The organism is Pseudomonas sp. S3_A03 (assembly GCF_054668275.1).
Genome location: NZ_CP162753.1, coordinates 230687 through 288357, shown reverse-complemented (window position 1 = coordinate 288357; position 57671 = coordinate 230687). Strand labels below are relative to the sequence as shown.

Here is a 57671-nt window from a genome sequence, read left to right as displayed (position 1 = left end):
TACAACAGATCAACAATCAGGTTGATCGACAGATAGGTCGTGGCCAGCACCAGGGTGGCCCCCATCACGGCGGGGAAATCATTCTGGGCAATCGAAAACACCACGAAGCCACCCAGGCCGGGCCAATCGAAAACGAACTCGACAACGACTGCGCCTCCAAGCAGGTAACCGAAGGTCAGGCCCACCACGGTCAGGAGCGGAATCATTGTCGCCTTCAGTGCATAGGCGTAATGGATACGCCACTTGGGCACGCCGTAAGAAACGGCCGTACGGATGTACTCCTCGGAGAGCACCTCCACCATCATGTTGCGGGTGATCCGGGTGACAGTGGCCAAGGTCACGGTGACCAGGGTAAGCACGGGCAGCGTCAGGTGTTTGATGGCGCTCCACAGCGCTGTGAAATTACCGGCCAGCAGCGTGTCGATCAGGTAAAAACCGGTCACACGCTCAAAGGGGCTATCGAGCAGAATGGAAGCATCGATACGGCCTTGCAGGGGCAACCAGTTGAGCTTGCCGTAGAACAGCAACTGCAAACCCATGGCCAGGATGAAAACGGGAAATGCCGTCCCGGCGATGGACCCAGCCCGCGCCACATTATCGATCGCTGAGTTCTGTCGCGCCGCTGAAATGACACCGATAGGAACCCCGAGCACCACCACCCAGAACATCGCCAGGAATGTCAGTTCGAACGTCGCGCCAACCCGCCTGACCACCTCCTCTACCACAGGCCGCCCGGTGCGCAGACTGGTGCCAAAATCACCTTGCAGCAGGGCGCCGATGTAATTGAAATACTGAATCGGCAGAGGTTTATCCAACCCCAGTTTTTCCCGCGCGACGGCAATCTGCTCCGCCGTGGGGTGGTTACCCAACATCATCTCTACCGGGGATCCGGGAAGCGCTCGGCTCAAAACGAAGGTGATGGTCAACACGCCCAGAAGAATGAAGAACATCACTATCAATCGCTGGGCTATATACTTCGCCATTTATACTACCTTTTGTGGCTAATAAACTTGGCCGTGACTTCTTACGCCCAGCATAAAGCCCTCAAAGCGAATTAACTCTTGAGGAATGACCAGGCGAATCAACCGACTATCGGATTACAGGGCAACTCAGGCCTACACCTACAACTTCATCACAAACAACTCAGCATTCAGCGATTCAAGTTGTAGTAGAGAATTGCCTCATAAGCGGGATTCAGGCTCTTTTCCATGCCCTTGATGTCTTTGCGGGAGACACGTATCTGCTGCACATCGGCGTACCAGATCGCAGGAGCGTCCTTGACCAGCAGTTGCTGGGCCTGCTGGTATTTTTCCGTGGACTGGGCCCGATCACTGCCTTCCAGCGCCAGCGCCTCTTCAATCAACTGATCAAAATTTGGGTTGCTGTAGTGAGACAGATTGAACAGCGTAGTTCTCTCTGTATGAAACTCACTGAAAAGCCAATCGCTGGGCGTCGGATACGTTGGCCACCAAGCCATGGATTGCAGGTTGGGAGCGGTGTCCAACTTCTTCGCCTTATCCCAGATCACCCCCCACTCACCGGGGCGTAACTCCACTTCTACGCCAACCTGAGACGCCGTCGCCTGGAACAGCTCAGCGGCGTTTGCATAGATGCCACTGATGTACTGCATCGAGACCTTCCAGTCCTGCTTGGGTACGCCAGAGGCCTCCAATAATTGGCGGGCTTTATCCAGATTGTAGGAAGCCATAGGCACGCTGGCATGCCCCCAGATACTGGTGGGTAAAGGCCCCTTGGACACACTACCGTAGCCGTGCAAAATATCGTTGGTGACACCTTCATAGTCCCAGAGATATTGCAGCGCCTGACGAAATGCCAAGTTATCCGTAGGGTACTTCTGGGTATTGATCAAGAACTGGAAGTTCTTCCACGAAGGCGCGGTGCTCACCTTGATGGCGGGGTTCTCTCCCAACACCTTGAGCTGATCAAGAGGGATATCCCAGGCGACACCGGCCTCGCCATTTTTGATCATCTGGGTACGTGTAGAGGCTTCCGATACGACTTTTACGATGACCCGATCGAATTGCCCTTCTTTCCAGCCTCCCCAGTAGCCATCGAAACGTTCGAGTACCACTTGCTGGCCTTGTTCAACCTGGCCAAGCTTATAGGGGCCGGTGCCGATAGCGTTGGGAGCCATCATCCAGTCATGCCCCTTATCCACCGCCGCCGGGGCAATGATATAAGCAGCGTATTGACCTGCCGCGATCAGATTGGCCGGAGTGGGATTCTGGAACTTGAGCACTACCGTGTCGTCAGCGAGGACCTCGATGGAATCCAGCGCTTTCCATACATACGCAGCGCCTTGTTTTAGCGCTTTGACGTAGTCGATGGATTTTTTGACCGCTGCGGCATTGAACGCCGAACCGTCATGAAACTTAACGCCGTGCCGCAGCTTGAAGGTCCAGGTCTTGCCGTTGTCGCTGCTTTCCCAGGACGTGGCGAGCCCAGGGGAAAACTCCTCGGCACTGCCCGGAGCGTTATAGACCAGAAGCGTCTCGTAGATATTGCCCAGCACCCGCACCTCTTCCGAAAACGCCGAGGCTGGATCCCAATCCTTGAAAGAGGCTCGATCAGCGACAACCAAGGTATTGTTTGCCGCACACACCAAGCCACTGGTCAACGGCGCGGTAATGGAAAGCGCCATCAACCCTGCCATCAAGGTTCTTTTGAAGTTCATCGATGTTCCTCTTATTTTTATGATGGGCGCAGCGGGTCACTTGCACGAGCAGGCGTTAATCCAGCTGGAATGAACGACGTGTTTGGCCGTTCGTGAAACTGCCTGTTAAGCGGTGTGACCCATTATTCATCTGCCTCACGGCCAGCTCAATTTCGCGAGCGCTAAAAAAATAACGCCTGATGACGCTTGAAAGCGTCACCTAGCGTCTATTTTTAAAGCTGAGTCAGAACAACGGCGGAACGAGGTTGAACTCACCCTCGGATGGGCGAATCAGCAGCCGCGCCCTCACCTCGCTGGGGATTTCAGGGGAATCAATCGGGAAGCAGCTGCAACTGGAGAGTGCGTTACGCAGATCAATCGACTCGCCCAGATGTTCAAACACAATCTGAGCACCAAAAGGACGGCGAAAATTGTCGCCCGATACGCCGAGCACCAAGCCATTGAGAAAGCGGAAACGACTGCGATAGGAGGGGTAAAGCGCCGACCAGATATAGCCTCGAGACGATAGGTACTCACGCTCGACGATGTAAATCAGATCGGATGAAGCAAAGCAGAACCCCCGATATTTATTGATGCCAAAACTCTTCAGTTGGTCATCACCTAACCTCATTCGTTCGTAGGTTTTGCTGAGGATCTTGTTGCCGGAACGGGACAAGCGGGTAATCGACTTAATGACTTCGCCAGACCCGGAGGGCGACATCAAATAGACAAAGTAGTAACCCTGATACTTCGACAGCGCCTGTGCGGAGCTTGGAAAAAAATCGGCCGGTACCGCGCTGTCCGGCTCGCGCGCCGCGCGCTGCCTGCTGAGCAAAGCCCGGAAGGACTCATGTTCGGAGAAGATCTCGTCCTCATCTACCCCAAAAAAGGCGCATATCTTACGAAGGGTGAAGAGCGAGGGAGCCGCCTGCGCGCCCAAGTATTTGTTGAACTGCTGGCGGTTGATATCGAGGGAGCGGCACACCATCGCCACCGACTTATAGTACCCGCAGAGAAGGCGCAGGTTTTGACTGAAATCCTGCATCGACCGGGGTGAATTGGAACTCACCATTAAAATATTCCTAACGCCACCATTGACAACACACTGGACTGATCGTCGCTTGGATCAGGGCCTCAGAGCTTGGCCTTGCCAACCCGTGATTCGTCCGAGCATCAGCCCGACCATAGCGCCTGGCCGGAGGAGTATCCAACAAATACACGCCACGGTGTTTGTTTGATCACGTTGAGAATGCTCCAACTGACAACAAAGCAGTAAACCGTCGTCAGTAACACGCCTTTGCTTTGCGTCACGCCCCCTGGTCTGCATCGTCCCGCCTTTGACCATGTTTTTGCGCGATACCTACCAGCACGAATACCGATTGGTTTGCGGGATATCCACGGCCTTATATTTGGGTGTTGAAAAACAATCAGATGAATAACGACGCACTAAAGTGCATTTAAGTCAAAGATCCGTTAACCCTGCCAATAGCGAGAACGCCTCATGATCAAAATCCTAGCCGCTGTACGCAGAAAACCAGGAATGACGCATGCCGAGTTTATAAACTATGTAGAGCACACCCACGGAGAAATCGCTAAAGCCAAACCGTTAGGCGTCAAACGGTACGTGCAGAACCATGTCATCGACGCGGCTTTCGGGGTTGACGCCGACAGTGCCTACGCACAGTCCTTCCACAAAGACTCCATTACGGAGCTGTTTTTTGAAGACGTGCCAGGCTTGATTCGCACCTTCAGCGATCCCTATACCCAGCAAACCGTGGGCCCTGATGCAAAGAACTTCGCTGACCTTTCCGAGCAGCTCGCTCAATTGATGGATGAAGCGGAGACGGCTAGCACCGCTACAGCGCCTCTCCCATGGAAAGTGATGATCCTGCTGAAGAAAAATCCATCCATGGCGCTCGATCGTTTTTTCGACGCTTGGGACGCAGCTCACGAGAGCATTACCCGCGAACAGCCCGACTTCCAGAACGCCCTACGCCGGTATGTTCGCTCCCGGTATCTGCCCGAGGGTGACAAGGTGACGGCCTATTTCGGGCCAAACATCGCCGTATACGAAGGCGCCTCTAGCCTGTGGTTTGAAAATGAAGCGGATTTTTCGACCTTTCGGCAGTATCAGCGAGCGCTGTTTCAAAAACTTGCCGAGGACGGCGTGGCGCTGACGTCGGCGTCTTTTTTCGCTTACGTCAAAGAGGTCGTTATTTTCGATCACTGCTCCTAACGACCAGAAGCGCGACCCTTCTCATCCAGCAGGGTCGCAATCAATCAGATAGGCTCAGCCAGCGTCGCAGTGGACTCACGCATGATCTGCGCATGCTCTTCCTTGTCCCCGCCACTTTTCTCTATCTCGCACAGACGCGCGGAGTTCTCGACCACGAGTTGGCAACGCTCCCAGCGCCGCGTTTCGAACCGGCTCAGGGCCGTCTGTAGATTGCTATTGCCGAGCAACTCTTCGGCAAGCACGATGGCGCTCTCAATACCGATGCCAGCCCCGGAAGCCAGGTGCGGTGTGGTGGCATGCACCGTGTCTCCGATCAGCACGATTCGGCCCTTGTGCCAGGGCAACGGCACCAACAGATTGGACAGCGGACGATAGTCGATATTGGCGCCCGCCTCGTACAGTTGCGGCACCAGCGTTTGCAGGATCGGGGCTGGAAACTCACTCAGCAGGCGCGCCATTTCACCCGGCCAACTGGCCGGGTCGATCCACTCGGAAAACTCGCGGTTTTCCATGAGGAACATGTACATGTGCGTTTCGGAGATTGGATTGACGCCAACCTTGGTGCGACCCAGCCAATGAGTGGGGCGCACGATTTCCGGCGGACGCTTCAGCACCGCGCGCCAGACGCTCTGATGAATGGGTTTTGGCGAGGGTGCTTCCGGGAAAAACTCCTTTCGCGTGCGCGAATGCACGCCGTCAGCGGCGACGACCAGGTCATAGCGTTCAGTGGTCCCGTCAGTGAAAGACACATCAATGCCATCGTCATGCTCGATGACGCTGTCGTAGGTGATGCCCAGGCGCACACGGGTCCCCACTTCCCGGGTCCTGTCGGCAAATATTCGAGCCAGCACCGGGCGCAGGATGCCGCCACCACAGGGAATCGGTTTATCGCTGACCGGCGGTCGAAGCGCCAATTGCACGATCAGGTCGCCCGCCGGTGAAAATACATCGAAATTGGTCGACAGGTACCCTTCCCCGGCGACCCTTTCCAGAATCCCAACCGTATCAAGCGCTCGCAGCGTGGGCCCACTGAGCGTAATCCCCGCCCCCAAAGGACACCACAATGGATCGATTTCGACGAGGTCCACTTCGACGCCCTGGCGGGCGAGCTGGATAGCCGCGGTCATACCGGAGAACCCTCCCCCAATCACCAGGACCTTGTTGACTGCTGCAATCATCACGCTCTCCTAATTATTCTTATTCACTCGGGCAGACATTGCATGGCGCACCGACGAGCGCTGCGGCGTCATCGCGTCAATGCCGCAGCAACATGGAATGCCGACGAAAAATGCCGGATCAGCCACGAGACTATCGAATCGGCTATCAGCGCTGAAATCGCTTTGCACAATCCGAGGTATCGCTGGCGGCGATGGGTCTCGCAGGTAAGCCGGGGGCATTGCTCGGAGTGCCTGTCTTTGCGGCAGAACAAATACAAAAGCCGATGAACGACGGCTCACACGAACCGCCGTCCACCGGCCTTTAACGACGGTTGTTTACACGCTTTCCAAGCCATCCCAGCAGAGGTATTTAACCTCTAGGAACTCGTCTATTCCCAGGTGAGATCCCTCTCGCCCAAGACCGCTCTGCTTCACGCCACCGAAAGGTGCGACCTCATTTGAAATCAAGCCACAGTTGATGCCCACCATGCCCGACTCGATGCGCGCGGCGTTGCGCCAGATACGCGCCGCGTCACGGCTGAACAGATACGCGGCCAGGCCAAACTCGCTGTCGTTGGCCATGGCAATGGCTTGGTCATCGGTGTCGAAACGCACCAGCGGCATGACCGGGCCGAAGATCTCCTCACGAGCAACCCGCATCCCATGGGTCACATCAGCCAACAAGGTGGGCTCGAAAAAACACCCGCCCAGCGCATGGGGCTTGCCGCCAGACAGCAGTCGAGCGCCTTGGGCCAGCGCATCATCAACCAGCGCCTGGGATTTTCGTACCGCCGCGTCATCGATCAACGGCCCGACTTGTACACCCGGCTCCAGGCCATTGCCCAGCTTCAGGCGTGCCATGCGCTCGACGATGCGTTCGGCCAGTGCGTCATAAACCGCGGACTGCACCAGCACCCGATTCGCGCCGATACAGGACTGTCCACCATTGCGAAACTTGGCCAACATCACCCCGTCAGCCGCAGCATCCAGATCAGCATCATCGAAGACAATGAACGGGGCGTTGCCGCCCAACTCCATGGAGCATTTCTTGACCGTCTGCGCCGCTTGCGACAGCAGCAGCCGGCCCACTTCCGTGGACCCCGTGAAGGTGAGCTTGCGCACCAGCGGGTTGGCCATAAGCTCACCGGCAATGTCGCGGGTGTCGTTGCCAGTGATCACACTGAAAACGCCGGCGGGCACGCCAGCGCGCTGCGCCAGTTCGGCGAGTGCCAGCGCGGTCAGCGGTGTCTGGCTGGCCGGTTTCACCACCATCGTGCAACCGGCCGCGAGGGCCGGAGCGGCCTTGCGTGTAATCATCGCAGCGGGGAAATTCCAGGGCGTGATCGCCGCGCAGACGCCGATGGGTTCGCGCAGGACCACGATGCGCTGAGTGTCCTTTACGCCCGGAATCAGATCACCGCGCACCCGTGTGGCTTCCTCGCCAAACCAGCGCACAAAAGACGCCGCGTAATCGACTTCACCCCGCGCCTCCTCCAGTGGCTTGCCCTCCTCCAGGGTAATCAGCGTGGCAAGGTCCTCCCGATGTTCAACCATCAACTCATACCAGCGGCGCAACACCTCGCCACGGCGTTTGGCCGTCAGGCGACGCCATGGGCCAAAGGCCTCATTCGCCGCGTCGATGGCGTGCCGAACTTCAGTTTCACGACAACGCGGCAACTCGGCCAGCACCGTTTGGTCCACCGGATTACGCAGCGTGTAGTGACCGTGCGGCGTCTCGGTCAGCCACTCACCGGCGATATAGGCACCGTCACGCCACAGCGTGGGATCTTTAAGTAAATGCTTCACTGTGCAACCCTCCTGATCAGCACGGATGACGCCCGATCATGAAGGCGCTGTCAGGATCCGAAGTCACCGGCAACCCCGACGCAACCAACCCTTGACGCAGCGACTTCATGAAGCGATCCGGCACGCGCATCGCCGGGGCACGCAGTGGGCCGCCGTTGAAGCCGGCGAGCCAGTCCTGGTATTTCCACATCGTGCGATTGAGCACACCAGTGCCGCCAGCATAGCTTTGCGCGGCGGCGCCGTTGGCGCTGCGTGCCGGATTGACCTTCCAGTACAGTTCCATCGCCTCTTCAAAGCGGCCCGTGCGTGCCAGTTCGAACGCTTTCGGGTAGTAGTCGCTCATCCAGGCGGTGTTGCTGGTGCCGGAAAACTGCAACTTCATCAGGCTCATCAAGGGGATTGCGTCGCCTTCGATCGGGCAACTGATCACCACCTGGTCACGGAAGTGGTAATACATCTCGCAAATGCCCGCCGGCAGCGGGAACCCTTGCTCGGACTTGATGGCCGCGATATTCGGGCAATCGGCCAACAGCCGACTGACCAACTCCAAGGACATCCCTGCCGGATGCACGCGCTCAAAGCCCCAGAGCGGAATCGGGAAGAGCATGACGGCGAGGTCCGTCGCGTCACAGAACGACTTGGTGTAGGCGTAGATTTCCTGCTCGCTGGTCGGCCAGAACTGTGGTGGATAGGAGAGTAGGACGATGTCCGCACCGGCATTCTCGGCGAGCTTCACCGCCTCGATATTCTCGGCAAGCGTGCCAAAGGCCGCATGGAAAAACAGGATCAGGTCTTTCCCTGACTCACGGGCCCAGGCAGTGAACTGGGCATTCTCCTGGATAGAAATCGCCAGCTCGCTGCACAGCAACGTAGCACTGTAGCCCAGGCCAACCGTATGTTCGATGTCGTGGCGTATGCCACGCTCATTGAGACGCTTCAAATCAGCACTGAAACTTGGGATGGTGACAGCCGAGCAGCCCACCAGGTTTTCCCGCGCCCAGGCACGGGCATCCGCTTTCTTGTATGTGGCCATGATGATGTTCCTTTGCACAGTGAAGGGAGTTATTTCGAGACAGGGACAATGCTGGCGGGCAACTCGATGCCGAGGCCTTGTTGCCGGGCGCGCTCGTACAGCGCTTGGGCGATGACGACGTCCTGCAGCGCCGAGCCAACAGACTTGTAGAGAACGATGTCGCTTGCGTGCTGGCGCGGTATGACACGGCCCGCGACGAGGTCCGACAGCGCGACCAATTTGTCGGCGACATAAACGCCGGCACTGATCGCCGCAATGGCGTCACCGGTATCGTGAAGCACCTCTTGCGGCATATCGGCGACGATGCAGACGGCTCGCTCCATCGTGACCGGGTCAACTTCCCGTTGCTCAGGCAAGGTGGAACCCAACGACACAACCGTGGCCCCCGGGCAAAGCCAGGCGCCTTGCAGGACCGGAGATTCGTCACGACTGCGGGCGGCACAAATCACCACGTCGCAATCCTGCACAGCTTCTTGCGCGCTGTTCACCGCTTGGATCTCCAGCCCTGGCCTGAAGCTCTCGGCAAAACGCTCGCGGCTAGCGGGCGTTGGACTGAATACCCGGACATGCGCCACATCGCGCACGGACTTGAGGCAGTCCAATGCGCCACGGGCCTCAAACCCCGAGCCAATCACCCCCACCCGCAGCGCGCGCTTGGGCGCCAGTAAATCGACTGCCAGCGCAGCGGTTGCCGCGGTGCGCAAACCTGTCACCCGGTTGCCGTCGATCAGGGCACTGAGCGCCATGGTTTTCTGATCGAACAACGCAATCAGGTAGCTGGCGCAGCGCGCCCGCATGGAGGCTGCGATCAACTTGCAGCCCATATGGCCGCCAGCCGGAGGTACGGCAGTCAAACTGCGCAGCCAGATGCCATCGCCCCGGGCCATGGAGCGAGGCGGCACCATGGCATCCGATGCAGGGCGTGCATACGCCTCGGCGAGCGCGGCGACGGCGGTGCTCCAGTCGGCGAGCGAGGCCACATCGGCGTCACTGAGAAAAAGCGTCGGGGCAATGACTTGGAGTTCTTGGGCGTGATGCATGGCGCAAACCTCGCAATCGGGGATCAGTCGTTGGTTGACTGACACCCTACGAGGCGCGCCCCCCACCGAATACTGCTGGGGATGCAAAGCAGCTATCGCTTAAATCGATGGCATGGACAGATTGCAAATCAGCCGTCGCACTTCACGGGAAGCACGGGTCAAGGGGCGCCGGGGCGATTCGACCAGCACGACAAAGCGCTCTAACACGGGCTCTATAATGCGCGATGAAATAAGTCGTTGATCCAGCGAGCCCGGCAACACCGAGGCAATCGCATAGCCTCCGCCGGCCGCGACGACTTCGTACTGTAGCTGGACCGAGTCGGCTTCCACAGCCACGCACAGTTCCACGCCTTGCTCCGCAGCCAAATGATCGAGCCTGGCCCTCAGCAGATGCGGCCGCCCAGGCACGACCAATGGCAACCCAGATAGATTTTCCAGTGCAATATCTCGATTGCCGAACAGCGGATCGGCGGCGGGTCCGACCAGGTGCAGCGGTAGCCTGGCCAACAGATGAGCTTGGCCGATGCTCGCCTCGCTCTCGCGCAGCACCAGCGCCATATCCAGACGACCATCGTGCAACTGCTCTTCGAGCTGAGCACTCGCGCCTTCGATCAGGTGCAACCTCACCCCTGGCATCTGGGCACGCACCGCAGCAAAAAGCGTCCCCGCAAACCGACGCACCGCGGAAGGCAACATGCCCACGACCACCTCCCCCACCGGTTTGCCTCGCAGGTTGCGAATGTCATCGGCAAGGCTTTCAGCGTTCGCCAAAAGCGCCGATATACAGGGCAACAACTGCTCGCCAAATTCGGTCAGGACCACCCCGCGCCCGGTACGATGAAACAGCCGCTCCCCACATTGCGATTCAAGCAACGCAATGTTGCGACTCACCATGGACTGCGGCATGTCCAGCAGTACGGCCGCTTTGCTCAGGCTGCCAGCCGCCACGACCCGGACGAACAAGGTCCAGCGCGCATCGATTATTGTCAGAGCGGATGCCGGAGAGGGCGAGGCGTTGTCAGGCCTATCGACGCTCGTCATGTCATCAGCTCCTGGCGGGCCTGATGCAAGTATTCGCGACTGTCTTGAAGGTGCAGGCGCATCGCAGCGCGTGCGCATTCTGTGTCCTGATGGAAGATCGCCTGGTAAATCTGTTCGTGCTCGCTTTGCATCCGCTGCTCATAGTGCAGAGGCTCATCGTGAAACAGGCGCGCAGAATCCAGCCGGCTACGCGGGATGATCACCTCGCCCAGGTTGCGCAATGTGTGGGCGATGTAGTGATTGCCGGTCGCCTGGGCAATACCCAAATGGAACTGAAAATCCAACGCGGCCCGGTCATTGACGCTGACATTGGGCTGCCCGAGCTGATCGAGAAGCGCCCGCAACCCCGCCAACTGATCCGGGCCACGTCGCTGGGCGGCGAGCCCGGCGGCTTCCACCTCAAGACCGATCCGAAATTCCATGATCGCCAGCGAATCATTCAGGATGCCGATCGTCGCAGGGTCGATGAAGGCCTTCAGCGACAGGGTGCTACCGCGCACGAACGTGCCGATACCGTGGCGCGTCTCAACCATTCCAGCGGCCTGTAGACGCGACATGGCCTCGCGCACCACCGTCCTGCTGACCCCATGCTCCAGCATGAGGGCCGACTCGGTGGGCAACTGCTCACCGCCGCGCAGTCGCCCCGCGACAATGTGCTCCGACAGCAGCGCCTCAAGCCCCCGGGACAGGCTGGCGCGCTTTTTTTCACCGGCCGCCGGCGCGTTCATTCCTCGAAAATCGCGACGGCGCGGACGAAGCCGGCCGAGGCGTGCCTGATCTTGTAGGGGAAACACGACACCTGGAAGCCGTGGGCCGGCAGGGATTCCAGGTTGGCCAATTTTTCCATCTGGCCGTAACCGATGTCGCGTCCGGCCTTGTGCCCTTCCCAGATGATCGAGGCGTCGCCCGTGGCGGCGAAGCGTTCGCGGGTGTACTTGAACGGCGCGTCCCAGCTCCAGGCATCGGTGCCGACCACGCGCACGCCGCGTTCCAGCAAGTACAACGTGGCCTCGCGGCCGATGCCTACCCCGGCGTCCAGATACCCTGGCTGACCGAACAGCGCGCCGGCACGGGTGTTGACCAGGACAATGTCCAACGGCTGTAGAACATGGCCAATACGCTCCAGCTCGGCTTGCACTTGGGCGGCGTTGACCACATGGCCATCCGGTAAATGACGAAAGTCCAGTTTCACGCCCGGCTGCAGGCACCAGTCCAACGGCAACTCGTCGATGCCAAACGCCGGCTTGCCGCCGTCCGTGGTCGAGGCGTAGTGCCAGGGGGCGTCCATATGCGTCCCGCTGTGAGTGGTGATCTGCAGGCGCTCAGCCGCCCAGGATTCGTCACCGGGCAGTTGCGCCTTGGACAGGCCGGGAAACATCGCGGCCATCTCCGGCCAGCCTTGCTGATGGTCCATGTAGTCGATTTTCGGCAGCAACGGCGGCGGATCGGTGTAGGGGTTGTTGTCCAGGGTCACGGACAGGTCCACCAGGCGGCGTTTAGTTGATTGCATGTTCGCTCACTCCAAGTCCCACCCGCCCACGCGCACGACGCGTCGGGGTAGCGGCATTCAAACTGTTACGTATCAAGGCAGCTGCCGAGCCGTCATGGCGAAAGCCAAGGGCACGGGCCAGAGGGGTTTTCATTGCGGGAAAGCTGCCGAATAACGCTTGCAGCCCCGCGTCCGGTGCGAAGCTGATCAGCGCGCGGCGTTCCTGGCCGTAGGCAGCGGCCAGGGCATCGATGACCTGGGCAATGGACAGGCGCAACAGCGGCAGTTGCCAGACGCGTGACGCGCCGAGCTGGGCAGACGGCAGTTCGGCGGCCCGTAGCAGGTTATCCACGCAACACCGCACCGACATCCACCATGCCTGCGCCTGCGGCGACACCGGGCAGCAATAGGGCTGGCCTTCGGCGAAGGCGTGCAGCACGTCGCTCATAAACGCCGAGCGCAGCCCATTGGGTTCACGTGGACGGGCAACGATGCCGGGCAGACGCACGGCGCGACCGTCCACCTCGCCTCGTCGGGCAAGGTCATTGATCGCCATTTCCACCATCGCCTTGTGCGCACCGTAACTCAACTGCGGGCTCGGCACCGCACGCTCGTCGATGCGGGCCGGCAGGTCGCCGCCGTACACCGCCACGCTGCTGGCATACACCAGCACCGGCTGTCCCGGCTGCTCGCGCAGCTGGTCGAGCAACTCAAGGCTTGCCAGCAGGTTGACCTGATAGCCCAGTGAATAATGCTGCTCGGCCGCGCCCCCCGGAATACTGACCAAGTGAAAGACCACATCGATGCCATCGGCCAACGCGCGGCGCAATAACGCGGCGTCGGTGACACTGCCGCAATGCCGGCGCAGGCGCTTGTCCTCGGCAAACCCCACCAACTCTTTATCCAGCAGGATCAACGCGCTGATCGAGCGGCCTTGTAACGCATTGGTTTCGAGCAACCGTTTCACCAGCGTCCGGCCAACAAAACCATTGGCCCCGGTAATCATCACGCGCATGGGAGGCCTCCGCGCACGATGCACTGGTCTATCGCCCCGAACACCGACTGACCTTGCAGATCGAGGACCTCCATGCGCACGCGGTCGCCAAAGCGCATGAAGGACGTCCGTGGTACGCCGTGCTCGATCATCTCAACGGCACGACGTTCGGCGATGCAGGCAGCGCCCACAGTGGGGTCAGCATTGGAAACCGTGCCGGAACCGATCAGGCAGCCCGCCCTGAGGCGCCGGGTCAGCGCCGCGTGAGCAATCAACTGATGAAAGCCGAAATGCATGGCACCGCCCTGGGCATGACCGAACCACTGACCGTTCCATTCAACCTTCAACGGCAAGTGCACGCGCCCGTCGCGCCAGGCCTCGCCCAACTCGTCGGGGGTGACCGCCACCGGGGCAAAACTGGACGCGGACTTGGCCTGGATAAAACCGAAGCCGGTCTTCATTTCTCGGGGGGCGAGCGCACGCAGGCTGACGTCGTTGACTTGCACAATGAGCCGAATATGCTCGACGGCGTCTTGCGCCGAGCAGCCCATGGGAACCTCATCGACCAACACCGCAAACTCGCCTTCGAAATCGATACCGTGGGTTTCGCTGGGCAGCTCGATGTCGTCGTGGGCGCCTAGAAAGTCGTCGCCACAGCCCTGATACATCAGCGGCGTATGTTCAACACCTTCGATCGGATCCAGCCCAAAAGCCTTCTGCATGCGCTCGCCATGACTGAGGAAAGACGAGGCGTCCAGCCACTGCCAGGCACGTGGCAGAGGCGCGGCGGCTTGCTGATGATCGAAGGCGAAGGCACCGGCCAGCGTGCCTTCGTTCAAGGCGTCATACCGCGCGCGTAAAACGCTTTCGACATGCGCCCAGCGCTCAACGGCCTCCTGCAGCGTCGCGGCAATATCGCCGGCATCCACCGCCCAGGCCAGGTCGCGCGACACCACCACCAGGCGACCGTCGCGATTTAGGTTCTTGAGGGTGCTGAGCTTCATGGGTGTTCTCCTTGCAGTTCAGGAGCAAAGCGGCCATCGAGCAGCACAAAGAGCATGCGGGCCATCTGCTCGGTGCGATTGCTCCAGGCGTGGTTGGTGCCGCGCTGCACCACGATGTCGCCGCGTTTGAGATGCACCTCCTCGCCATCGAGCACCAGCCAGACCTCACCCTCGGTGACCACGCCGTAATCCAGCGTTTGGGTGCGATGCATCAGCTTGTGCCTGGAATCCGCCTGCCCCGTGCCGGCATGGGCCTGGCCAATTTCGGCGAAGGCCGCCGCGGCCTCCTCGGCGCTGACCTGGTTCTGCACACTGTCCGGGGGAATATCCACCACGCGGATGACACTGCCCAATGGCGCGGGGCTCAGTTGAAGCGGCTGGTGGGTGGGGTCGTCGCCGTTATCCAGCACGGCCGGGCTGGCGCCGCTGTTCCAGATCTCATGGAAGACCGTGCCGGGCACGGCCTTGAGCGGGAAACTGTTCGGCGTTGGCCCGCTGAGCGCGACCACCGCCTGGCCCTGGGCATCGTGCCCGGTTACCACGCGTTTGAAACCAGGAAGCTGTTGCATATTCGAGTCCTCAATCTGTTGGCGAAACGCGCCAGCGGGTAACGATGAATTCATGAAAAAACCTTAAAGATCGAGTACCAGCCGCGCACTCTTCGCACGGGAGCAGCAAGGCGTGAACTGGTCGTTGCGGGCTCGCTCGGCATCGGTCAGGAACATGTCACGATGCTCCGGCTCGCCGTCCAGCACGCGCGTGATGCAGGTGCCACAGATGCCCTGTTCGCAAGACAGCGGGATGTCGATGCCAGCCTCCAGCAATACCTGGGCAACGCTGAGCGTGGCCGGCACTTGGAAGCACTGCCCGGTGCTAGCCAGTTGCACCTCGAACCCGCCCGCTTCACCCACCGGGGCAGCGGCGGCGGTAAAGTACTCATGGTGCAGTTGCGCCTCGGCCCAGCCTTGCGCGCGCGCCGTGCCAAGCACGTGGTCCATGAAACCGTTGGGGCCACAGACGTACAGATGACGGTCACTGGCCGGCGTGGACAGGACCCGAGCACTGTCCAGGCGCTGGGCATCCTCGCCATCGTCCATATGAACGTGCACGCAATCGGCGAACGCCGAATGACGCAGGTACTCAATAAAGGCCATGCGCCCGGCCGAGCGGCCGCAATAGTGCAGCTCGAAAGGCGCGCCGATCCGCGCCAGGCGCTCGGCCATGCAAAGGATCGGCGTGATGCCGATACCGCCGGCGAACAGCACGCTGTACCCGGCCCCATGCTCAAGCGGGAACAGATTGCGAGGTTCGCTGATGCGAAGTGGGCTGCCTTCGTGCACCTGCTCGTGCATGGCCTGCGAACCGCCGCGAGACGCCGGGTCGAGTAACACCCCCAGCAGGTAGCGGTGGCGTTCTTGCGGGTGATTGCACAGCGAGTACTGGCGCACCAAGCCATTGGGCAGATGCACGTCGATATGCGAGCCGGCACTGAAAGCCGGCAACATGGAGCCCTCGGCGGGGGCCAGTTCGAAGCTGTAGATGCCTTCGGCTTCGAGGCGCTTGCGAGTGACGATGACTTCAATCATCACTTGGCACCCGCAGGCTGCTCGGCAGCAATCATGCGGTCGAGTACACGCCGCGCCCGGACCGCTCCTGCATCACCGATCAGCAGCACCGGTTTCAAGTCCCAGAACGATGCAGCGCCCATCATGCGCTGCTGCGCCTCGAGCATTGGCAAGTCTTCATCGGCAAAGGGCCGGCTGATCGCGGCCGCCTGCTCATCAGCGAATCGCTCGGCAAATTTGCCCATTGCCTTGGGGAAACAGACTGAGAACCAGTAGTGAGTCGTGGTCTCGGTCTCTGGAGTGAACAGATGCGGAATCGGTGTGGAAACGCCCTTATCTCTTGGGAGACCGGTCGCCACTGCACCGGAAAACAGCAACATGTTCGCAGGCGCATCCCAACGTACATCGATCCAACGATCCACCGGCGTACCTTGGGGGATGTTCCAGGCGGTGTAGAGGAACTCTGGCATAATTTCCGCAACCGTCTGGCGGTTGGACCAAACGGTGTTGCCCTCCTCTTGCACGCTAGTCAATGCACCCTTGACGCCATCGCCACCCAACGTAGACGGATGCAAAAATTCGATATGACTCAGGTCCATGATGTTGTCGGTTTCCAGCACGTAGTTGGCTTTTGCGTGCAGGTAGCGTTTGCCGACATACCAATGGTCTTCATCCATGCAATTGAAATCCGGAATCAGCGCCGCATCGGCCAAGTGAGGATCCCCCATCCAGATCCACAGCAAGCTGTAGCGTTCAACCAGCGGGTAGGCCTTGACCTTAGCCGCCTTGGGAATGGCACCATCGCCGTGGGGGTTATGCACACAGGCGCCACTGCCATCGAATTCCAGGCCGTGGTACGGACAACGCACCGCATCGCCTTTGAGGATGCCCATGCCCAGGGGCGCGAAACGGTGGGGACATCGATCGGCAATGGCTTGGGCATTACCTTGGGTGTCGCGAAAAAACACCACGGGTTCATTGAGCAAGGTTCGTTGGAACAACTCGCCAGCCTTGATCTCGTTTCCCCAGGCGGCCGCGTACCAGACGTTGCGTAGAAAGCTCATCGCAGTTCCTCTTTTTCATAGTTTGATGACCGACTGGCTTGCGTCTCCGCTCGCTCGGCTTCCATCAATCGACGCAGAACACGTCGACAGCGCACGGCCCCTGCATCGACTGGCAGCAACACAGGGTTGAGGCCAAGCAGTTCAACCTCACCAATCTGGCGCTGTTGAGCCTCGACCATGGGTTTGTCTTCACCGGCGAAAATACCGATCAACATCTCCTGGACGAAGGCATTCAACTGCGCATTGTCCTGCTCGAAACTGCGCGTGTTGGCAAAGAAATAATGGGTGTTGGCCGCGTCCTGCGGCGTCATCAGATGCAGGTTCCATGTCACTGGTCCCTCCGCCCTGGGGCGCCCTGGCGCCGTGGCGCCACTGCCGAGCAGCATCAGGCCGGGGGCGTGCCAGATGACTTCGGCCCAGACGTCTGCCCGGCTCGGATCTTCAAGGTGAGCGCCGAAAGCCGGCGGGGGCACATCGTCCGGCGCCCACCAACTGATGCGTACGCGATCGTTGGGCAATTCCTCGATGGTGGCTCGGGTGTGTGACAACGCCCCGCCACCGAGCGTATCCGGGTGCAGGAAATCAACATGGCTCAGGTCCATGATGTTGTCGGACAGCAACTCGTAGTGCGCACGGGTCGGCAAATACCCATGCCCTTTGGCATGGGTGGGCGCCTGCTCGAAAAAGGAAAAATCAGGAATCAAGGCATCGCTGGCCAGGTGACGATCGCCCGGCCAGACCCAGATCGCCCCGTGGCGCTCAACGGCCGCGAAACCGCGAACACAGGCGGCCTTGGGGATGTTTCCTTCGCCATGGGGATTGTGCGTGCATTGGCCACTGCCATCGAAACGCAGGCCGTGGTACGGGCACTGGACGCTGTCGCCGACAACCTTGCCCCTATGCAGCGGGGCAAAACGGTGCGGGCAACGATCGGCGAGCGCCTGGATCACACCGTGGCTATCGCGAAAGAACACAATGGGTTGCTCGACGATGGTTCTGCCCAGCATGCCACCTTGCGCCAGCTCGTCTGCCCATCCAGCGATGTACCAGGTATTGAGCAAATAACTCATGCGGTTCTCCTCGTTGTTCTTATTGTGTTGAAGCGTCGAATGGGCAGGTCAGTGCTCAGGGTCTGCGGCCACCGCCGTGGCAAAAACAGACCCGCTGCCACGCAACCGGAGACAGGCCAGGGCTACCATCAATTGAACGCCCGCGACGATGCCCAAGGCCGCTGGCAAGGCGCCGATTACGCCGCCGGTGATCGCCAGCACCACCAGCGGGCTGGCGAACTCCCCGGCAAAGAACATCGCCGTGAAGCCGCCGGCGGCGCTGGCCGCGCTGTTGGAAGTCGACCTGGCTCATGATCCAGGTGAGCAGGGTCGGCATCATCAGGCCGATGCCCAGACCGTTGATCAGGACGGCGATCACCACCAGCCCGTGACTGTCGGCTACCGCCAGCAGCCCGCCACCGATCCCGGCCGCGACGAAGGCCAGGAGCATCTGCCGCTGCGCCGGCACACCGCTCAACAGACGAAAACTCAGGGCGCCGACCAGTACGCCGAACTGACTGGCGCCCATGGTCAGGCCGATCTGCTGCGAACCTTCGACATGCAGCAGGTTAAGCAGGTAACCGACTTGTACCGGCACGATGAACAGGCTCAGGCCCGCCAGGAATGCCAGGGCATACAACGGTGCCAGCGGGCGCCAGGGGAATGCCCTGCCCGCCGTTGTGAGGGTGGCCGCCTGCGCACGCGGCTCCCACAGCAACCATGCCATCAGCGGCAGGAACACCAGCCCCAGCCCATACAGGGCAAACGGGGTACGCCAGCCGTGCTCGCCGAGCACTCCACCGATGGCAATGAAGATCGCCGCCGACAATGAGGTCGCGACCATTTGCAGGGCGAACATGCGTTCACGTCGCGCGCCGCTGTAGTAGTCGCCCATCATCGTGGTGCAGCAGGTCATGATCGCCGCTTCGGCCACACCGATGCCGGCGCGGCTGATCACGATGACCTGCAGCGACTCCAGCCATAGCGGCAGCACGCCGCAGACGGTGTAGAGCACCATCGCACCGATCAACAACGGTTTGCGCCCCAGTCGGTCAGCGATGATTCCGGCCACGGGAGCCAACAACGCAATCATCAACGCCGGCAGCGTCAGGGCAACGGGCACCAGCACGGCCACACCCGGTGTGTCGGCGAAGTGTTGCTGCATAAGCGGCAGGACGGGGGCCAGCAGCACCGCACCGAGCACTGGCAGGCAACTGCCGAGCAACAGCAACAATGATTGTGGCAAACCTGCCTGGCGCTCAACGCTCATCGTGCACCTCCGCAGGTTGCGCCGCGCAAAACGCCATGCCAAAGGCGCTCAGACCGGCGAAGAGGTCAAGCCATAGGGACCGCTGGAACAAATGCACACGAGGCATGGGAACGTCCTTTCTTGTTGTTATGACGCGACGGGATTGGCGTCTTTTATCGTTTGATCGTGCTCTGAAGTCAGGCGTAGCGAGTGCTTCACGCAATCCCCCTCCTCGGCTACGGCAGGCATCAGCGGCAAGCTCGTCGAATGGCTGGGGTTGGCCTCGGCCGGCCCTGTACTTATCCGCTTGCTCGGCAACAGAAAGTGAGCCAGGGCCGGCAACAGGACCAGCGCGCCCACCATGTTCCAGACGAACATAAAGGCCAGCAGCACGCCCATATCAGCTTGGAACTTGATCGGCGAAAACATCCAGGTCGCTACGCCGATCGCCAGGGTCACACCGGTCAGCATCACCACCTTGCCGGTGGACAGCAGTGCCCGGTAATACGCCTGCGACAGGCTTGTGCCCTGGCGCATATGACCGAGCAGGATGCTCATCACATACAGCGCGTAGTCGACGCCGATGCCCACGCCGAGGGCGATTACCGGCAAGGTCGCGACCTTGACGCCGATGTTCAGCCAGACCATCAACGCCTCACAGAGGATCGACGTAAGCATCAGCGGAATCACCGCGCAAATCGTGGCGCGCCAGGATCGGAAAGTGATCAAGCAGAGCAGGATCACCGCGCCGTAGACCCAGAACAGCATTTCGCGATTGGCCTGCTTGACGACGATGTTGGTCGCGGCCTCGATCCCGGCATTGCCCGCGGCCAGCAGGAACTGGACCTCGTCGGTATTGTTCGCCGCGGCGAATTGTTCGACGTGATCCACCAGACGGTTCAGGGTTTGCGCCTTGTGGTCGGAGAGGTAGACGTACAGCGTCAGCAGGCTGCAATCTTCGTTGTACAGCCCGCGCGGCGCCCCGGCGGTGACCATGTTGAGCATTGCCTGGTTGTTCTGCAGCTCATACCACTTCGGGCTGCCTTCGCTCAGGCCAACCAGCATGCGGCGGTTGAGCAGTGCCAGGGAATTGGTCGAATCCACCCCTGGCAAGGTGCGCAACTGCCAATCGAGGGCATCGACCTTGTTCAGGATGTCATAGCGCGAACAGGCGCTGGCGGGGGTCTTGATCATGACCGCGAACAGATCGCTGCTGGCGCCGTAATGCCGGGTCAGGAATGCATCATCCTGGTTGTAGCGCGAGTCGGCCCGCAGCTCGGGCGCGCCGGCGTCCAGATCACCCACTTTCAGTTGCAGGCTGACGATGAAGCCGAGCGTCGCCAGCGCCAGGCTCAGCGCGATGCACAGCGCCGCCCACCGGCGCTGGGTGAACAGGTCGAGGAAGCGCCAGAACCCGTGGCGATTGTGGCCAGCCAGCTCGGCGTGCTCGCTTTTCAGGCTCAGTTGCGCCGCGCGGCCGCTGACCCCGACATAAGAAAGCAATATCGGCAGCAGGATCAAATTGGTGAAGATCAACACCGCCACGCCGATACTCGCGATCATCGCCAGGTCCTGGATCACCTGGATCTTGATGATCATCAGCACCGCGAAACCGACCGCATCACACAGCAGCGCGGTGAGCCCGGCAAGGAACAGGCGGCGGAAAGTAAAGCGTGCGGCGACCACCCGGTGCATGCCGCGCCCGATGTCCTGCATGATGCCGTTCATCTTCTGTGCGCCGTGGCTCATGCCAATGGCAAACACCAGGAACGGCACCAGCACCGAATAGGGGTCCAGTTGATAATTGAGCAGCGGCAGCAAGCCGAGCTGCCAAACCACCGCCACCAATGAGCAGAACACCACCAACAGAGTGCTGCGAATGCAGCGGGTGTACCAATAAAGCACCACCGTGGTGATCAGGATCGCCACGGCGAAGAACATCAGGATTTGCCGCAGGCCGGCAATCAGGTCACCGACTTTCTTGGCGAAACCGGTGATGCGGATGTCGATGCTGTCGCTCTGGTATTGGCTGCGCAGCGATTCCAACTGTTGCGACAGTTGGCTGTAGTCCAAGGGTTTGCCGTCGGGGGTGCGCTGCAACAGCGGTACCTGGATGATGCTCGAGGCCTGGTCGAACGCCACCAACTGGCCGATTTCGTTGGACAGCTGCACGTTGCGCCGCAATGCCGCAAGGCTCGCTGCGCCGCCATCGTAGTTATCCGGAATGACCGGCCCACCCTCCAGGCCCGCCTCGGTCACCGCCACCCAGCGGGTGGCCGGCGTCCATAGCGACTTCATGTACGCCCGGTCGACACCGGGCAGCAGGTAGATCTTGTCGCTCAACGCCTGCAGGGTCTTGAGGTAGGCGCTGTCGTAGATGTCGCCCTGCTTGTTGACCACCGCAATGCGCACCGCATTACCTAACCCGCTCAACTCCTTCTGGTGCTCAAGGTAGTTGGCGATGTAGGGCTGATGGGTGGGGATCATTTTTTCGAAACTGGCATTGAGTTCAACGCGAGCGGACTGCCAGCCCAGCACCAGCGTGGTCGCCAGGCACAGCAGCAACACCCACAGACGATGGTTGAACAATGCGCGTTCGAGCATCGAACCGGAGCGCGGATCAAAATCATCGAGCGCATTGGCAGGGGGCTGGAAAAACTTACCAGGAGACGTCATAACCTCACTCCGAAGCGGCAGTGGCTGGCCGCGCAAGACGCTGCAGCCCGGTGAAACCGGCAACGATCAGGCTGCCATCGGCGGCCTCGATCACACTTGAAACAGGTTTGCCCAAGGGCGCTCCCAACGGCAGCATCGCCGCGCCGGTCTGCTCGCTGTGGCGAAACAGCATGCCGCCCTGATTGACCAGCAACAGCTGGCCGTCGGCCAAACGGGTGGCATCGTTGAAGGAGATCGGTACGGGCACCGACAGACGCTGGAAACTGACGCCGGCGTCGCGGGAGACAAAGGCATTGCCCTTCAGCCCGGCAACCACCAGCGCGCCATCGTCACGACGTTGCAGCGTGAAATAGCTGCCTTCGTAAGGGCTGTCCAACTGACTGAACGACACGGCGTCATCGTCCGAACGGGCCAGGTAACCTTGCTCGCCAGCCAGGAACCAGCGGGTGCCCTGGTGACTGATCGCGTACAAGTGCATCCCGTTCGGGTTGGCGATATGCCCCATCAGCGAGTGCCAGGTAGCACCGCCATCGGTGGTCTGCAGCGCCACACCGTAGGCGCCGACGATGAGCCCACGGTGCGCGTCGACGAAATCCAATGCCAGAAAGGGTTTGTCCGGACCATCGGCCACCAGACGCTCGGCATTTTGTACCCGCGCCAGGGCGGCATCCGGGTCGGCAGCCGTGGCTTGCTCCGCCTTGGCGGAGTCCAGCTCCAGCTGTGCCACGCGCGCGCCGTCGAGCTGCAGCGTCCAGTGCTCGCCGCCATCCAGCGTCGCCAGCACCACGCCCGCGTGACCGACTGCCCAGCCCTTTTGCGCATCCACGAAGCGCACCGCCGTCAGGCTGACCGAAACCGGTACCCCAGCCTGTTGCCAGCTTTGCCCGTTGTCGTCGGAGAACAGCACCAGGCCGCGCTCGCCCACGGCCACCAGACGTGTGCCGGCACGCGCCAGGTCGATCAACACGCCGTTTTGTGCAACCGGTACCCGCATGGCCGGGGTATTGAGCGGCACGCCCACCGCAGCCGACCCGGCCAGGCACTCGCTCGTGGCGAAGGGCAAATACAGGGCCAGGAGCAACGCGCTCGCCTGATTGATTCTGTTCATAACCTACCTCGGACAAACACTCGTATCCCAAAGGCAGGCGACCGGCCTGCCCTTCACGCTCGGCTCAGGTCTAACGCACGCCGCGCCCCGCCATCGCTGCCGGCGAGAACTCCGAGGCCTTGTAGCGATCCACCGCGCGGTACTGCTCCGGCAACCCTGCATAGAGGTTCTGGATAAACCACGCACCGGACGTCAGGTCATAAAAACCTGAAGAGAGCTGCACCAGCCCCGGCAGGTCGGGCAATACCGACGGCAGCGACCAGAGGGTTTTGGCCAGTTGGCCGCTGGCATCCCAACGATCGCCGAGCAGCGCTTGCCAGGTGTCTTCATCGAGGTAGTAACGGCCCTTGGGCAGCTGGTGACGCTTGCCGGCGGCCACCGTCGATTCAAGCACCCAGACGCGGTGCAATTCCCAGCGCACGTAATCGGGGTTCAGATGGTGCTTGCCCAGCAGGTCCTGCGGCTGGGCAGCGTTTTGCACCTTGTTGGTGTTGTAGGGGACATACATCTCCTGCTTGCCCACCAGCTTCCAGTCGAACCGGTCTGTACGCCCCCCCACACACTCAACTCATCGAAGGACATGACCCCAGCGGTGGACGGCGTCGGCGTGTCGCAGCAAGCGTTGGGCAGCGTGCGTACCCGGCGTTGGCCGCTCAGGTAGACATGGGCCTGGGATTTGTCACCGTTGATGTTCTCGCGCCCCAGGATTTGCTCGCCGGCACGAATCGCCGGGCCGAGATTGACAAAGTGCACCTGCCAGTAGTCGCCCGAGTAGTTTTCAGGGCCGCCCTCCTGGAAGTAGTAGGGCATTTCCTGGGTCAACAGGCCGTCGCTGGTCATCACCTGGTTGCCGTCGGCCGTCATCAGATAGTGGCGAAAATGCCCCGCCACCGAAGTGCCGCGCCAGTTCAGCACATGGTTCCAGATGGCTTCGGTACCGTTTTGTGGAATCGGAAACGGGATCCCGCCATAGGCGCCATCCGGGATCAGGCCGGCGCTGCTATTGACCAGCTTGGCGCGGGTCGCATTCTTCAGCGTGTTGTCATAAACCCACTGCGGCGCGGCCGCCGTGCGCCGGGTCGGATACACGTCGATGCGATAGGTGTCCGGAAAGCGCTTGAACAGCTCCTTGGTGCCGTCGCTGAGCTTGTCGGCGTACTTGGCCAGGTTCTGGGCGGTGATGCTGAACAAGGGTTTGTCTGCGGCAAACGGATCGCCGCGCTTGCCGCCCGGAACATAAGCCGGATCGACCTTGGTGTAGCCACCGTCCCAGGCCGGAATGCTGCCGTCGGAATTGCCGGCTTTCTCGGCACCGAAGGGCGTCAGGGTCTTGCCCAGCGCGGCCGCTTGTTCGGCGCTGGCGGCCAAGGCCATCGGCGCGGCGGCGACCAGCAGGGTTAAGCACAAGGCCTTTAGAGTGAACTGAATGGTCATGCGCAAATCCTCTTAGAACGTGGTCTTGACGGAGAAAGCCAGGTAGTCCCGGTCCTTCAACGACTGCTTGTAATTGAATTGGTTGGCGGCGTTGAGGCTGGTGTCCTCGGGACCGTAGAAGTGGGTGTAGGTCAGCCCCACGGTCACTTGGTCCAGGTAGGTGGCGGAGACGCCGATGTTCATGTCCCCTCCTCTGTCGGCGCCGAACCCGCTGATCACCGCCGACTTGCCCATGGGGAAATAGCTGATGCCCACCGGCAGGCTGATATCAATGCCTGGGAAGAACTGGCGGTAGGTTGGCGTGTACACCAGCTTCAAGCCCAGGCCGTCATCGGTGGCGTTGGGGTCCAGGGCTGCGCGATTGCGGGTCACGGCCAATAGGCGGTTCCAGGCCACCTCCGCTGTCAGGCTGGCTTCATTGGCGACGAAGGAAGGCCCCAGCGATGCCAGGACGTTGAGGTTGACGTGAGCCGTTCGGCCGACGGCGTACAGAGCGTCATCGTTGTTGTCCGCGTCGACACCCGCCAGGACGGTCTGGGCGTTGGAGACCAGCGGCATGTTCCAGCGCATCGATGCCTCGCCGGCAAAGCTGTACTCGTCCACGGAGGTGGCGAAACTGGCGCCCAGAACCCGGATGTCTTCCGGGTAGACCCAGGAATATTCGCCGATTTGCCCGGTACTGAAGTTCGGCCCGGTGGCATTCGGCTTCAAGTACAACGTGGGCGTTTTTTCGTGATACTGCAGCGCGTACAGGCCGTAATCCGTCGTCCCGGTGTTGTACTTGAGCTGCAGGCCGCCCTGGCCGGAGTTCCTGGCTTTCTTGTCTTTGCCATGGAAAAACGCAGCCGGGCTGTTGGCATTACCGCCCAGGAAATCCGGGAACGGCGCTCCGGTGATCAGCCTTTCATTGCCATCACCGATGGTATCGCTGGTGGAGAAATAGCTGCCGGCGCCCGGCAAGCGGGTGGCTTCCCACTCCAACTGATAGAAGGCGCCCAACGACACATCGTCGGTCAGTTGGTAGGCGGTAGACAGTTGGTTGACCGGCCGGGTGATTTCCTTGAATTGCGTGTTGGGCACCGATTGCGCCTTGACCACGTCCACCGGTGCCATAGCACCGGCAATGCCGTTGCCGCCGAAGAATAGGCTCTCGCCCCAGATCAGACCGTGGCGCCCCGCACGTACCGACAAGGCACGGTCGGCCAGTTCACCGTTCCAGTAGACAAAGGCATCCAGCAGTTCACTATCACCACCGTGCAGTTGACGGGTATCGCTGGTGAATTCATCGAAGCCCACCGAGCGCTGGTTGGCACTGGCCGCGTCGTGATTGTCGTTGCGTTCCTGGTAGACGGTGTCATACCAGGCGGCACCGCTCACACGGGCACCGAAGTTGTGAAAACCGATGTCCAGCTCGGAAAGAATATCCAGGCGATTGGAGATCAACCCCTTGCCGAAGTTGTGATCACCGTCATTCTGGTTCAGGGCCGTTTGCCCCTCGCTGAGTTTGCTGCTGGGCGCCTTCAGGCGCCAGGCCGCGCTGTACTTGAGCGTGTTGTCCCAGCGCAAGCTGAGATCGGGATTGCCGGTGTCGATCTGAAACGCCTGGGCTGCCGAAGCGCCAAGCCCCAGGCTTGCCGCAAGGGTCAGGGTGAAGGGGACGCGCCGCGACGCAGCGAACTTGCGAGTAGCCATCGAAGTAACCCTCTTATTGTTGTTGTATGTCAGCTCTTCTGGTGAAACGGCGCCCGCAGTCGAACCGGGCCAAGCCTGCACAGGCATGAAGCATCTATGGGAGAGTGAGTTTCAGGTTTTTCGGCGCCTCAGATGGGCGCAGCCGTGACGTCGAGAATCCGTCTGCGTTCATGCTTGTCTCACTCTTATTCTTGTTATTCACGCCAGCGTTCTGCCGGGGCAACCCCAGGCTTCACCACCGGCTGTGTTTGCACGCACTCGCTAACGCGTTGTGTTCACTTTCTCGGCAAAGCAGGCGTTTGACTAATCGCATGTAGGGATACGATGTATCAGCAACCGCGATACGTTAATCACGATGCATCGGCCCCCAGCTGACCCGCTTCGAGCACCAGCCAATCGGCCTCGGCACGCCATTTCAGCGCACTCAGGCGTTCCCCCAGGCACGGCCCGTAGACGCACAGGCCTGTGCCGGGAAGAAACCGCGCACCATGGGCGTAACAGACGATCTGGCGGCCATCGGCGCTGAGGAAACGATCCTTGCGGTACTCCAGGCGCACCGCCAAGTGCGGGCAACTGTTGCGATACACCCGCACCTGGTCGTCATGGCGCAGGGCAAATACGCTGTCCTTGCCCGACTCCAGAGGGTCGAACCCGCGAGCCTGCCCTTCGAGCAACTCATCCAGGCGACAGAGAACCATCGCGTCGTGGCTCATGGACGACCTCCGCATTCAGCCCTGCTTGGGCGGCGGGCCGCTCGGGAACCATTTTTCCCGGGACGTGAACAGGAACAGTTGCGAGTTATCCGCCGACAACGGTGCCTGGCGCGCTTGCCAGGCGTCATCGTGCTTGTCCATGTCGGCGTCGTATTCGATGTGACAGCCCAGCGGACTGTTGAAGTACCAGAACCAGTTGGAACCGAAGAGGTGGCGGCCCGGCCCCCAGAAACTGGTCCAGCCCTGCTGCTCGAAGCGCCGCCCGGCCAGCAGCACTTCCGTACCGCTGCCCATGTGGAAGGTGAAGTGCTCGCAGCCTTTCATGTGCGGCGGCGTCTGGATCATGAACAGGCAGTGATGGTCATCGGAACCGGCCGGCCGCATAAACGGGCCGGCGCCGACAAAGGTGTCGGTGGTGACGAAACCCAAGCGTTTGTAAAAAGCCTCGGCCTTAGCTGCATTCGGCACGAAATACACCACGTGGGACAGGGTCCGTGGCAGCGCCTGCATGTCGGGATTGATGCCAGGTTGGTTGACCGGGCGTTGAGGCGCATGGCCCGGCGCATTGGTCAGATCGGCTGGCGCGCTGTACGCACGCCGCACGCTGACCTGGAAAGCAAGGGCAAAGCCCATATCGTCCACACTGTGCACGGAGCCATCGGCACCGCGGGTCACCGGGCGATCGCGCCCCAGCTCATCAGCGATGGCCTCAAGATCAGCCTCGCTGGCCACGCCATACACCGTTTCACGTATCGAAGGCGCCGGCCCGATGGCCGCCGGCAGGCTGGCATCGTCTGCCCGGCGGATAATCACGGCAGTGCCGTCCAGCGCTTCAAAACGGCCCCCCTCGCTGTCGACATCGACAGGAAGCAGGCCGTAGTCACGCAGGCAATCGGTACAGGCTTGAATGTCGTCGACACCAAAAATAAGCGCGTCTAGGCCAATGATGCTCATTGAGTTACCACTCCATTGTCATTATTCAGCGCAGGCCTGGCGTCCCGCTATGGGAGCAGTGCCCGGCGGTACGCTGCCGAGGCGGGTCTTGGAGCCGATAAAGCGCCACGGCCAACCGACTGTGGGCTGATAGTGAAGGGCTAAAAACTCACTGACTAATCGCTTGTCAGGATGCGACCTATCGGCAAATGCGATACCTGGCCGCGAAGCGCAAAGGGCTTGAAAATCGAACACGGACCGCCCGATTCGCCCATTCACGCCTCTTGACGCCGCGATGGGAAGGTCGGAAGGTATTTACAAAATAAATACAAAAATCGAGACCGCCATGCGTTTTAACCACTTGGACCTCAACCTCCTGGTGGCGCTGGATGTGTTACTGGAAGAGCAGAACATCACCCGCGCCGCCGAACGCCTGCATATGACCCAATCCGCCACCAGCGGTGTACTGGGCAGGCTGCGCCTCTACTTCGAAGATGAGCTGCTGGCGCAGGTCGGACGCAAGATGCAGCCCACGCCTTATGCCCGTGAACTGGCGGCGCCGGTGCGCCAGGTGCTGCTGACGATCCAGTCCTCGATCACCGCCAAACCGGTGTTCGACCCCGCCACCAGCAAGCGCCATTTTCGCCTGATCACGTCGGACTATCTGATCAGCGTCCTGTTTGCCCGGGTGATCCAGAAAATCTCCCTGGAAGCGCCGCACATCACCTTCGAACTGCTGGGCCCCGGCGACACGTCCACCGAGATGCTGATGCGCGGTGAGGCCGACATGATGATCGTGCCTGAGCACTACCTCATTGAAGGTCACCCCTCGCAACTGCTGTTTGAGGAAGAGCACGTTTGCGTGGTGTGGGATGGCAACACGTTGGTTGGCGATAGCATCAGCCTCGATCAGTACATCGAGATGGGCCATGTCTCGGTGATTTTTGGGCGCAACCGGCAACTGAGCGTCGAAGAATGGCTGATGGGCCAGTATGGTTTTACGCGCCGCATGGAAGTTGTGACCCACGACTTTAACACCCTGCCGCAGTTGATCGTCGGCACCCAACGCGTCGCCACCATGCTCCAGCGCATGGCCAGGCTATACGCCAATTACCTGCCGCTGCGCATCGTGCAACCCCCGGTGAAAATCCCGGTGATGCGTGAGTTCATGCTCTGGCACCGGACCATGGAGGGGATCCGATGCACCGCTGGCTGCGGGCAAAAATCAGTCAGATCATCAATGAGCTGGAGCAGTAGTCGACTCTATCTCCATTCGCAATACCTCCCATCCCGACTTGCGATTAGCCAAACTATGGGACTGCCCTTAGCCTGCTTCGAACCGTCAGGTCTAGCGATTCCCGTTCAGAACCTGGCCGCCTGCCTTTGCTTGCACAAGGACAATAACAATCATGTTTCGCTACTTCCCGACCAATTACGTGTGGAATCTTTCAGTCGACCTGGCCATTGAAATGGGCGCCCGTATCGGCGAAATCGAAGAGATGTGCGCGCCACTGCAAGAGGCCGCCAAACAACCGGACGCCGCCGGTAGCAAGGCCTTCCGTGAAACCTGGGCAAACATGGCCGACAAACTGTGCAGCCTGGCGGAAGAAGACGAAGGCAAGGGGCGGATGCTGTCCGCCGGTGAAAAATATAACCGCGCCGCAACGTATTACCTGAGCTGCGAACGCCTGCAGGCCCATGGCGCCCCAGGCCGCACGGAGCTGTACCAGCGCTTTCTGCAGACGTTCCAGTGCAGTATCGAACTGGCACGAGAAAACTGCGAGCGCGTGGAAATCCCTTACGAAGGCAAACATATTTCCGGCCTGCTGGTGCGTGCCGAAGGTGTCAGCGGCCCGGCGCCGATTCTGGTGCAGGTCAATGGACTCGACTCCACCAAAGAAATGAAATACCGCGTCGGCCTGCCCGCCTGGCTGGCCAAACGTGGCGTGTCGTCGCTGATCATCGACCAGCCCGGGACAGGCGAAGCGCTCCGGCTACATAACCTGACTGCGCGTTTTGACAGCGAACATTGGGCCAGTCGCGTGGTGGATTGGTTGGAAACCCGCGACGACGTCGACGTCAAACGCATTGGTCTGGAAGGTGTGTCGCTTGGGGGCTACTACTGCCCGCGCGCGGTAGCCTTCGAGCCGCGTTTCGCGTGCGGTGTCGTGTGGGGAGCCAACCATGACTGGCGCGACGTGCAGAAACGCCGCTTGGAAAAGGAAGGCAGCTTCCCGGTTCCGCATTACTGGTCGCACGTCTTATGGGTATGGGGCGCCAAGGACACCGACGAATTCATGACCATCGCCGAAGATGTTCATCTGGACGGCATCCTGGATCGCATCAAGGTGCCTTTCCTGGTCACCCACGGTGAAAAGGATTCACAGATTCCCTTGAAGTGGGCACACCGCACCTATGAGCAGTTGGTCAACAGTCCCAAGCGCGAACTGAAAATTTTCACCGAACGCGAGGGTGGCGTGCAGCATTCGAGCTTCGACAACAGTATCAATGCGGGTCACTACATTGCCGACTGGGTGGCTGAAGTCCTCGGTGGTCGCATTGCGTGACGGGCATGACGTGGATGTTCCGTCACGCTGCGAGGGGTTGAGCTGCACGGTGTCACTGCGCAACCGGGCGATGGGCGTCAATGGGTTGGTTTGATCACCCCAATACTGCGCCGACTCATTAATCCGTAGTAGCGCATGCCGGGAACAGCAGACCAACAAGCCACGCCAGATCGATACCCTGCAGTGCGGAGGCAATAGGGCCGACGTAGAGGGAAGTATTCATGAATGGAATTTCCAACACGATGGTCGCGAGGAACACGCCGATAGCAATCCCGTTCACCCGACCGTAAATCCCCGACGGGTCAAAGATATCCGCAATCTTGTATACGCCTTTGCGTAGCGCGTAGTAGTCGACCAGGTTGATTGCCGTCCAAGGGATTAAAAAATAGCTCATGAAAAAGATGAAATTCAGGAAAAATTGAATGAAGTCATCTTGAGCCATGGTGCATAACGCCGTTGCAACAGCACAGATAACGAGCATAAAGCTGGCGCGCACCTTCGGAGTGACCTTGAGCGCAGCAAAACGCTCGATAACGGTAACCGTCGACATGAAGGCTCCATAGAGGTTGAACACGTTGATGGCGATCTCGACCATAGAGCACGAAGGCCACGGCCAGCAAGGTGCTCCCCCCCAGAACACCGAGCAAATGGAGGCCAACGTTATCTGAGAAACCTGTGACGCCCTTGGTCAATACCGCACCCAGCAGCATCATCCAGCTTCCACCAATAACCGTGCCCGTGTAGCTGTACCAAAAGACCTGGCGTGCAGAAGTATAGGTAGGTAAATAGCGAGAATAGTCGGCCACATAAGGGGCGTAGGACAGTTGCCAAGTCACCGCAATGCTCACCGAGGCGAGGAAGCTCGCCAAGTTGAAGCCCTGCGCCGTCCATTGGTCCGCGTCGACTGGCAGTGCAAGGGCGAGCAGGGTCGCGATCCCGAAAAAAACAACCGAGACCAACGACAGCACTTTTTGCAGGCGGTGGATGAGCGTGTAGCCAAACAGCGCTACCAGAAAGCAGAGTAAACCAAGCAGCACAATGTTCGCCTCACTGCTGAGGGGGCTTGAGGCGGCGACCGCTTGGGCTGCCAACAAGGTATTACTCACAAAAAAAACCAAGTAAATGAGCATGACGAACAACAGCGGAACAATGGCTCCAAATACCCCAAACTGCGCACGACTCTGAATCATCTGCGGGATGCCCAACCTCGGCCCCTGGGCAGAATGCGGAGCCATGAATACCGCCCCGATCAAGGAACCAAACAGGATCGATAAAGCGCTCCAGAACAGATTCAGTCCCAGGCTGATCGGCACCACCCCGGCCGCAATCGTGGTGATGTTGGTGTTGGCCCCAAACCACACGAAGAACAGAGAACGGGGTTCGCCGACGTTCGGGATGAAATCGATGCTTCTTTATTTCTACGTTCATCGTGCTCTCCGCTCAGTCTTGGCAACGAGGCAGCTTTCCAGGCGCGCAATGGCTTGCATAAACTCTTCCGGCTGGGAGGCAAGGTGGTCTGGTTCCATCGTACGAAGTGAAGGTGCTGGCTCGCCCCTCCAGCGCCGCAACAGCTGTTCGGTAGAAAGCATGTCCAGTCCGTAAAGCCAGTTGGAGAGAATAAACAAGGCCGAGTAATGGGCTGCGGAAGTTGTCGCCGTACAAGCGTCGGCCACGAGGCTCAAGTGGAAGTCGTTCTGATAGGCATCGAACAGGCTACTCATCACACAGACGTCAGTCAGCACGCCCATCACCACGAGATGTTTGATGCCGCGCTCCCTCAGCATCGGAGTCAGCCGAGTACCGTGGAAAGCACTGTAGCGTTGCTTATCAATGACAACGTCACCGGGTTGTGGGGCTAACACATCGATGATATCTATGGCAGCTGTGCCAGCGCGATAGCTTGTCGGTTTGCCCTCGGCATCTACGGGCTCGCCCAACGCCAAGCCGAAACCTTGGGCATCGTTGACATGACGGGTGTAGAACAAAGGGATGTTGTTTTTTCGAGCGCAATCAACCAGCGCTGTTGCGTTTTTGATTACTTGATTGAACCGCTCCAGAGGGAAGCCGTCTTCTTTCTGAAGGTCGATCACGAGCAAAGCCGTGTCTTGGGTCATCAGGTTTCTTCCAATTGCAGAGCACCAGGCGATAGCCGCAAGGCTCGCTGATAGCTATGAATAACCAGGCGCAGGCACCGCAATCGCGGGCTACGGAAAGTACGAGAAATATTCTCTAGGAAGGACTATCTGACTATTTGCCAAAAGCCGTTTTGCTTGGCGGCAACGCAGGAGGGAAGACGCTTCAGAGTCACGTGGGAAGGCGCAACCGAACGACGTAGAAAGTTCTTCATGGCTCCGCACGGGACTAACGTTGCCCAGCCAAGTAGGCTGATGCACGTTATGCCGGGTCGAAATGCGAAACTGACCATGACGTAGACTCTTGGGGTAAGTCCCATCAGACAAGTAATATGCACGCCATAATATCGGAAGGCTCGGAAAGCGGCGGGATAGAGCGATATCAGAAATATCGTGATGTCTTATGGTATTCGGTATGCCGTAACACCACGCTACGAAACGTAGCACGCAACGCCGAAGTGCATCTTTGTGAACTTCCCGCTACAGGTGGGCAGCTTTGGCCACTTCTGTTCCTGGAGGTTTTGTCAGGCGCCCAGCATTGCGCTTCATACGCCGATAGTGTTTTCACGGGACGGCGCGGCAAAAGTCAAAGGGAGACTTTTCTTTGGACGAAAAAAATGGACCTCTTTTCAGAGATCCATTTTTTAATACTTGGAGCGGGAAACGAGACTCGCATCTGGCGTCCGACTCATTGAAATCTAAGGGGTTTATTTTCTTGCTGAAGCAGAAAAAGACTCAATTTTGGACTTGTTTTGGTAGTGTTTCAAGAGCGAAAAAGGGTTAATTCTAAGCAAGGCTATTGGATTCTGCGCATAGACTGCGGATTCCATGACCATCCGGACATGTAGTGGTCAACTAATCCCGGACACGACGTCAAGTTTTTCCTCGGCCCGCGCTGGCGCCAACCCATCGTTGAATTGGTGAGGCCGAATCCAGTTGTAGCGATGCATCAAAAAATGGCTGATATCGCGCTGTGCTTCCTGCGCAGTTCGATAGCCCGCGGTCGGTATCTATTCTGTTTTCAAGCTGCGAAATACGCGCTCCATCGGTGCGTTATCCCAGCAGTTTCCTCGTCGACTCATGCTCTGGCGCATGCGGTATCGCCACAACCGCTGGCGAAAGAGTCGGCTTGCATATTGCGATCCCTGGTCCGAGTGCAATAGCAGATCGGAAGGCCTGCCACGCTGCTCGTAAGCCATATCCAGCGCTTTGATCACCAGCTCAGCGTCTGGCTTTTCCGACAGCGCCCAGCCCACGATCCGACGCGTACAAAGATCCAGGACGACAGCCAGGTAATGCCACTTTCCTTGCGCCCAAATGTAAGTGATATCGCCGCACCAGACTTGATTGGGCGCTGGCACGTCGAACTCGCGGTTCAATGTGTTCGGGATATCCAGTCTTTCTATTGTTGCTCGCTTGTAGGCATGGGAGCCGGGTTGTTTGCTGACTAAATCAAGCTCGCGCATCAAGCTACGCACTTTGAATCGACCGAGTTGCTCACCGTCTTCACGCATCAGCGACAGGATGCTGCGACTGCCCGAAGAGCTGCGACTTTGCGAGAACAGCTCACTGACGCGACTACGCAATCGAAGCCGTTCAACATCGGGCGTGCGGCGCCGCAGGCACTGGGCGTAGTAACACGAGCGAGTGACGTCAAACACCTTGCACAGCCAATCAACCGGTTCATGGGCGTTCAACTGGTCAATCAGCGCGAACGCTCGTGATCTTCCGACATCAAGAGCGCGGTAGCCTTTTTTAGTATTGATTTCTCTCGCTCAAGCCGAGCAATCCGGGCTTCCAGCTCCTGAATTTTTTGCTGTTCCGGAGTCAGTGCCTTGCTCTGCGGGGTGACGCCTTTATGTTCTTTCTGAATCTGGTCAACCCAGCGGCACAATGCCGATTCACCAACGCCAAGTGAACGGCTGGCTTCGATGTAGCTGTAGTTTTGTTTGAGCACAAGGTCGGCAGCCTCGCGCTTGAATTCTGGAGTAAAGGAGCGGCGTTGTTTGGTCATCTGACACCTCGATCTGGCGAGCATTCTCGCCTAAATGGGTGTCAGGGATTAGTTGACCACTACAGCTCGATGTCGCGGCGACGCTGTCAGGAAAGTCGATTGGGCTAAAATCGTGGGTGCTCCAGACGAAATAATCTTGCGCCACGCGACGCCAGAATAAAGCAGCCAAGAGCCGCTCAAAAGAGTGGCTGTCTAAAAAGGGTGCCCTCGAGAACGAAGGCACCTCCACCAAGGAGCAGAAGTGGAAACTATTCCAGCCGAACGGATGAAACGCTCTGCCGGGTTCTATCACTGACTGCGTTATTTACGTCATGCATTTCTTTTATCAAGCTAGATCTCGCAAGAAGTACAAAACGTTTGCCAGGCAAAACTCGGCGATCCGACGGTGGGCTATGGAGTGTGTATGGATACAACTTTATCTAAACGGCCTGGAACAAAAGCAGGTGACATTAGCCACCTGTCAGGTATCAAAATGTCGTAGCAAACACCAGCTGGGTGTACACATTTGTATTGTTGTTACCTAACTGCGTCCCCCCCTTCTCTGCGCTCTTGTCTGGCTGGTAGATGCCTAACAACGGCAAAACGGTCAAGTGCTGATTAACCCGCCATTCGGCATACAGGTCGATTTCATGACCATCGGTGTTACGCACGTTACGATCGATGGTGTCGTAATTAAAGTACATGGCTCCGAGGGTCAGGCTTTCCAAAGGATTGACCTTGAACGTAACATTCTGGATACGAGCATTATTGTTGAAGGGGCCGGCATAGTTACTGGCCACTTCACCCTGGAACCATGTGCCGTAGCCCCGACCCGTCCCATAAAACAAGGTGTCATAACCTTCTGAAAAGCGGCTGTAGCGATAGCTGGCGCTCGGCTTCCACGGAGCATCAGCAAAGGTCCACCCTGCTTCCAGATACCAAGCGTCCTCATTCGCCGCATTCGGTTTGTTTTGCCTGGCGTACTCACCCGACAAAAACAGGTTTTCCACGCCCGCATTACCCACTGCGCGCACGCTGTAGGTCTTCATGCCGTCACGCTCAAGCTGCAGGGGCGAAGCGTACTGTTCAGAAATTTTCGTGGTGTTGACGTACGTCAGGCCAACCGTTCCGGCTGCAGCCACGTGTTCCAGCGTACCGACGTACATCTCGGTATTGGCCTGAGAGGGGTTATCGGATTTAAGCCACATCAGATCGCCACGCCAGCCCTCTTTACCGCCAATGCGCAACACGGCTGTCTTATCGAACGCTTTGCGGGCAGCCACGTAGAAAGCACCTCCACGATTGTACTGTCCGTCGCCGAGGCCGCGACCCGCACTGAAGGCATCGCCCTGAATAAGGAAGCCGTCGCCCACTGCAATATTCTGTCGACCGAATGAAAAGTCGATGCCGTCTTTGCCAAGGACTTCAAACAGGTTGCCCGAGCGCCATCCCAGATAAGCATCTTCAATCTTGGTGGTGCGCTCGAATCCATCAGTGTAGCCTGCAGCGTCCCCGTCCCCCAAGTGGCCGAACTGACCAGTGAGAAGGCACCATAGGCCGTCCCTGCGCCTCGCAATCCCTGATCGCCGCTCATGCCATACTTGACGTAGCCCTCTCTCCATGAGGACGCTCCCTGTGTTAACCGGCCAGAGGCTGGATAACTTTCACGACTGTGGAAAACGCCAAAAACCGCATCCAGGTTAGCATTGAGATGGGTGTCATCTCGGGAAAAAAGCTCGTAAGCGCCCGCGGGAGTTGTTGCATTGAACAGTGCAGCGAGGGTACAAAAGTGAAGCAGGGAATATCGACGCATGGTTGCATTTCCATTTTTTTATTGGATTAAGCGATACACTAAATGGGCTATTCCTCACCTGCATTTAAATATCGCCAGGATTCTGCAGTCGTTGGGGTAGTCAATGCGAGTTACCGATTAATAATTGCGCAGTCTATTTTTAAACATCTGTTGCGTTTTTTTAAATCTTCACCTCCTCGCGATAGCCTGCTTGAATAACTCTCTACCAGGACTGACATGAGCATTATTATCTGTACAACAATCGCATGAGTCTGACGTGCTTTTTCTTTAGAGCATGTGGCAAGTATAGGAAGGGATAAAAACTTAACTATGCTGACCCAACATAAAACACCCGCTTCTACATAGACTGATATTTGAATTTATAACCGACATCCTCAGCAGACGCTGTTCAACCCCGACAAAGTGCCTTCCGATCAAAACGCTTGGCAAGTTTCAGAAGGCACCGCTCTTATAGCCGGCAGAAACAGTGCGACACTCCTCGTCCCCGGCACCCGAGCTGTTAACTTAAAGTATATAACCTATCCCGGCGAGCGCGTCGTCAGCGTTGATCAAACGAATCAACTTACGCTGAATCTTGAAAGTGTCACTGACGCGTTCAAGCTCGTAGACGATGTCCGCGCTGTAATGTTTGAGCGAGTCCTTACGGAACTCGCGCACGTTTTGCGCGCAACGGACCGTCACTTTTTCATCGCTTTCGAACAGCACACGAAAACGTGACAGGGTGCGCACGGTACGCGGCTGCGGGCTGGTGGAAATCGAATCACCTCCGGTCAGACGCTGGATTCGTAACTGACGCATGTGATGATCGTCATAGGCGTAGTTGAGGGTGTTTTCGAAGTCTTCTTCCTTGGGATTGATCGGGATAATGTAAGTACCCTTTTCGTCCCACAGGCTCAACCAGGTGTCGAATTCGCCATGGTCGAGCATGTCGCCTTCAGCCCAGATAAAAGCGGTGACTTGGTTCAGTAATTGCAAGTTCATTTACTTAGTCTCTGCCGTCATCATCTTTTTCCACTGCTGGTAAGCAGCGCGCATGCCGGTCTCGGCGCTTACGTCACTGACCAGCCCGTCTTCGGTCGGTATCTCACCCGGCAGGCCACGGTTCAACATGATCCACAGGTCTTCGCCAGCACTGGCGCCTTTCTGCACACGCTCCCAGGCTTCGGAATCGTCCGGAGTACCAAAGCCCATCGGACCCTGGAAGTGCTCATGCAAACGCAGGCGGTAGCGGTTGGCTATAGCAGGGCCGCCGTCCATGGTGATTACCGAGTGATGAATTTCTGTCTCTGTCACCGATATCGGTTGCAGCGCGCGGAAAAACGCCATGGAACAGGCAACGTTGGGGAACAGGTTAAGATTGAAACCCGAGCCACCGACAGCACGAACAATACGGCGCACTTGCTGCTCTTCGATACCGTCTTCGCGCAATTGCGCAGCAAGCTCCTCGAAGCGCTCCGGAATCGGTTTGTCGAGATCGGCTTCAAGATCCACTAGGTCGGGGATCATCACCATTACGCTGTGCCCGTTACCAAGGTCTTCGACGTAACCCGGCCCTTCAACGAAGTCGAACAGTTTGAGGGTTTGCTCATCAACCGATGCCAGGAATGACTTGTGCACCAGCGGGAAGTGGTAAGCGTCTGTGGTATTTTCCAACTGGATTTTCCAGTTGCCCGGAAAGCGGAAACGGTGCTCGCCTGGGACCTTGATCGGGTAACCGGCGCCCTGCTTCATGAACAGGTCGATCCATTTCTTGGCAGGCCCGAGGAAGTCGACCAGTGGTTCGATGTCATCCTTGAGAGTGGCAAACAGCATGCCCGCATATTCTTCAACACGCAGGCTGACCAGAGGCAGCTCGCCCTTATCCAGGCAATCACCGTAGCTTTCAGGGCTCGGCACACCACGCAGTGAACCATCCAGCGCGTAACTCCAGCCGTGATATGGGCAGACAAAGCTGTTGGTCTTGCCCTTCTTGTGTTCGCATACCGTAGCGCCGCGATGGCGGCAGCGGTTGAGGTGCACATGGACCTGTTTCTTGCGGTCGCGCACCACGATCACCGGCTGCTTACCGATGTAGGTGCTTTTGTAGCTGCCCGCCTCCGGGATCTCGCTGACGTGCGCGACCCAGACCCAGGTACTGTAGAAAATCTTTTCCAGTTCCATGTCAAACAGCTTGGCGTCGGTGTACAACGAGGTGTGCACGCGGTCGTGCTTGATCAAGCTTGCGGGTTCCATATCAAGCCCGACAACGTTAATTAAATCGCTCACAATTAATTACCTTTCTATCGCAATGTGACGAGAGTTATTTTGAAATAACCTTAAGCCCGCACCCACAGCTCATCAACCGCCGACCGCGAGAGGTTTATTGTTTTAAAGACAACAAGCGTCAGCCCACCTGGATCAAGCTAAACGGTGGTGTAGGCATGGCCTATATCATTTGATCCCGGACGAGTCGGCTTTCCTGAAGCGTCCCTTGATTATCCCGTAGAGAAACAAGACAACCAGAAGTAATGGAGTGCCATTGACCCAGGCAGATTCACTGCCCGTCAGCATGCCGTAATTGTCGTAGATGAGATAAACGGCTGTACTAAGCCCAGCCAGTGCGATGAGTGGGCTGAGTAACGTTTTAAAATACCGTTTATCGTTGGCTTTTTTGAAGTGAACGACGACCCCCAATGTGACAAATGTCTGAAGCCCTATCAATCCAAGCGTCGACAATGCCACCGTTACGGGAAACAAAAATACAAAGGCGTCATAGCCCAGGGAGGAAGAGACGATAATGGTCAGTGCAACGAGCACGGTCACAAGCAGACTTGCATTGGCTGGAGATTTTTTTCGTTTCATGAACATGTGAAAGAACATTCGGCAAGTGCCTGTCTTTGGCCAAAACTTGAACATACCGCGTCGCAGCATTATGCAGTGACAACAAACAGCAAAAGTTGCTGGTGCACAGCATGAGAGAAACAATTGTCGCCATCGTGCTACCCAAACGAGTCGTGAACAAATTAATGACCAACCCGCCCTTCGCTATTGCCGCCTCGTCCTTGATGGAGTCAAACCCAACCTCACCGATGATCAGCCAGATAATGATCAAATAGGCGACGCCTACCAAAACGACCGCCAAACGAGTGGCATGCGGAATGGTTTTTGCTGGCTTCCTGGCTTCCATCGCATAAAGCGCGGCGGACTCAACACCGAGGAATGATGCCAGCGCCACCATGAGCCCAACCCCCAGCCCCGGCAGCATTATTGCGTCTACCGAGATGGCTTGAACCGGGAAGGCGTTAAGACCTTTATCCAAGAATATGGAAATACCCAGTAGAAAAAGCACAAAGAACTCTGCAAGCACCAAAGGCACGAGGATCTTTGCGGCAAAATCAATATTCGCCCGACCCAGGTAACAGATCGCCCCCACGTATAAGACGGTCCATGCTGCCCAGCCGATATCAATACCAAACCCTTGCATGGTCATATTCGTGTAATACCCCGACGCCACGGCAATCGCCGTGGTAATCGCCAGATAAGAGGCTAAGGCAACCCATGCAGCCCCCGCTCCTACGCCCCGCCCAAAGATCACCGTGAGGTACTTGTAAAATGCGCCGGCCCCCGGGATCGCCCGGATTAACTCGCCATACCCTATCGAGAAAAAAATCATCAGAATTCCTGCCAGCAGGAATGCTCCGGCAAGGCCAGCGCCATTACCGTGCTCAAAAGCAATGGGGGCTGCGGTAAGAACGGCCCCTAACGGTCCTGCGGCTGCAATCACCAATAACGCGATTTTATAAGCACTTAGATTACCTTCTAATTGCTGGCCGCCTGCAGGCACATCTGCAGATAGGGGCTCGGATAGCTCTGTCATCCCAATTCTCCACTCTAATTATTTTATGAATAACGGAAATAAATCGATGCAGCAGCGTCCTTGCGGACCAACGCGAGCGCTCCTCAAGCGCAAGCGATACCTGCCCGCTGCCCCTGAAAACCGCAGCCTGGCCATTCTTTATATCGCTCTTCACTCGTTGCCGAGTTCATCAAACTCTTATCTTGCCAAAAGGCGGGTACTCAGAAACTCAAACCAATCACTTGTCTTCGATGACACGATTCATGACGCCTATTCAACGAGGCATCAATGTGCAGTGTATATTCCTGGCCTTGGCAAGCGGATTGAATCTGGTTCAAGCGTATCCTTCTAATTGTCGGCGCGATGTAGATTGCGCATCACATGTAGCCGGCTTCATAGCGGTATACGGCCTACCGGTATCCTTGCAGTACTTCGCCGCGAAAACGATGACACCGTAAGCGACATTCGTTGTACAAATTGCAACGCTGCAACCTTTTGAGTGACATCCCTGATCAGGCCCTTGGTCGCCCGAGAAGGAACTGAGTCACTTTTTGCTTGCGCCGCCTGCTGATTGCATCGCCGGACCCGCGTGCTTGCTGCGCTCGATGACGAACGCTGATTTATTCAAAGGAACGCGCCACCAATGGCACACAGACGTGCGTCGTCACCCTTTGCTCCGATGAGTTGCAGGCTGGTTTTAATGGAGGAACCCGGATAGGGAATTGGCACACTCAATGCCGGGTGCCCGCTCAAGTTGAACGGCCTGAGGAAGCGCGTCAGATCGATCACCGATTCACCCTTGCATACATCAACCAATAGCGGTGGCAGACGAGGCAAACTCGGAAGGACGAGTGTATCGAAGCGTTCCAGCAAATGGTCTACTTGTTCGCTGAATGCCATGCGCACCGCATGCGCAGCTTGTACGGCTACGGCATCAGTGTTGGCCGCACGCAGCAACCTCGCCTCAATATCGGCACCCAGTAAAGCCTGGCCGGTGTAATGACCATAAGCAGCCCACGTTTCAGCATTAATGACGGTCAATGCAGCTTCGAATGCCTGATCAAGAAGCGGCAGCGTGACGACTTCCCAGGCCCAGCCGCGACGATTCATCTCGTCCCGTATGGCTTGCTCAATCGCAGGATCGCAAGAGACATTGACTAACCCTATCCGGAATTTCCCGAGAGGCTTATGCGCCGAGAAAGTTGAGTCCATTGAAGTCATCGCAGCCACGAGCGTCTCGAGATCACGAGCCATGGGTCCTACAACATCAAGAGAACTGGAAGCCGGATACACACCGTGACGACTCAAACGACCGAACGATGGCTTGAGACCCAAGACCCCACAGCAGGCAGCCGGCATGCGCACAGAACCTCCTGTATCAGTACCCAATGCCACATCCACACTTCCCTGAGCAACGATGACCGCTGAGCCACTGGAAGAGCCACCAGGTATCCGATCCGGTGCCTGTGGATTAATTGGCGTTCCAGCCCACTCGTTGATACCGGTCACACCGAAAGCCAGCTCATGCAGCACAGTCTTGCCAATGATTTGCCAACCATCGTCGAGAAGCGCCTTCACAACAGTTGCATGGTTTTGGGCTGGCGGGGCGTGTTCGAAAGCACGACTCCCACACCGTGTTGGCCAACCTGCCACATCCAAAGAATCCTTGATGGCGACCGTCCGACCTGGCCCCCCGATGCAACCTTCAATGACCAGCGGGATCACAGTGACGCCCCCTGGACATTCTCGAGACGAAAGGCATCAACGCGTTCAGTTGAAAAAGAGGAGATGCGCCAGGCGTCTGCCTCCCAGAGAAATTCCACGGTGAGGGCGGCGACAATTGATCCTGATTGGCCAGACTCGTAGCGACTGAGTTGCTGCATTACCCATCGGCCTTTGGCTTGAAAACCATCGACAGCTATCTGCTCACCGGAAAGAAAGTGCATATTTGACAGAAAGTGTGGAGCCGGTGGCAGGTAACTCATGAGCATCTCCACTATCGCTTTGCGTCCGCCTACACGACCAAACTTAAGGGCATACCGAGATCCGACCCCCTGCCAAACTGCGTCCTGGCAGAACAATTGGCCCAGCTCGCTTTCACGTGTTTCAGGCCCGGGAACGTCGCACAAAAACATATACCGATTCAGTAAATAGCGAACCGCAGATTCGGCCTCAAGTACCCGAATACGCTCTTCCAGCAGGGAAATGTCAGAAATGGGGGAAATCATGAAAAGGCTCCTGTCGAATCTGCAAAAACAAGACAAGGAAATTACTGACATAGAAATCGGGCCACAATCACAGCAACCAGGGATCATGTTGCTTTTTAGGCAATGATGTTGATCGGTGCTTGACCGGAATAGCCGCTATACCCTGCTAGCGCAAGCGTTGTCATTACCACAACAAGTGTCGCCTCGAATGTCATCGAGTTCAAAAAAACGAACTGTAGGATAAGCGTGGTCTGTTACCTAGTTTAGCTTGAGCGCCAGAACTCATGCCGAATGCTCCAAGGCTGATTTGGAGCAGTTAAGCGCCGAAAAAAGCGCATAACCGTCATGGCTCACCCGATTATTCGAAGGCCCTGCGATTTGGACCGTTCGATTCAGAATGACAACGGCGTTGAAGGTTAGAGCGCAACCGGTCAGATCACGTCCCCGCTGAGAAAGGTTCGTATCAGCGGCAAGAGCAGTATTTCAAAATGAGCATCAACGACTATGCACAACTTACCAAATATTGATTTCATTTACCTCTCCGAACCGGACATGATTCAGGCGGGCGTCACCAATATGGCAGCCTGCGTTGACACGATGGAAGAAATGTTTTCCCTGATGTACCACGGCGACTACCGGATGGCAGGTCCCAATAACAATTCCCACGGATCTGTGGTGGTATTTCCCGAAGACTCACCTTTTCCGGACATGCCCAAACCTACCCCCGATCGACGCTTCATGGCGATGCCTGCGTACCTTGGCGGTCAATTTCGAACAGCCGGGATGAAATGGTACGGATCCAACATCGCGAATAGAGAGAAGGGCCTCCCCCGCTCCATCCTTCTGTTCATACTCAACGATGCCGATACGGGCGCTCCTCTGGCAATCATGTCAGCGAATCTTCTTTCTGCTTATCGAACAGGCGCCGTGCCTGGCGTAGGCGCCCGCCATCTGGCCAAAAAGAATTCGAAGGTGGTTGGCATCCTGGGTCCAGGTGTGATGGCGAAGACCTCACTTTCGGCATTCGTTGCCGAATGTCCTGAGATTGACACAGTTAAAGTCAAGGGACGCGGCCAAAAAAATATCGATGCGTTTACATCGTGGGTTCGTGAGACTTTTCCGCAGATTGTCAACATTCATGTGGTTGACACCAACGAAGCTGTGGTACGCGACTGTGACATCGTCACATTCTGCAATTCCGGAGCAATTGGTGATGCCTCTGCCTATCCTGTGGTGAAGCGTGAATGGGTAAGCCCTGGTACGTTTCTGTCCATGCCCGCCTTGACGAGTATCGATGAAGGCATGCAGTTACCCGACATCCGCAAGGTTCTGGACAATCCTCCTCTCTACCAGGCATGGCATGAAGAAAATCCCAAGCCAGTGCACAACATCGTGCCAGTAGTGGGCATCCAATTCCTGGATCTGATAGACGAAGGAAAAATGTCACCTGACCAGCTCGAGGATCTGGGCAAGATTGTTGTCGGTGAAGCACCTGGCCGCAAAAACGACGATGAAATCATCATCATGTCGGTCGGCGGTATGCCGGTAGAAGACGTTGCGTGGGGCACCGTGATTTATCGCAACGCCTGCGAAAAAGGCATAGGCGTCAAACTTAATCTCTGGGAAGCCCCAACGCTAAGTTGATCCCGCACGGCCACCGCGCCTTCTGAGTTTTCATTGAATATCGGACACTCCACATGAAAGAAGTTATCGACGTTATTAAAGTTAAAACCGGATCCAAGTTTGAGGAACTGGGTAGCTATTCGCGCCTCATCGCCGTCGGCGATCTGATTTTCGTATCCAATACCGCCGGCCGCAATCCCGCCACAAAGGAAATGCCCGAAGACCCGGCTGAGCAGACCCTTCAAGTCTTGGCCAATATAGAACATGCCCTTTCGGCCGTTGACGCTTCGCTTGGCGATATCGTTGCCGCGCGCGTGTTCATACCGTTTGCGAAGGACATAGATATCGTAATGGCCACCTACGCAGAAAAAATGCGCGGTATTAATCCAACGCTGACGCTGACCAGCCCTCCTCTGGGATCTGAGATATACAAAGTTGAAATTGAAGTCACCGCCTATCGCGGGGTCTCAAAGGCCAATGTCAAAGAAATCACGATTACTCATAACAATACGTGACACTTAGCAGCCTCAGGGCGTAGCGATTCAGTGCACTTTCGATAACGTATACAGTATCAAGGACAAGAAACTTGGCCCTCTCTATCTCTCCCGTTCAGACTTCTGTCGTTCTTCCTGCCGCCACGACAGTGGTGGTGATCGGAGGGGGCATTATCGGACTCACTGCGGCATTGTCGCTGGCAGAACGTGGCATCCCCGTCGCAGTACTTGAAAAGGGCCGAATTGCTGGCGAACAATCTTCGCGAAATCTGGGGTGGATCAGGAAAATGGGGCGGGCCAAACTGGACCTCCCTCTTTCAATCGCCGCAGAAAAACTGTGGGGCACCATGGCACAACGGCTCAATGCCGATGTTGGCTACAGACAGACCGGTATTTTGTATACCGCCAGCTCAGCCGGGGAAATGGCTTCACATCAAGAATGGTTGAACTCAGTCGCTGATGTCTCGCTCGACTCACGCCTGGTCACGGCGAGAGAAATCGCTGATCTTTCTCCAGGGTGCACCGTCGATTGGGCAGGCGGAATTTATACAGCCTCTGATGGCCGAGCAGAACCTACTCTTGCCAGCAGTGCCATCGCACGGGCGGCTATCGCTAAAGGCGTTATCATCGTGGAGAACTGCGCGGTGCGAACGCTATCCATGTCGGCAGGCAGAGTAAGCGGTGTTGTAACCGAGCGGGGGGAAGTGCGTTGCGACAACGTAATCCTTTCCGGCGGCATGTGGTCGAGACGCTTCCTGGCTACCTGCGGTGTTCCCCTCTTGACGTTACCGGTAGTCGCCTCAGTCCTTCGAACGGCTCCTCTGACGATAGAGGGCATGACTGAAGTCGCAGTAGGCACTCCAGATATCTCTTTTCGCAAACACCAGGACGGCGGATACATCATCACGAACCGGGGAGCTTTCATGGTGCCGATCGTACCTGACAGCTTGCTGATCGGGCATCACTACTTTTCCACACTGCGTTCCCAATGGAAAAACATGAATCTTTCCCTGGGACGAGAGTTCATGACAGAACTGGCCCTGTCGCGACGCAGTTCTGACCAAGGTACGTCTGCTTTCGAGCAGAGACGGACAATAGACCCAAAGGTCAATCACGGACTGAATCGGGCTGCATTACGCAATCTCACTGAAGCTTGGCCCGCTTTTAAAAAAGCCACCATAGAGCTCGAATGGGCTGGCATGATCGATGTAACGCCGGACGGCCTCCCAGTGATATCCCCCGTGGATAAAATCCCGGGCTTGACGCTTGCTTCCGGATTCTCAGGGCATGGTTTTGGCACCTCTCCAGCAGCCGGACAACTGATCGCTGATCTCGTCACTGGCGACACACCCATAGTTAATCCCGCACCGTATCACCTCAAGCGCCAGCACAGCTGATCAAGCCAGGAAATCAGGGGTACCTCAGCAATCAAGAGCTCCATAGAACGTTAAACGTGCAACCTGGAACCGCAAATTTCGGCGCAGACAGAAACGCCCTCTTAGATCAAAAAGCTATAAAAATATTGTAGGTCACTGACCAAAAAAACTAGCCCGCAGTATTGCTTCCCGGCATTCGCTAGCATAGATTCGTCAGCATAATAAAAACTTGATGATGCGAACCGTGCGAGGCACCCATGATGAATTCCCAAACTGAGCTTCAAGATCAACGCTTCAAGTATCTGTATTTGAGCTCCAGACTGGGAACCATGCGCGCGGCGGCCGAAGAGCTGGAGCTCGCCGTCTCCTCCATCAGTCGCCAGATTGCGAAACTGGAGTCCGATCTAGGTATTCAGCTCATACAAGAAGGTACTCACAGGATCTGCCTGACCGCCGCTGGTCAGGCTGCAGTTGATTATTATGTTGAGCGTATGGGTCATCACAATCAACTTTTGAAAAAACTCGGCCAACTCAAAGAAGGATATTTAAATAGAACCAGCATTGCGGTGGGCGAAGGACTACTTAGTACTCAGGCCATAGGTGAGCTTTATCAATTTTTCAAAACTAACCGACAATCGCACACTGAGCTGTTGATTGCGCCCTCTCACGAAGTTGAGCGAATGGTCGCTGAAGACGAAGCAGACATAGGGTTGGTGTTTTCCCCTACAAAGACCACCAACATCAATAGGCTCCATTCTTTCGATCAACCCATGAGAGCTATTGTCCACCCCGACCATCCGCTGGCGGGCAGATCGATACTCAGTCTTCAAGACCTGGCTGACGAAGATATTGTTCTACCCCCGCCTGAGTACCGGATCAGAGGAATTATTGATCAGTTGCAAAGTGAAAGCAGCGCTCACTTCCAGCCTTACATTACTTCAAACTCACTGAAGATAATGTTGGACCTCACGCGCAATGGCATAGCCTCGACAATACTCAGTGACTTTCCCGTCATTGATGAGTTATGCAACGGCACATTAAAAGCTATTCCTATCGATTATCACGCATTGAATGTAACACAAGTACAAATTATTTCGCGCCAATCCAGGAAGCTGTCCCCTCTTTCGCGTGATTTGGTGCATTACTTGGCAATGGCGATAAACGCACAGATTCGGCGCATTCGTGACTGCACCAGCAGAAATCCCAATAAGATTTTCTTGGTTCGGAAAAATGCCATAGCTACGGCAGTTGACTAGCCTCTTTTTTCTGAGCGATATTTTCCATGATTCTCCATATGATGGATTTAGCGTCTTGAACTATTCGCTCATAATTCTGCGCATCCGGCCAATCCACCATGTAAAGCACCATAATGCCATCGATGTGTAACAGCACCTGGGTTGCGACCCGCTTGATGGTCTCACGCGATGAATCAGGGTAAACCCTGGTAAGGATTGTCGAAAATTTTCGCCTATTGACTCTGTACAGTTTACGCTGAAAAAGGCGCGCCTCTACATCCCGGAGTGCCATCCCCCAGAGCTCGACGAAGATGGCTGTAACATCCAGTCGCATGAGATCGCTAAACAAATAATCCAACACAGCACACATCTGTTGTTCGGGACTATTATAGGACTCCATCATGATGATTTTATAATTTTTCAGATAGTCATTTACGGTATACCTGACCATCTCCAAAAATAGTTGATCTTTGGTCGGAAAAAAATATTGAAGATGACTCAGCGACATATCGACTTTTTTAGCCACGCTTCTCATACTGAATCCAGCATTTCCCGAGTCGAGAAATACCATCCTTGCCTCGACCAAAATAGCAGTACGTTTCTCTTCAGTCTTTTGATTGTTTTTAGCAACCCTCATTGAGAATTTCCTTTTCACCTAAAAAATTGCAGAAATTATACAACACTCTTAATTCTCCTTAAAGACCATACTTGCTTGTCTTCCATACAGGCCAGATATACCTGTCCGGTCAGATGCACTACTGTTTTACCCGATATCGTCATCGTCTCAGCTTAGTGCAGTCGTGGTCCACGACCTAGGGCACGATCAGCAAAAACCAATCCGCCCTACACGCAAGTGAGACATTGGACGCACCACCTGGATGATTCGCCTTTGTTGCAGCAAGGGCAACAATAGGTACCTCTGCTGTCATTGTCCAACTCGTGACGGTGCGGGATATTAATTTCCTTTATATTCCGCTAGTACGATAGCGGCCCCTGAAACAATAACAATGGGCATTCGATCATGACATTGGCAAATAACTACGAACACCTCACCGCTGGGGCTAAATCCAGGATCGGCAAACGTACCCAAATCTTCATTAATGGTGAGTTCAGGGACCCGCATTCAGAAAAATACTTTTCTATCGCCGATCCTAGTAACGGTCTTGAATTAGGTCAAATCGCACAGGCAGACCAATTTGACGTCGACTTGGCAGTGGCCGCTGCACGCAAGGCATTTGAAGACAGCGCCTGGTCCAGAATGAGACCCTATCAACGTGAAGCTTTGATGCTGCGGCTCGCTGATTTGATTGCGGAAAATGCTCAGGAGCTTTCTGAACTCGAGACGCTCAGCAGTGGCCGCCTTATTCGAAACACTCGCGCATTCGATGCGGACCTGTCGGTTTATACGCTGCGTTATATGGCCGGGTGGTCCACCAAAATATCTGGAAAAACCCTGGATCTGTCCGTTCCTTACCTGCCGGATCAAAAATTCTTTGGTTTCACAAAACGATCGCCACTGGGTGTCGTCGCAGCAATTACCCCGTGGAACGTTCCGCTTTGCCAAGCGGTCTGGAAATTGGCACCTGTTCTTGCAACGGGGTGCACTGTTGTTCTCAAGCCCGCTGAGCAAACCCCGTTCACTACTTTGCGCCTGGCGGAGCTGTGTAATGAAGCTGGCATTCCACCTGGAGTTGTCAATGTCATTACCGGCCTAGGTCATGAAGTAGGTGCGGCGCTTGTTGAGCACCCTGGCGTGGACAAGATAAGTTTTACAGGCTCGACTGAGACAGGGAAACGAATCGCCGCAATAGCAGCGCCCCTGATGAAAAAATACACGCTTGAACTCGGCGGTAAGTCACCGGTCGTCATCGCCGAAGATGCCGATCTGAACATCGCTATTCCCGGCGCTGCCTGGGCTATTTTCGGCAATCATGGTCAAAACTGCTGCGCAGGTTCTCGGCTGTACGTCCACGAACGCCACTACGCCGAAGTCACTGCGGGAGTCGCTGAAATCGCACGGACCATCAAAATTGGCCCGGGTCTGGATTTAAGTTCGCAGATGGGTCCACTCGTTCATCACGCCCACCGCGACAAGGTGATGAGCATGATCCACCAGGGCCTTGAGTCCGGTGCAGAATTACTGTGTGGGGGCGAAACGATCAACAGCCCTGGCGCTTATATTCAGCCTACCATTTTGACCGACCTTACAAACAACAGCATCACATCCCAAAAGGAGATTTTTGGGCCGGTGCTAACAGCCTTTTCCTTCAAGGACGACCGTGAGGTTATCCAGCGCGCCAATGCGACCTCATTTGGTTTGGGGGCCAGTATCTGGACCAAAAACGTTGATCGGATCACGAGCTTCTTCGGCGGCGTGAAGGCAGGCACTATCTGGATCAATAACCACAATGTGCTGGATCTCAGTCTCCCCTTCGGCGGCATGAAGGATTCAGGCGCAGGTCATGAATTGGGTGAAGAAGGCTTACTCGCCCACACGTCACTCAAGGCCGGTGTTATGCGTGTTTTTGATCAGGCTGAATGAAGATTGGCGAGCTTTTTTAAACCATCAATATGAATTGTCTTCCCGCGTACGTACAGGTATTACCCGATGAATGAACTCCTAAACGTAGTCGTGCTTAAACGAGTGCTGCAAGGTGATGATGTGGTCGTCATCGAGCTGGCGCGGGCAGACCGCGGCAATTTACCGACCTTTGAGGCCGGTGCCCATATTGATGTGCACCTACCCTCAAATGTGATCCGCCAATATTCGTTGTGCGGCGATCCCGCTGACGCAGGCATTTATCGGCTTGGGGTATTGAGAGATCCTCAATCCAGGGGTGGGTCCATTGCAGTCCATCAGGAATTACTTGAAGGCGTAAAGGTAAACATAAGCCTGCCTCGTAACCATTTCCCGCTGGACTTGAATGCCGAACGTTCAATCCTGCTCGGAGGGGGTATTGGCATCACACCGATGCTGGCCATGGCCTATGCGCTTGAAGCCAGGGGCAAGGCGTTTGAAATGCATTATTGCGCACGCTCACGTAGCCGAAGTGCGTTTCTTGAAGAGTTGGAGCTCTCCGGATTTTCCCAAGCTGTCCAGCTGCACTTCGACGATGAACCTGAAAGCCAACTGGACCTCAAACGCGTATTAGGAGGCAGCCAGGACACGGCTCACATCTATACATGTGGACCGGGAGGTTTTATGAAGTGGGTTATCAATAATGCTCTCGAACTCGGCTACCCTGATGCACACATTCACCGCGAATACTTTCAGGCCGACATTGATACCAATGGGTCTGGTTTTGAGGTTGTGGCGGCGCGCAGCGGTAAAACCGTCAATGTCATGACCGGGCAGACCATTTATCAAGCACTGGCTGAAGTAGGTATTGATATCGAAATATCCTGCGAGCAGGGTGTTTGTGGCACATGCCTCTGTGATGTTTTAGAGGGTGAACCAGACCATCGCGATGTGTATCTCACTGCTGATGAAAAAGCGGCGAACGATACGATATTGGTATGCTGTTCACGATCAAAATCTCCACGATTGGTGCTGGACATATAACGTCAAAAGCGGTGCATCGCCGGCGTCATTTGCCTTGGCCGTCCTCAGCAATGTAATGACACACAGGCTATGGCGCAGGGATTGTCATGCGTTGCCGCTCAAGCAAACCCATTGAGCCCACCGGGATTTTTTCTTGCCGTATCGGCGGTTCAAATCCCCCTGTCTTACACATGACTACTGCTTTGCGCCGGTTAGTGTTGGCGCTAGCCATTCGGCAGTTTCAATCCAGCGCTGCCTGACAACGTGCAGCTGAGAATTTTATGCTTAAGAATAACCTTCAGGGTTTATGGAAATATCGAGTGCCGTTGTTGGGCATATTCAGTATCGCGACTGCTCTTGTGCTGGCTTTTGCCTGGGCAGGAGGATTCTTAGGCACCGGCGTTACCACAAAAGAGTTTCTGGGTGACTCCCTAGATAATTTTCCACCAGGCTATCGACGGGCCCACGGTAAGGGTATGTGTTTCAGTGGGACTTTTCATGCGAGCGGCGAGGCCGTCCCTCTGTCGACCTCACGTATTTTTCTACCGGCCAACATCCCCGCCGTCGGGCGTTTTTCAATCGGCACCGTGGACCCGCATGCGGCGGACAATTCGACGGCGACCGTCAGCATGGCACTCATGCTGGTAGGCGACGACAAGTCACAGTGGCGAATGAAGCTCAACAACGAACCCTACTTCGCGACTCGGGATGCCGAGGGTTTCCTGGCGCAGGTCGAGGCCTTTGAACCGGTGGCTGCCACTGGACAACCAGCCCCGGACAAGGTGGCCGCGTTTTTTCAAAAATATCCAGAGGCTCGCAAGTCTGTAGAGCGAGAGGCGAACGCGACTTGGCCGGCCAGTTTTGCAGGAACCGAATATAATTCCATCAACGCCTTCGTACTCATTGCAGCGGATGGAAAACGTCAACCTGTGCGCTGGTCCATGCGCCCTCATGCGGCGGTAGAGATGTTGAGCATAGAGGCTCATGCGCAAGCCAGTCATGACTTCCTGTTTAATGAAATAACTCAGCGTGTGGGTGTAGCACCCTTGTACTGGGATCTGGTATTCCAACTGGCCGAGGCGGGAGATCCGGTGAACGACCCTTCTCAACCATGGCCGAGCAACCGCAAGGAGGTAATCGCTGGGACGTTAGAGGTCAACCAGGTGGTAGAGCAAACTCATGGGGCATGTCGTGACATTAACTTTGACCCGACGCTTGTACCTTCAGGAATAGCGCTTTCAGACGATCCGGTGCTTGCAGCCCGTGCGGGTATTTACTCCCAGTCCTATAACGCCCGATTACGAGAAGTCGGTTTTGGTAAAGCCACTGACGCGGTTGGCAAAAAGGAAATCAAATAATGCATACCCAGCAGAAGCACACCGGTGTGCAAAGTTTCAACTTCGCGGCACGGCTTCTCCATTGGCTCATGGCTGTCCTTATCCTGGCTATGCTATTTATAGGTGTAGGCATGATGGCTTCTCTGAGCCTGCGTCCCTGGCTCATTGATCTTCATAGGCCTCTGGGAATCGCCATTCTTCTTTTGGCTATCCTGCGTCTAGGCAATCGGCTTTTAAGCACCACGCCGCCATTGCCTGCCAGCGTACCGTACTGGCAGGCAATGGCGGCGCATGTTTCGCATCTATTGCTCTACTTGCTGATGCTCTGCCTGCCACTGCTCGGTTGGGCGACGCTCTCTGCCGGAAATTGGCCTGTCACCATGTTCGCGGGCTGGAACCTTCCACCTATTGCTCCTGTCAGCTCCGCGCTTTACGCTTGGTTTCGGGCCGCACATGGGTTATTCGCCTGGGCTCTGTTTCTGCTTGTGTTAGGACATCTTTGCGCAGCGCTGATACATGCTTGGATATACCGCGACGGCGTCTTTTCCAGCATCACGCGTAAGGCTCGTGGTAAATAAATGACGCACATCAACATGGCCACGATCGATCTGAATCTTCTCAGGACTTTTGTGGCTATTTGGGAACACCGCAGCCTGACAATCGCGGCCGAACGCCTACACCTCAGCCAGCCCGCCGTCAGTCACGCACTGCGTCGACTACGCGATGTGTTTGACGATCCGCTGTTCGTACGAACAGCAACGTCGATGGAGCCGACTGACGCAGCTATTCGCCTGCACGGACCCATTGAACATGCGCTGATTATTATTCAAAGCGCATTAATGATGTTTTCGAACTTTGAACCGAAAACAGCGGATCGTACTTTTCGCATCTCCATGTCGGATATGTCGCAACTTTATGTGCTACCGACGGTGATGGAAGTGCTAGCGCGCGAGGCGCCGAAAGTACGCCTGGATGTGCGTCAAATGCCTATAGAGCAACTGGCTATGGCATTGCGCAAAGGTGATGTAGATATCGCGATAGGCTATCTGGTAGAACTTGGTGAAGAGTGCATCCACGAAAACTTGCTAGACGACGAATTCATTTGTCTGTTGCGCGACGGCCATCCTTTTCAGGAAGATGAATTGAGCGTTCTGGACATACTCGCCCTGCGCTATGTTGACGTTTCGAGCAATATTACCGGCCATGGCGTAACCGCCGATGCAGCATTCGGAAAGGCCGGCATTGCGCGCGAAATCGCTCTGAAAGTGCCTAACTTCACGATTGCCCCGAAAATCGTTGCCAACACTGATCTGGCATTGATTCTGCCGCGTGCCATTGCCATGCAGCTAAACCACGACCAGCGCTATCGGCTGCTGAGTCTGCCCATCGAATTGCCAGCCATCTCGGTGGGACTTTATTGCCATAGCCGTTTCCTATCGGATGCCGGGATAACCTGGCTGCGCGGGTTAATCATTAGTCTGTTTGCCTCCGGCAGCCATACTGGAGTTCATATCAAATGAGGCGTGCGAGCATTCTTTATAAACCCTGTAACCCACGAATGGGGAACTGCAATTATTCAGGATCCCGACGTCTGTACGTTGACGGCTGCAGCCCGCCCCAGACGGTGGAAGTTTCTCCCAAAGTAAATCAGACTCTCCCCCTCTTCACGGACCTGAATTTGGTTAATTTCGACAAATAATACCGAATGCGATCCGACTTCCTTGATATCTACTATGTTTCCTTCGAGGCTTGCTAGGGCGTCGTTCAACACCGGTAAGCCCGAGGAGCCTGTCCGCCAATCCTGGCCGGCAAAACGTTCAGCAGGCGGCAGGTCGGTCATGCCAGCAAACTTTCGCGCAACACCCTCCAGATCACCGGTCAGTATATTTACGCACAACGCCCTGTTGCCCAGCAACGCTTCATGAATTGAACTGTTACGGTTGATGCAAACCAATAATGTTGGGGGCGTATCAGTGACCGAACAGACCGCACTCGCAGTTAATCCGAAGCGACCATGGGGGCCATCGGTAGTAATGATATTCACCGCCGCAGACAACAATGACAGCGCTTGCCGAAAATGTTGTTTTGATTGATCGCTAACCATAACCTTCACCTTTTAATTATTGACTTGGTGAATCCATGTTGAGAGGGATTGTTCATTCGGTCAAATTCGCTTTACTCATACGCACTATTGACAGCAGGAATAGCCATCGCCCTTAAACGCCCTCCCCTTTAGAGGCGCATGGCACGACAGTTAATTCCCACGGATTATTTAGCTTATTCATATTCCGAATTTGATTTTTTCTTATCATCCCACGCATTCTGAACGTGTATGCAATCACCCTAGCCAGAGAACAATAAACATGAACAGCAAAAACAATTTCGATGATCGTGACACACGTGAAGGCGCTCCAATCAGCATCAAGGCGATTTCCCTGGATGATGTGATTGCGGAGATTGCCGAGCGTCGCAGCGAGTTTAACCAGCGCTCCCATGTCCCTTTAGACATGATTGAAAAAATGAAAGCAGTGGGTATCTTCCGCGCCAGTACTCCCAAATGTTTCGGTGGCGATGCGCTGCCTCCAGCCGAGTTCCTGCGCATCGTAGAGCGGGTTTCCGAAGCCGACGGTTCGGTCGGTTGGGTGACCGCGTTCGGCTCAGCCAACATCTACCTGGCGGCACTCCCCCCGGCAACCCAAGCATTGATTTATGCCAACGGGCCAGACCAGGTCTATGCTGGCGGCCTTTACCCTCTACAACCTGCCAAAGAGACTGAAAATGGCTGGGAAGTCAGCGGGCACTGGCGGTTTGCTAGTGGGTGCAAAGGTGCCAACTGGATTGGTGTCGGCATCGGTGGCACATCGGCCAACGGTGGAGGACCGACGGCAGGCAAACCGCTGACCGCTGTGTTCCCGGCAAGCGAAGTGCAGATCGTCGACAACTGGAATGTTGTCGGGATGCAAGGCACGGGGAGCCATGACCTCAAATTGCACCAAAAGAACGTCCAACGCGAGTGGACTTTCGTGCGGGGCAGTGCCTCCACAATTGACGAGCCCCTCTATCATTACCCGTCTGTTTCCTACCAGGCGCAAGTTCACGCCGCCGTTAACCTTGGGCTGGCACGCGCAGCACTGGACTTGGTGATCGCAATGTCGGGCAGCACCAAGACTGTCACCGGTGCCCCGCGTTTGGGTGATCGCGCTTATTACCGCAGCGAACTGGGTAAGGCAGAGGCGATGCTGCGAAGCGCCCAGGCGTTTTTCTACGAATCCGCCGAAGCTGTATGGGCCTCGCTCATCGCCGGTAATCCGGTGACCCTGCAGCAGACTAACTTATTACGCCTCAGCGCCACCCATGCCGCTCATACCGGAGCGGACGTAGTCATGAAGGCTTATCGACTGGCGGGGACTGCAGCCATCTTCAATGACAATCGTCTGCAATGGATCGTACGCGACTCCATGGTAGTGACACAGCATGCTTTCCTCGGCGAAGCGACTTACGACGGCGCTGGCGCGGTGTTCGCGGGCATCGAACCGACCATCCCCTATCCTTGAGCACCACTATGCACAGCAGCTTCTGTCACGCTGCTGCAGCCTCTAGAGCTGATTCTGTAAGAGAAATATGCAACCTTGTTAGCGAGTCTCTACCAACTGAACGAAAATCGCGTCCAGGTCGTCTGGGTTGAAGATTGTCGCAATCGGGCTGCATCGGGCCGACATCAGTCGATGTATGTAAGTTGGTGAGTGGGCAATATCAGTTTTAATATGCGGCACACAGCTGTTTTCGCTCAAGTGTGTCATCAAGCGACCGATAAAAACTTATGCGCTGGGCCATCCGCCGCTGCTTGCGGGGAGCACATTCCACGCTCTGGGAAAACCATGACAATAAGAACAATGAACATTGCTCCGCGCGCATTTCTGGGGTTCTCCCTCATAGGCGCGCTCATGCTGATTCTCGGCCTCTTCGCCCTGTCTCAGATGAGCAAGATCCGAGCAGCTGGCGACGACATCGCGATAAATGGCGTCCCTAGCTTTCAGACCCTGAATGCTCTAACGGTGACGGGCGTCCGCATGCGGGTTTTATCGCATCGGCTGTTAACTGATCGCGAACCAAATATTCAGAACAGGACCATCGAATTACTTGCGGAACAAAACCAACAACTTAACCAGTCGCAGGCAGCATACGCCAAACTGATTTCATCCCCTGTAGAGCAATCCGACTACAACGACTATATGCGGCTGATGGGTGAATATCGCAAGATTGAAACGCGCCTTGTTACCCTCAGTCGGGCTGGCGATCTGCAGGAGCTAACGCGCGTGCTGAACGCCGAGTCTGCGGCTAACGCTGAGCAGATAAACGTGGCGTTGGGTAAGCTTACTGACTTCAATAACGCCCAGCTGGCTATCATCAATCAATCCGCTGCTGACCAGTACAGCTCTGCGTTCAACTGGGTTGTCGGCCTCCTCATTATTGCCTCGCTGCTGACCATGCTGTTTGCCTGGCTGCTGACCAAGAGCATCACCCAACCTATAGCGTTGGCACTTGAAGCGGCTGAAACCATAGCCGAAGGTAATCTGACCCGACCGATAAAGGTTGATGGCACTGACGAAGCGGGCAGGTTGCTGCTCGCCATGCAAAAAATGCAGGAGAAACTGCGCGATACCTTGATGCGTATTTCCGGATCCGCAACACAACTGGCTTCCGCTGCCGAGGAGCTGAACGTAGTTACCGATGAAAGCGCCCGCGGCCTTGCGCAGCAGGACAACGAAATAGAACAAGCCGCGACTGCAGTCAACGAAATGACCAGCGCCGTCGAAGAAGTGGCGCGTAACGCAGTGAGCACTTCAGAGGCGTCAAAAAACGCGACGGCGTCAGCAGGCGATGGCCGGGATCTAGTTCACGAAACCGTCAACGCTATCGAACGCATGAGCGGGGATGTGCAAAGCACCGCCGATCTGATTGGTAATCTTGCGGAGGAGTCCCGCGACATCGGCAAGGTTCTGGACGTGATTCGTGGCTTGGCGGATCAGACCAACCTGCTGGCGCTGAACGCAGCTATCGAAGCGGCCCGGGCCGGTGAAGCCGGTCGCGGTTTTGCGGTTGTCGCCGATGAAGTACGCGCTTTGGCCCATCGCACCCAACAGTCCACAAGCGAAATTGAACGTATGGTTGGCAGCATTCAAGGCGGCACCCAAAAAGCGGTCAGTTCAATGCGTAACAGCACTGACCGTGCTGAATCTACCCTGAGCATCGCGAAAGGCGCAGGCTTGGCGCTGGAAACCATCAACACCGCAGTGATCGAGATCAACGAGCGTAACCTGGTCATCGCCGCCGCTGCGGAAGAACAGGCTGCAGTCGCCCGTGAAGTGGACCGCAACTTGGTCAACATCCGGGACCTGTCGACGCAATCTTCCAACGGCGCCGCCCAGACCAGCGCCGCCAGCGGCGAGTTGACCCGCCTGGCGGTTGACCTGAACAGCATGGTGTCGAGGTTTCGCTTGTAAGAGGTATCGGAGGCCATCTGTTGGATCGAGGCTTGCACGCGCGTACGATGAAGAGGT

The 57671-nt window shown here is 56.8% G+C and carries 43 protein-coding genes and 6 pseudogenes (1 of these 49 cut by a window edge); 14 read left to right on the top strand and 35 right to left on the bottom strand.

Annotated features, from left to right (window positions below):
• From AB4O25_RS01350 to AB4O25_RS01340, 3 genes are all read right to left on the bottom strand, one after another.
• On the bottom strand, positions 1 to 983 hold the 5' portion of the coding sequence (locus tag AB4O25_RS01350; protein ID WP_460150324.1) for an ABC transporter permease. 34 nt of this gene lie to the left of the window's left edge; only the first 983 of its 1017 coding nucleotides appear in the window; its start codon is at positions 981 to 983; the stop codon falls past the left edge of the window.
• Positions 984 to 1150: 167 nt separating this feature from the next.
• The gene (locus AB4O25_RS01345) at positions 1151 to 2695 is read right to left on the bottom strand and encodes an ABC transporter substrate-binding protein (protein WP_460150322.1); all 1545 of its coding nucleotides are present in this window, start codon (positions 2693 to 2695) and stop codon (positions 1151 to 1153) included.
• Positions 2696 to 2918: 223 nt separating this feature from the next.
• Positions 2919 to 3746 (bottom strand): helix-turn-helix domain-containing protein, encoded by an 828-nt coding sequence (locus tag AB4O25_RS01340; protein ID WP_042727882.1) that lies wholly within the window; start codon positions 3744 to 3746, stop codon positions 2919 to 2921.
• A 429-nt stretch (positions 3747 to 4175) separates the two neighbouring features.
• Here AB4O25_RS01340 and AB4O25_RS01335 point away from each other — a divergent pair, with 429 nt between their 5' ends.
• Complete coding sequence (locus tag AB4O25_RS01335) at positions 4176 to 4910, top strand: EthD domain-containing protein (protein WP_042727883.1); 735 nt, start codon at positions 4176 to 4178, stop codon at positions 4908 to 4910.
• A gap of 44 nt (positions 4911 to 4954) precedes the next feature.
• Here AB4O25_RS01335 and AB4O25_RS01330 read toward each other — a convergent pair whose 3' ends face one another.
• From AB4O25_RS01330 to AB4O25_RS01235, 20 genes and pseudogenes are all read right to left on the bottom strand, one after another.
• A complete protein-coding gene (locus AB4O25_RS01330) occupies positions 4955 to 6088 on the bottom strand; it encodes an FAD-dependent oxidoreductase (protein ID WP_460150320.1) in 1134 nt (377 codons plus the stop codon).
• A 315-nt stretch (positions 6089 to 6403) separates the two neighbouring features.
• Positions 6404 to 7873: an NAD-dependent succinate-semialdehyde dehydrogenase gene (locus AB4O25_RS01325; protein WP_460149218.1), complete on the bottom strand. Its 1470-nt coding sequence runs from the start codon at positions 7871 to 7873 to the stop codon at positions 6404 to 6406.
• Between the two features lie 16 nt (positions 7874 to 7889).
• A complete protein-coding gene (locus AB4O25_RS01320; RefSeq protein ID WP_042727885.1) occupies positions 7890 to 8906 on the bottom strand; it encodes a dihydrodipicolinate synthase family protein in 1017 nt (338 codons plus the stop codon).
• 29 nt (positions 8907 to 8935) lie between these two features.
• Positions 8936 to 9946 carry an ornithine cyclodeaminase family protein gene (locus AB4O25_RS01315; protein WP_065947812.1) on the bottom strand — a complete coding sequence of 337 codons (1011 nt, stop codon included), beginning with the start codon at positions 9944 to 9946 and terminating at the stop codon, positions 8936 to 8938.
• A gap of 99 nt (positions 9947 to 10045) precedes the next feature.
• Positions 10046 to 10987, bottom strand: coding sequence for a LysR family transcriptional regulator (locus AB4O25_RS01310; protein ID WP_368949462.1), 942 nt, complete (start codon positions 10985 to 10987; stop codon positions 10046 to 10048).
• Positions 10984 to 11715, bottom strand: coding sequence for a FadR/GntR family transcriptional regulator (locus tag AB4O25_RS01305; RefSeq protein ID WP_042727888.1), 732 nt, complete (start codon positions 11713 to 11715; stop codon positions 10984 to 10986). The genes AB4O25_RS01310 and AB4O25_RS01305 overlap by 4 nt, the downstream gene beginning before the upstream one ends.
• The gene (locus AB4O25_RS01300; RefSeq protein ID WP_003173143.1) at positions 11712 to 12497 is read right to left on the bottom strand and encodes a cyclase family protein; all 786 of its coding nucleotides are present in this window, start codon (positions 12495 to 12497) and stop codon (positions 11712 to 11714) included. The genes AB4O25_RS01305 and AB4O25_RS01300 overlap by 4 nt, the downstream gene beginning before the upstream one ends.
• The gene (locus tag AB4O25_RS01295; protein WP_460150318.1) at positions 12484 to 13491 is read right to left on the bottom strand and encodes an NAD-dependent epimerase/dehydratase family protein; all 1008 of its coding nucleotides are present in this window, start codon (positions 13489 to 13491) and stop codon (positions 12484 to 12486) included. The genes AB4O25_RS01300 and AB4O25_RS01295 overlap by 14 nt, the downstream gene beginning before the upstream one ends.
• A complete protein-coding gene (locus AB4O25_RS01290) occupies positions 13482 to 14474 on the bottom strand; it encodes a fumarylacetoacetate hydrolase family protein (protein WP_460150316.1) in 993 nt (330 codons plus the stop codon). The genes AB4O25_RS01295 and AB4O25_RS01290 overlap by 10 nt, the downstream gene beginning before the upstream one ends.
• Complete coding sequence (locus AB4O25_RS01285; protein WP_042727891.1) at positions 14471 to 15043, bottom strand: cupin domain-containing protein; 573 nt, start codon at positions 15041 to 15043, stop codon at positions 14471 to 14473. Before AB4O25_RS01285 ends, AB4O25_RS01290 begins: the two co-directional genes overlap by 4 nt.
• Before the next feature lie 63 nt (positions 15044 to 15106).
• Entirely contained in the window at positions 15107 to 16060 is a 954-nt protein-coding gene (locus AB4O25_RS01280; RefSeq protein WP_042727892.1) for a PDR/VanB family oxidoreductase, read from the bottom strand.
• Positions 16060 to 17103, bottom strand: coding sequence for an aromatic ring-hydroxylating dioxygenase subunit alpha (locus AB4O25_RS01275; protein ID WP_135196838.1), 1044 nt, complete (start codon positions 17101 to 17103; stop codon positions 16060 to 16062). Before AB4O25_RS01275 ends, AB4O25_RS01280 begins: the two co-directional genes overlap by 1 nt.
• Complete coding sequence (locus tag AB4O25_RS01270; protein ID WP_003173136.1) at positions 17100 to 18173, bottom strand: aromatic ring-hydroxylating dioxygenase subunit alpha; 1074 nt, start codon at positions 18171 to 18173, stop codon at positions 17100 to 17102. The genes AB4O25_RS01275 and AB4O25_RS01270 overlap by 4 nt, the downstream gene beginning before the upstream one ends.
• A gap of 48 nt (positions 18174 to 18221) precedes the next feature.
• Positions 18222 to 19422, bottom strand: a pseudogene (locus AB4O25_RS01265) (MFS transporter).
• A gap of 126 nt (positions 19423 to 19548) precedes the next feature.
• Positions 19549 to 22077: an efflux RND transporter permease subunit gene (locus tag AB4O25_RS01260; protein WP_460150314.1), complete on the bottom strand. Its 2529-nt coding sequence runs from the start codon at positions 22075 to 22077 to the stop codon at positions 19549 to 19551.
• A 4-nt stretch (positions 22078 to 22081) separates the two neighbouring features.
• Positions 22082 to 23185 carry a WD40/YVTN/BNR-like repeat-containing protein gene (locus AB4O25_RS01255; protein WP_042727897.1) on the bottom strand — a complete coding sequence of 368 codons (1104 nt, stop codon included), beginning with the start codon at positions 23183 to 23185 and terminating at the stop codon, positions 22082 to 22084.
• A 70-nt stretch (positions 23186 to 23255) separates the two neighbouring features.
• Positions 23256 to 24619, bottom strand: a pseudogene (locus tag AB4O25_RS01250) (DUF1329 domain-containing protein).
• A gap of 12 nt (positions 24620 to 24631) precedes the next feature.
• Entirely contained in the window at positions 24632 to 26311 is a 1680-nt protein-coding gene (locus AB4O25_RS01245) for a DUF1302 domain-containing protein (RefSeq protein WP_042727899.1), read from the bottom strand.
• A 350-nt stretch (positions 26312 to 26661) separates the two neighbouring features.
• Positions 26662 to 27024 (bottom strand): Rieske (2Fe-2S) protein, encoded by a 363-nt coding sequence (locus tag AB4O25_RS01240; RefSeq protein WP_042727900.1) that lies wholly within the window; start codon positions 27022 to 27024, stop codon positions 26662 to 26664.
• A 15-nt stretch (positions 27025 to 27039) separates the two neighbouring features.
• Positions 27040 to 27978: a VOC family protein gene (locus AB4O25_RS01235; protein ID WP_042727901.1), complete on the bottom strand. Its 939-nt coding sequence runs from the start codon at positions 27976 to 27978 to the stop codon at positions 27040 to 27042.
• 325 nt (positions 27979 to 28303) lie between these two features.
• On the opposite strand from AB4O25_RS01235, the pseudogene AB4O25_RS01230 reads away from it, so the two are divergent.
• Both AB4O25_RS01230 and AB4O25_RS01225 read left to right on the top strand, forming a co-directional pair.
• Positions 28304 to 29214, top strand: a pseudogene (locus AB4O25_RS01230) (LysR family transcriptional regulator).
• A 152-nt stretch (positions 29215 to 29366) separates the two neighbouring features.
• Entirely contained in the window at positions 29367 to 30524 is a 1158-nt protein-coding gene (locus tag AB4O25_RS01225; protein ID WP_135196839.1) for an alpha/beta hydrolase family protein, read from the top strand.
• A gap of 77 nt (positions 30525 to 30601) precedes the next feature.
• Here the strand turns inward: AB4O25_RS01225 and AB4O25_RS01220 are convergent.
• From AB4O25_RS01220 to AB4O25_RS01175, 10 genes and pseudogenes are all read right to left on the bottom strand, one after another.
• Positions 30602 to 31930: pseudogene (locus tag AB4O25_RS01220) on the bottom strand (purine-cytosine permease family protein).
• 18 nt (positions 31931 to 31948) lie between these two features.
• The gene (locus AB4O25_RS01215; RefSeq protein WP_460150312.1) at positions 31949 to 32638 is read right to left on the bottom strand and encodes a cysteine hydrolase family protein; all 690 of its coding nucleotides are present in this window, start codon (positions 32636 to 32638) and stop codon (positions 31949 to 31951) included.
• Positions 32639 to 33507: 869 nt separating this feature from the next.
• Positions 33508 to 34670 (bottom strand): annotated as a pseudogene (locus tag AB4O25_RS01210) (IS3 family transposase).
• A gap of 467 nt (positions 34671 to 35137) precedes the next feature.
• Positions 35138 to 36462 (bottom strand): annotated as a pseudogene (locus tag AB4O25_RS01205) (alginate export family protein).
• 504 nt (positions 36463 to 36966) lie between these two features.
• A complete protein-coding gene (locus AB4O25_RS01200) occupies positions 36967 to 37443 on the bottom strand; it encodes an aromatic-ring-hydroxylating dioxygenase subunit beta (protein ID WP_065876918.1) in 477 nt (158 codons plus the stop codon).
• A complete protein-coding gene (locus tag AB4O25_RS01195) occupies positions 37444 to 38727 on the bottom strand; it encodes an aromatic ring-hydroxylating oxygenase subunit alpha (protein ID WP_065873523.1) in 1284 nt (427 codons plus the stop codon).
• A 165-nt stretch (positions 38728 to 38892) separates the two neighbouring features.
• A complete protein-coding gene (locus tag AB4O25_RS01190) occupies positions 38893 to 39264 on the bottom strand; it encodes a hypothetical protein (protein ID WP_460150310.1) in 372 nt (123 codons plus the stop codon).
• Positions 39212 to 40318, bottom strand: a complete 1107-nt coding sequence (locus AB4O25_RS01185; protein ID WP_460150308.1) for an APC family permease — start codon at positions 40316 to 40318, stop codon at positions 39212 to 39214. Before AB4O25_RS01185 ends, AB4O25_RS01190 begins: the two co-directional genes overlap by 53 nt.
• A gap of 603 nt (positions 40319 to 40921) precedes the next feature.
• The gene (locus AB4O25_RS01180; protein WP_065876917.1) at positions 40922 to 42022 is read right to left on the bottom strand and encodes an amidase; all 1101 of its coding nucleotides are present in this window, start codon (positions 42020 to 42022) and stop codon (positions 40922 to 40924) included.
• Positions 42019 to 42525 (bottom strand): nuclear transport factor 2 family protein, encoded by a 507-nt coding sequence (locus AB4O25_RS01175; RefSeq protein WP_065876916.1) that lies wholly within the window; start codon positions 42523 to 42525, stop codon positions 42019 to 42021. The genes AB4O25_RS01180 and AB4O25_RS01175 overlap by 4 nt, the downstream gene beginning before the upstream one ends.
• A 483-nt stretch (positions 42526 to 43008) precedes the next feature.
• On the opposite strand from AB4O25_RS01175, the gene AB4O25_RS01170 reads away from it, so the two are divergent.
• The 4 genes from AB4O25_RS01170 to AB4O25_RS01155 all read left to right on the top strand — a co-directional run bounded on the left by AB4O25_RS01170 (position 43009) and on the right by AB4O25_RS01155 (position 47253).
• Positions 43009 to 44148, top strand: coding sequence for a tyramine oxidase subunit B (locus AB4O25_RS01170; RefSeq protein ID WP_065876915.1), 1140 nt, complete (start codon positions 43009 to 43011; stop codon positions 44146 to 44148).
• Positions 44149 to 44201: 53 nt separating this feature from the next.
• Positions 44202 to 44642, top strand: a complete 441-nt coding sequence (locus tag AB4O25_RS01165) for a Rid family hydrolase (protein ID WP_003232737.1) — start codon at positions 44202 to 44204, stop codon at positions 44640 to 44642.
• A gap of 71 nt (positions 44643 to 44713) precedes the next feature.
• The gene (locus AB4O25_RS01160) at positions 44714 to 46018 is read left to right on the top strand and encodes an NAD(P)/FAD-dependent oxidoreductase (RefSeq protein WP_460150306.1); all 1305 of its coding nucleotides are present in this window, start codon (positions 44714 to 44716) and stop codon (positions 46016 to 46018) included.
• Positions 46019 to 46254: 236 nt separating this feature from the next.
• On the top strand, positions 46255 to 47253 hold the full coding sequence (locus AB4O25_RS01155; RefSeq protein WP_256095393.1) for a LysR family transcriptional regulator: 999 nt from the start codon (positions 46255 to 46257) through the stop codon (positions 47251 to 47253).
• On the opposite strand, the gene AB4O25_RS01150 is transcribed toward AB4O25_RS01155, so the two are convergent.
• A complete protein-coding gene (locus tag AB4O25_RS01150) occupies positions 47237 to 47869 on the bottom strand; it encodes a TetR/AcrR family transcriptional regulator (protein ID WP_065876912.1) in 633 nt (210 codons plus the stop codon). The genes AB4O25_RS01155 and AB4O25_RS01150 overlap by 17 nt on opposite strands.
• A gap of 384 nt (positions 47870 to 48253) precedes the next feature.
• Here AB4O25_RS01150 and AB4O25_RS01145 point away from each other — a divergent pair, with 384 nt between their 5' ends.
• The 5 genes from AB4O25_RS01145 (at position 48254) to AB4O25_RS01125 (ending at position 53630) form a co-directional block, all read left to right on the top strand.
• On the top strand, positions 48254 to 49774 hold the full coding sequence (locus AB4O25_RS01145) for an aldehyde dehydrogenase family protein (protein WP_065876911.1): 1521 nt from the start codon (positions 48254 to 48256) through the stop codon (positions 49772 to 49774).
• A gap of 66 nt (positions 49775 to 49840) precedes the next feature.
• The gene (locus AB4O25_RS01140; RefSeq protein WP_015372132.1) at positions 49841 to 50794 is read left to right on the top strand and encodes a PDR/VanB family oxidoreductase; all 954 of its coding nucleotides are present in this window, start codon (positions 49841 to 49843) and stop codon (positions 50792 to 50794) included.
• A gap of 260 nt (positions 50795 to 51054) precedes the next feature.
• Entirely contained in the window at positions 51055 to 52131 is a 1077-nt protein-coding gene (locus AB4O25_RS01135; RefSeq protein WP_065876910.1) for a catalase family peroxidase, read from the top strand.
• Positions 52131 to 52688 (top strand): cytochrome b, encoded by a 558-nt coding sequence (locus AB4O25_RS01130; protein WP_056858398.1) that lies wholly within the window; start codon positions 52131 to 52133, stop codon positions 52686 to 52688. Before AB4O25_RS01135 ends, AB4O25_RS01130 begins: the two co-directional genes overlap by 1 nt.
• Positions 52689 to 53630: a LysR family transcriptional regulator gene (locus AB4O25_RS01125; protein WP_065876909.1), complete on the top strand. Its 942-nt coding sequence runs from the start codon at positions 52689 to 52691 to the stop codon at positions 53628 to 53630.
• A 56-nt stretch (positions 53631 to 53686) separates the two neighbouring features.
• Here AB4O25_RS01125 and AB4O25_RS01120 read toward each other — a convergent pair whose 3' ends face one another.
• On the bottom strand, positions 53687 to 54214 hold the full coding sequence (locus AB4O25_RS01120; protein ID WP_065876908.1) for a flavin reductase: 528 nt from the start codon (positions 54212 to 54214) through the stop codon (positions 53687 to 53689).
• 259 nt (positions 54215 to 54473) lie between these two features.
• Between AB4O25_RS01120 and AB4O25_RS01115 the strand changes: the two genes are divergently transcribed.
• Complete coding sequence (locus tag AB4O25_RS01115) at positions 54474 to 55664, top strand: acyl-CoA dehydrogenase family protein (RefSeq protein ID WP_056858396.1); 1191 nt, start codon at positions 54474 to 54476, stop codon at positions 55662 to 55664.
• Between the two features lie 324 nt (positions 55665 to 55988).
• Positions 55989 to 57614 carry a methyl-accepting chemotaxis protein gene (locus AB4O25_RS01110; protein WP_056858395.1) on the top strand — a complete coding sequence of 542 codons (1626 nt, stop codon included), beginning with the start codon at positions 55989 to 55991 and terminating at the stop codon, positions 57612 to 57614.
• Positions 57615 to 57671 lie beyond the last annotated feature (57 nt).

Coding starts and splice junctions, on each gene's coding strand:
- AB4O25_RS01175 (WP_065876916.1), bottom strand. CDS start 42,525: ATGATTTCCCCCATTTCTGACATTTCCCTGCTGGAAGAGCGTATTCGG.
- AB4O25_RS01235 (WP_042727901.1), bottom strand. CDS start 27,978: ATGAGCATCATTGGCCTAGACGCGCTTATTTTTGGTGTCGACGACATT.
- AB4O25_RS01200 (WP_065876918.1), bottom strand. CDS start 37,443: ATGAACTTGCAATTACTGAACCAAGTCACCGCTTTTATCTGGGCTGAA.
- AB4O25_RS01240 (WP_042727900.1), bottom strand. CDS start 27,024: ATGAGCCACGACGCGATGGTTCTCTGTCGCCTGGATGAGTTGCTCGAA.
- AB4O25_RS01280 (WP_042727892.1), bottom strand. CDS start 16,060: ATGATTGAAGTCATCGTCACTCGCAAGCGCCTCGAAGCCGAAGGCATC.
- AB4O25_RS01335 (WP_042727883.1), top strand. CDS start 4,176: ATGATCAAAATCCTAGCCGCTGTACGCAGAAAACCAGGAATGACGCAT.
- AB4O25_RS01305 (WP_042727888.1), bottom strand. CDS start 11,715: ATGAACGCGCCGGCGGCCGGTGAAAAAAAGCGCGCCAGCCTGTCCCGG.
- AB4O25_RS01125 (WP_065876909.1), top strand. CDS start 52,689: ATGACGCACATCAACATGGCCACGATCGATCTGAATCTTCTCAGGACT.
- AB4O25_RS01285 (WP_042727891.1), bottom strand. CDS start 15,043: ATGCAACAGCTTCCTGGTTTCAAACGCGTGGTAACCGGGCACGATGCC.
- AB4O25_RS01185 (WP_460150308.1), bottom strand. CDS start 40,318: ATGACAGAGCTATCCGAGCCCCTATCTGCAGATGTGCCTGCAGGCGGC.
- AB4O25_RS01170 (WP_065876915.1), top strand. CDS start 43,009: ATGCACAACTTACCAAATATTGATTTCATTTACCTCTCCGAACCGGAC.
- AB4O25_RS01255 (WP_042727897.1), bottom strand. CDS start 23,185: ATGAACAGAATCAATCAGGCGAGCGCGTTGCTCCTGGCCCTGTATTTG.
- AB4O25_RS01150 (WP_065876912.1), bottom strand. CDS start 47,869: ATGAGGGTTGCTAAAAACAATCAAAAGACTGAAGAGAAACGTACTGCT.
- AB4O25_RS01270 (WP_003173136.1), bottom strand. CDS start 18,173: ATGAGTTATTTGCTCAATACCTGGTACATCGCTGGATGGGCAGACGAG.
- AB4O25_RS01295 (WP_460150318.1), bottom strand. CDS start 13,491: ATGCGCGTGATGATTACCGGGGCCAATGGTTTTGTTGGCCGGACGCTG.
- AB4O25_RS01135 (WP_065876910.1), top strand. CDS start 51,055: ATGCTTAAGAATAACCTTCAGGGTTTATGGAAATATCGAGTGCCGTTG.
- AB4O25_RS01110 (WP_056858395.1), top strand. CDS start 55,989: ATGACAATAAGAACAATGAACATTGCTCCGCGCGCATTTCTGGGGTTC.
- AB4O25_RS01340 (WP_042727882.1), bottom strand. CDS start 3,746: ATGGTGAGTTCCAATTCACCCCGGTCGATGCAGGATTTCAGTCAAAAC.
- AB4O25_RS01260 (WP_460150314.1), bottom strand. CDS start 22,077: ATGACGTCTCCTGGTAAGTTTTTCCAGCCCCCTGCCAATGCGCTCGAT.
- AB4O25_RS01215 (WP_460150312.1), bottom strand. CDS start 32,638: ATGACCCAAGACACGGCTTTGCTCGTGATCGACCTTCAGAAAGAAGAC.
- AB4O25_RS01145 (WP_065876911.1), top strand. CDS start 48,254: ATGACATTGGCAAATAACTACGAACACCTCACCGCTGGGGCTAAATCC.
- AB4O25_RS01320 (WP_042727885.1), bottom strand. CDS start 8,906: ATGGCCACATACAAGAAAGCGGATGCCCGTGCCTGGGCGCGGGAAAAC.
- AB4O25_RS01345 (WP_460150322.1), bottom strand. CDS start 2,695: ATGAACTTCAAAAGAACCTTGATGGCAGGGTTGATGGCGCTTTCCATT.
- AB4O25_RS01275 (WP_135196838.1), bottom strand. CDS start 17,103: ATGAGCTTTCTACGCAACGTCTGGTACGCGGCCGCCTGGGGAAACGAG.
- AB4O25_RS01140 (WP_015372132.1), top strand. CDS start 49,841: ATGAATGAACTCCTAAACGTAGTCGTGCTTAAACGAGTGCTGCAAGGT.
- AB4O25_RS01115 (WP_056858396.1), top strand. CDS start 54,474: ATGAACAGCAAAAACAATTTCGATGATCGTGACACACGTGAAGGCGCT.
- AB4O25_RS01165 (WP_003232737.1), top strand. CDS start 44,202: ATGAAAGAAGTTATCGACGTTATTAAAGTTAAAACCGGATCCAAGTTT.
- AB4O25_RS01330 (WP_460150320.1), bottom strand. CDS start 6,088: ATGATTGCAGCAGTCAACAAGGTCCTGGTGATTGGGGGAGGGTTCTCC.
- AB4O25_RS01225 (WP_135196839.1), top strand. CDS start 29,367: ATGTTTCGCTACTTCCCGACCAATTACGTGTGGAATCTTTCAGTCGAC.
- AB4O25_RS01155 (WP_256095393.1), top strand. CDS start 46,255: ATGATGAATTCCCAAACTGAGCTTCAAGATCAACGCTTCAAGTATCTG.
- AB4O25_RS01315 (WP_065947812.1), bottom strand. CDS start 9,946: ATGCATCACGCCCAAGAACTCCAAGTCATTGCCCCGACGCTTTTTCTC.
- AB4O25_RS01310 (WP_368949462.1), bottom strand. CDS start 10,987: ATGACGAGCGTCGATAGGCCTGACAACGCCTCGCCCTCTCCGGCATCC.
- AB4O25_RS01120 (WP_065876908.1), bottom strand. CDS start 54,214: ATGGTTAGCGATCAATCAAAACAACATTTTCGGCAAGCGCTGTCATTG.
- AB4O25_RS01130 (WP_056858398.1), top strand. CDS start 52,131: ATGCATACCCAGCAGAAGCACACCGGTGTGCAAAGTTTCAACTTCGCG.
- AB4O25_RS01245 (WP_042727899.1), bottom strand. CDS start 26,311: ATGGCTACTCGCAAGTTCGCTGCGTCGCGGCGCGTCCCCTTCACCCTG.
- AB4O25_RS01300 (WP_003173143.1), bottom strand. CDS start 12,497: ATGCAATCAACTAAACGCCGCCTGGTGGACCTGTCCGTGACCCTGGAC.
- AB4O25_RS01290 (WP_460150316.1), bottom strand. CDS start 14,474: ATGAAGCTCAGCACCCTCAAGAACCTAAATCGCGACGGTCGCCTGGTG.